The 48,371-nt window shown below is 59.8% G+C and carries 34 protein-coding genes, 1 tRNA gene and 2 pseudogenes (1 of these 37 running past the window's edge); 17 read left to right on the top strand and 20 right to left on the bottom strand.

Translation table 11 applies throughout. The annotated features are described in order from the left end of the window. Together pnp and ACIOYV_RS32125 are read left to right on the top strand one after the other, a co-directional pair. Nucleotides 1-1,818, top strand: a pseudogene (gene pnp, locus ACIOYV_RS32130) (polyribonucleotide nucleotidyltransferase) (it extends 298 nt beyond the left edge of the window). A gap of 135 nt (nucleotides 1,819-1,953) precedes the next feature. After that, a tRNA-Thr gene (locus ACIOYV_RS32125) sits at nucleotides 1,954-2,029 on the top strand. 9 nt (nucleotides 2,030-2,038) lie between these two features. Here ACIOYV_RS32125 and ACIOYV_RS32120 read toward each other — a convergent pair. Then, nucleotides 2,039-2,881: a hypothetical protein gene (locus ACIOYV_RS32120; RefSeq protein ID WP_401330359.1), complete on the bottom strand. Its 843-nt coding sequence runs from the start codon at nucleotides 2,879-2,881 to the stop codon at nucleotides 2,039-2,041. 138 nt (nucleotides 2,882-3,019) lie between these two features. Between ACIOYV_RS32120 and ACIOYV_RS32115 the strand changes: the two genes are divergently transcribed. Then, a complete protein-coding gene (locus ACIOYV_RS32115; protein WP_054050028.1) occupies nucleotides 3,020-3,325 on the top strand; it encodes a DUF6388 family protein in 306 nt (101 codons plus the stop codon). Nucleotides 3,326-3,404: 79 nt separating this feature from the next. Here ACIOYV_RS32115 and nadC read toward each other — a convergent pair whose 3' ends face one another. Beyond that, nucleotides 3,405-4,253, bottom strand: coding sequence for a carboxylating nicotinate-nucleotide diphosphorylase (nadC, locus tag ACIOYV_RS32110; protein ID WP_054050026.1), 849 nt, complete (start codon nucleotides 4,251-4,253; stop codon nucleotides 3,405-3,407). Nucleotides 4,254-4,614: 361 nt separating this feature from the next. Here nadC and ACIOYV_RS32105 point away from each other — a divergent pair, with 361 nt between their 5' ends. The 6 genes and pseudogenes from ACIOYV_RS32105 (at nucleotide 4,615) to ACIOYV_RS32080 (ending at nucleotide 11,203) form a co-directional block, all read left to right on the top strand. Next, complete coding sequence (locus ACIOYV_RS32105) at nucleotides 4,615-6,822, top strand: DUF1631 domain-containing protein (protein ID WP_401330354.1); 2,208 nt, start codon at nucleotides 4,615-4,617, stop codon at nucleotides 6,820-6,822. 64 nt (nucleotides 6,823-6,886) lie between these two features. Then, nucleotides 6,887-7,447: a 1,6-anhydro-N-acetylmuramyl-L-alanine amidase AmpD gene (ampD, locus tag ACIOYV_RS32100; protein ID WP_054050023.1), complete on the top strand. Its 561-nt coding sequence runs from the start codon at nucleotides 6,887-6,889 to the stop codon at nucleotides 7,445-7,447. Continuing rightward, complete coding sequence (gene ampE, locus ACIOYV_RS32095) at nucleotides 7,444-8,280, top strand: regulatory signaling modulator protein AmpE (protein WP_401330350.1); 837 nt, start codon at nucleotides 7,444-7,446, stop codon at nucleotides 8,278-8,280. Before ampD ends, ampE begins: the two co-directional genes overlap by 4 nt. A gap of 318 nt (nucleotides 8,281-8,598) precedes the next feature. Next, a pseudogene (locus tag ACIOYV_RS32090) lies at nucleotides 8,599-9,738 on the top strand (HAMP domain-containing protein); the annotation flags it as partial. A gap of 144 nt (nucleotides 9,739-9,882) precedes the next feature. Further along, on the top strand, nucleotides 9,883-10,596 hold the full coding sequence (locus ACIOYV_RS32085; RefSeq protein WP_401330369.1) for a methyl-accepting chemotaxis protein: 714 nt from the start codon (nucleotides 9,883-9,885) through the stop codon (nucleotides 10,594-10,596). 217 nt (nucleotides 10,597-10,813) lie between these two features. Further along, a complete protein-coding gene (locus ACIOYV_RS32080) occupies nucleotides 10,814-11,203 on the top strand; it encodes a hypothetical protein (protein WP_401330347.1) in 390 nt (129 codons plus the stop codon). On the opposite strand, the gene ACIOYV_RS32075 is transcribed toward ACIOYV_RS32080, so the two are convergent. Further along, nucleotides 11,204-11,980, bottom strand: coding sequence for a TatD family hydrolase (locus ACIOYV_RS32075; RefSeq protein ID WP_401330344.1), 777 nt, complete (start codon nucleotides 11,978-11,980; stop codon nucleotides 11,204-11,206). It abuts the gene before it with no gap. Between the two features lie 3 nt (nucleotides 11,981-11,983). Further along, nucleotides 11,984-12,979: a catabolite repressor/activator gene (gene cra, locus ACIOYV_RS32070; protein ID WP_401330341.1), complete on the bottom strand. Its 996-nt coding sequence runs from the start codon at nucleotides 12,977-12,979 to the stop codon at nucleotides 11,984-11,986. A 290-nt stretch (nucleotides 12,980-13,269) separates the two neighbouring features. Here cra and ptsP point away from each other — a divergent pair, with 290 nt between their 5' ends. From ptsP to ACIOYV_RS32050, 4 genes are all read left to right on the top strand, one after another. After that, nucleotides 13,270-16,131, top strand: coding sequence for a phosphoenolpyruvate--protein phosphotransferase (ptsP, locus tag ACIOYV_RS32065; protein WP_265043136.1), 2,862 nt, complete (start codon nucleotides 13,270-13,272; stop codon nucleotides 16,129-16,131). Beyond that, nucleotides 16,131-17,072 (top strand): 1-phosphofructokinase, encoded by a 942-nt coding sequence (gene pfkB, locus ACIOYV_RS32060; protein WP_054616156.1) that lies wholly within the window; start codon nucleotides 16,131-16,133, stop codon nucleotides 17,070-17,072. The genes ptsP and pfkB overlap by 1 nt, the downstream gene beginning before the upstream one ends. An 11-nt stretch (nucleotides 17,073-17,083) precedes the next feature. After that, entirely contained in the window at nucleotides 17,084-18,823 is a 1,740-nt protein-coding gene (locus ACIOYV_RS32055) for a PTS fructose-like transporter subunit IIB (RefSeq protein WP_401330337.1), read from the top strand. A gap of 161 nt (nucleotides 18,824-18,984) precedes the next feature. Continuing rightward, a complete protein-coding gene (locus ACIOYV_RS32050) occupies nucleotides 18,985-20,526 on the top strand; it encodes an alkaline phosphatase D family protein (RefSeq protein ID WP_401330334.1) in 1,542 nt (513 codons plus the stop codon). 151 nt (nucleotides 20,527-20,677) lie between these two features. On the opposite strand, the gene ACIOYV_RS32045 is transcribed toward ACIOYV_RS32050, so the two are convergent. Both ACIOYV_RS32045 and ACIOYV_RS32040 read right to left on the bottom strand, forming a co-directional pair. Next, nucleotides 20,678-23,203, bottom strand: coding sequence for a PepSY domain-containing protein (locus ACIOYV_RS32045; RefSeq protein ID WP_401330331.1), 2,526 nt, complete (start codon nucleotides 23,201-23,203; stop codon nucleotides 20,678-20,680). 254 nt (nucleotides 23,204-23,457) lie between these two features. Beyond that, entirely contained in the window at nucleotides 23,458-25,716 is a 2,259-nt protein-coding gene (locus ACIOYV_RS32040; RefSeq protein WP_054050004.1) for a TonB-dependent siderophore receptor, read from the bottom strand. A 207-nt stretch (nucleotides 25,717-25,923) separates the two neighbouring features. Here ACIOYV_RS32040 and ACIOYV_RS32035 point away from each other — a divergent pair, with 207 nt between their 5' ends. Both ACIOYV_RS32035 and ACIOYV_RS32030 read left to right on the top strand, forming a co-directional pair. Beyond that, nucleotides 25,924-26,604: a Fe2+-dependent dioxygenase gene (locus tag ACIOYV_RS32035; protein WP_054050003.1), complete on the top strand. Its 681-nt coding sequence runs from the start codon at nucleotides 25,924-25,926 to the stop codon at nucleotides 26,602-26,604. Continuing rightward, the gene (locus ACIOYV_RS32030; RefSeq protein ID WP_401330328.1) at nucleotides 26,601-27,368 is read left to right on the top strand and encodes a tetratricopeptide repeat protein; all 768 of its coding nucleotides are present in this window, start codon (nucleotides 26,601-26,603) and stop codon (nucleotides 27,366-27,368) included. Before ACIOYV_RS32035 ends, ACIOYV_RS32030 begins: the two co-directional genes overlap by 4 nt. Nucleotides 27,369-27,451: 83 nt before the next feature. Here the strand turns inward: ACIOYV_RS32030 and ACIOYV_RS32025 are convergent, their stop codons facing one another. The 5 genes from ACIOYV_RS32025 to ACIOYV_RS32005 form a co-directional block, all read right to left on the bottom strand. Then, the gene (locus ACIOYV_RS32025; RefSeq protein ID WP_054049998.1) at nucleotides 27,452-28,615 is read right to left on the bottom strand and encodes a type III PLP-dependent enzyme; all 1,164 of its coding nucleotides are present in this window, start codon (nucleotides 28,613-28,615) and stop codon (nucleotides 27,452-27,454) included. A gap of 464 nt (nucleotides 28,616-29,079) precedes the next feature. Continuing rightward, on the bottom strand, nucleotides 29,080-30,237 hold the full coding sequence (locus ACIOYV_RS32020; protein WP_010463440.1) for a betaine/proline/choline family ABC transporter ATP-binding protein: 1,158 nt from the start codon (nucleotides 30,235-30,237) through the stop codon (nucleotides 29,080-29,082). Beyond that, nucleotides 30,234-30,887: an ABC transporter permease gene (locus ACIOYV_RS32015; RefSeq protein ID WP_054049996.1), complete on the bottom strand. Its 654-nt coding sequence runs from the start codon at nucleotides 30,885-30,887 to the stop codon at nucleotides 30,234-30,236. Before ACIOYV_RS32015 ends, ACIOYV_RS32020 begins: the two co-directional genes overlap by 4 nt. A gap of 9 nt (nucleotides 30,888-30,896) precedes the next feature. Continuing rightward, complete coding sequence (locus ACIOYV_RS32010; RefSeq protein ID WP_290025530.1) at nucleotides 30,897-31,790, bottom strand: glycine betaine ABC transporter substrate-binding protein; 894 nt, start codon at nucleotides 31,788-31,790, stop codon at nucleotides 30,897-30,899. A gap of 20 nt (nucleotides 31,791-31,810) precedes the next feature. Further along, complete coding sequence (locus ACIOYV_RS32005; RefSeq protein ID WP_054049992.1) at nucleotides 31,811-32,527, bottom strand: ABC transporter permease; 717 nt, start codon at nucleotides 32,525-32,527, stop codon at nucleotides 31,811-31,813. Nucleotides 32,528-33,017: 490 nt separating this feature from the next. On the opposite strand from ACIOYV_RS32005, the gene ACIOYV_RS32000 reads away from it, so the two are divergent. Together ACIOYV_RS32000 and ACIOYV_RS31995 are read left to right on the top strand one after the other, a co-directional pair. Continuing rightward, the gene (locus ACIOYV_RS32000; RefSeq protein WP_054049990.1) at nucleotides 33,018-34,601 is read left to right on the top strand and encodes a peptide chain release factor 3; all 1,584 of its coding nucleotides are present in this window, start codon (nucleotides 33,018-33,020) and stop codon (nucleotides 34,599-34,601) included. Nucleotides 34,602-34,974: 373 nt separating this feature from the next. After that, nucleotides 34,975-35,229, top strand: coding sequence for a hypothetical protein (locus ACIOYV_RS31995; protein WP_401330321.1), 255 nt, complete (start codon nucleotides 34,975-34,977; stop codon nucleotides 35,227-35,229). 186 nt (nucleotides 35,230-35,415) lie between these two features. On the opposite strand, the gene ACIOYV_RS31990 is transcribed toward ACIOYV_RS31995, so the two are convergent. The 9 genes from ACIOYV_RS31990 to ACIOYV_RS31950 form a co-directional block, all read right to left on the bottom strand. Next, nucleotides 35,416-36,396, bottom strand: coding sequence for a peptide ABC transporter ATP-binding protein (locus ACIOYV_RS31990; RefSeq protein WP_046045819.1), 981 nt, complete (start codon nucleotides 36,394-36,396; stop codon nucleotides 35,416-35,418). Continuing rightward, nucleotides 36,396-37,364, bottom strand: coding sequence for an ABC transporter ATP-binding protein (locus ACIOYV_RS31985; RefSeq protein WP_054049984.1), 969 nt, complete (start codon nucleotides 37,362-37,364; stop codon nucleotides 36,396-36,398). Before ACIOYV_RS31985 ends, ACIOYV_RS31990 begins: the two co-directional genes overlap by 1 nt. A gap of 10 nt (nucleotides 37,365-37,374) precedes the next feature. Continuing rightward, a complete protein-coding gene (locus ACIOYV_RS31980) occupies nucleotides 37,375-38,286 on the bottom strand; it encodes an ABC transporter permease subunit (RefSeq protein ID WP_054050199.1) in 912 nt (303 codons plus the stop codon). Nucleotides 38,287-38,299: 13 nt separating this feature from the next. Further along, nucleotides 38,300-39,310 carry an ABC transporter permease subunit gene (locus ACIOYV_RS31975; RefSeq protein WP_401330316.1) on the bottom strand — a complete coding sequence of 337 codons (1,011 nt, stop codon included), beginning with the start codon at nucleotides 39,308-39,310 and terminating at the stop codon, nucleotides 38,300-38,302. 74 nt (nucleotides 39,311-39,384) lie between these two features. Next, nucleotides 39,385-40,980, bottom strand: coding sequence for an ABC transporter substrate-binding protein (locus tag ACIOYV_RS31970; protein ID WP_054049980.1), 1,596 nt, complete (start codon nucleotides 40,978-40,980; stop codon nucleotides 39,385-39,387). A gap of 79 nt (nucleotides 40,981-41,059) precedes the next feature. Beyond that, nucleotides 41,060-42,472: an OprD family porin gene (locus tag ACIOYV_RS31965; RefSeq protein ID WP_401330312.1), complete on the bottom strand. Its 1,413-nt coding sequence runs from the start codon at nucleotides 42,470-42,472 to the stop codon at nucleotides 41,060-41,062. 172 nt (nucleotides 42,473-42,644) lie between these two features. Next, nucleotides 42,645-44,246, bottom strand: coding sequence for an ABC transporter substrate-binding protein (locus ACIOYV_RS31960; protein ID WP_163908385.1), 1,602 nt, complete (start codon nucleotides 44,244-44,246; stop codon nucleotides 42,645-42,647). 302 nt (nucleotides 44,247-44,548) lie between these two features. Beyond that, complete coding sequence (locus ACIOYV_RS31955; RefSeq protein ID WP_054049975.1) at nucleotides 44,549-46,174, bottom strand: ABC transporter substrate-binding protein; 1,626 nt, start codon at nucleotides 46,172-46,174, stop codon at nucleotides 44,549-44,551. 259 nt (nucleotides 46,175-46,433) lie between these two features. Further along, nucleotides 46,434-48,035: an ABC transporter substrate-binding protein gene (locus ACIOYV_RS31950; protein ID WP_401330307.1), complete on the bottom strand. Its 1,602-nt coding sequence runs from the start codon at nucleotides 48,033-48,035 to the stop codon at nucleotides 46,434-46,436. Nucleotides 48,036-48,371 lie beyond the last annotated feature (336 nt).

The raw sequence follows: 48,371 nt of genomic DNA, 5'->3' as shown, positions 1-48,371 counted from the left end.
CGTCCGATCCGTCCGCTGGTCCCAGAAGGCTTCATGAACGAAGTGCAGGTTGTCTGCACCGTCGTTTCCACCAGCAAGAAGACCGATCCGGACATCGCTGCGATGATCGGTACCTCGGCTGCCCTGGCTATCTCCGGTATTCCTTTCGATGGCCCGATCGGCGCTGCCCGCGTTGCGTTCCACGAAAGCACCGGCTACCTGCTGAACCCGACTTACGAACAACAGAAAGCATCGAGCCTGGACATGGTCGTTGCCGGTACGTCTGAAGCCGTTCTGATGGTTGAATCGGAAGCCAAAGAGCTGACCGAAGACCAGATGCTGGGCGCAGTACTGTTTGCTCACGACGAGTTCCAGGTTGTGATCAACGCTGTTAAAGAACTGGCTGCCGAAGCTGCCAAGCCGACCTGGACCTGGGCTCCACAGCCAGAAGCCACTGCTCTGCTGGGCGCTATCCGTGCCGAGTTCGGCGACGCGATCTCCCAGGCTTACACCATCACCATCAAGGCCGACCGTTACGCTCGCCTGGGTGAGCTGAAAGACCAGGTCGTTGCCAAGCTGTCCGGTGAAGAAGGCCAGCCTTCTTCCAGCGAAGTCAAAGCGGCTTTCGGCGAAATCGAATACCGCACCGTTCGCGAAAACATCGTAAACGGCAAGCCACGTATCGACGGTCGCGACACCAAGACCGTACGTCCGTTGAACATCGAAGTCGGTGTTCTGCCTAAAACCCACGGTTCGGCTCTGTTCACCCGTGGCGAAACCCAGGCTCTGGTCGTTGCAACACTGGGCACCGCCCGTGATGCACAGCTGCTGGACACCCTGGAAGGCGAGAAAAAAGACCCGTTCATGCTGCACTACAACTTCCCTCCGTTCTCGGTAGGTGAGTGTGGTCGCATGGGTGGCGCTGGTCGTCGCGAAATCGGTCACGGCCGTCTGGCCCGTCGTTCGATTGCAGCCATGCTGCCGGCTGCCGACGTGTTCCCGTACACCATTCGTGTTGTGTCGGAAATCACCGAGTCCAACGGTTCGAGCTCCATGGCTTCGGTCTGCGGCGCTTCCCTGGCCCTGATGGACGCTGGTGTTCCGATGAAGGCACCGGTTGCCGGTATCGCCATGGGTCTGGTTAAAGAAGGCGAGAAATTCGCCATCCTGACCGACATCCTGGGTGACGAAGATCACCTCGGCGACATGGACTTCAAAGTAGCGGGTACCGCCAAAGGTGTTACCGCGCTGCAGATGGACATCAAGATCAAAGGCATCACCGAAGAAATCATGGAAATCGCTCTGGGCCAAGCCCTGGAAGCGCGCCTGACCATCCTCGGTCCGATGAACCAGATCATTGGTCAGTCCCGTACCGACCTGTCGGAAAATGCTCCGACCATGATCGCGATGAAAATCGACACCGACAAAATCCGTGATGTTATCGGTAAAGGCGGCGCGACCATTCGTGCGATCTGTGAAGAGACCAAGGCTTCGATCGACATCGAAGACGACGGCTCGATCAAGATCTTCGGCGAGACCAAAGAAGCTGCTGAAGCTGCACGTCAGCGCGTTCTGGGCATCACCGCAGAAGCTGAAATCGGCAAGATCTACGTCGGTAAGGTTGAGCGCATCGTCGACTTCGGCGCATTCGTCAACATCCTGCCTGGCAAGGACGGTCTGGTTCACATCTCCATGTTGAGCGACGCTCGCGTCGAGAAAGTGACCGACATCCTGAAAGAAGGCCAGGAAGTGGAAGTACTGGTACTGGACGTGGACAACCGCGGCCGTATCAAGCTGTCCATCAAAGACGTAGCAGCAGCCAAGGCGTCGGGCGTTTAATCACCCCCGCCTGACCGCTTCAACGTTGTAAAAAAGGCCCCGCCGTGAAAACGACGGGGCCTTTTTTTGTCTGCGATAAACCGAGGCAGGGCTGGCGGTTGCGAGTCGCGAAAGCTGTGCTAGGTTTAGCTCACCGCCCGTGTAGCTCAGTTGGTAGAGCAGCGCACTCGTAACGCGAAGGTCGCAGGTTCGACTCCTGTCTCGGGCACCACTGCTGCTGTTATTTCACCTTCCGGCTCAGGTCTTCGACCGTGCGTTTGAGCTGATCGAGTTGATTGTCCTGATCGCTGACTTCCCGCTTCAGGTTGGACAGGTCGCTGGAGCTTGAGCTGGAACTCGATCCGGCGCTGCGCTTGAGGTCTTCCACCTGACTGGCCAGTTTCTTCAGGTCGTTGTCCTGATCGCTGACTTCCCGCTTGAGGTTGGACACTTCGCTCGAACTGGAACTGGAGCTCGAGCCAGTGTTGCGCTTGAACTCCTCCATCTGCTTGGCAAGGTCTTTCAGGTTTTTGTCCTGCTCCTCGACGGTACGCTTGAGGTTGGAAATTTCATTGCTGCTCGAGCCTGTGCTTGTGCCGGTGTTGCGTCGGAGTTCTTCGATGAGGCGCGTTTGTTCACTGACGGTTTTCTTCAGGGTGTCGATTTCAGCCGCATTGGATTTAGCGGTGCCCTGTAACTTTTCCAGTTCATCAACACTAAGACTGGTGTTGACCAGTACGTTCTTGCCATACGAGTTATGGAGGGCGACGAGCGTATCGTTGTAAGAAGTGCTTTCGGAGCTAAGCTCGATAGCCTGAGCCGTATTGGTCAGCGCCAGGTTGCCGAGCAGAAGGGCGGCCATGCCGGTTGCAAACAGGGTAGACGTAAGCTTTGGGAAATTGCGCATCACCTGAGTTCCTTGTGGAGTGCCTATATGGCACATCGCTATGACTTCGGTTTCCGAAACATGTTCCTCAGGGCGCGTAAAAATGGCATGGCCGGCGAGGGCATCCGTTTTTTTGTAGATTTGATGTAAACATGCATATAAATCGTCAGCCAAAGGTCCTATATTCGGTGCTCGCATGAGCACCACCGAGCTGTTTTCAGATGATCCCGAATGGTTCTGAAGGCCAGATAAGCCGGGCTTCACACGGTTTTTTGCGTCAGAGAGATCCTTGATGATCCAGATCCATCTTCCATTCCCCAGATCAGCGAGAACGACATGACTGTTAAAGAATTGACCCAAGAAGCCAGACACGAAGAAGCGCTGAAGAAGTACCTGCTGGAGTCGCCCCAGCTAGCCGGCGAGATCAAAGACCTGCCGGCCGACGATCAGAAAGACCAGATCCAGTGGGCGTTCGAGGATGAAGCGGAATCCCAGGGCCTGCAGCCTTGGGAGCTGACGCTCAAGTACACCTCGACTCCTGAGGAGTTCGAGGCGGCGCGCCTTGTTCTGCACAAGGAGGCGGCCGAAGTATTGGGCGTCGAGTGGGAAGAGTACTGCGAGATGAATAATCTGGTGGTTTGAAGCAGCTTCAAGGTTCAAGCCGCAAGCTACAAGTCAAAGCAGAACTGCTTGAAGCTTGTAGCTTGCTGCTTGTAGCTGCTTAGAGGCTGAGTCGCATCGACAGATCGACTGCCTTCACATCCTTGGTCATTGCACCAATGGAGATGTAATCCACCCCGGTTTCGGCGATTGGCAGCAACGTGCTTTCGTTGATCCCGCCGCTGGCCTCCAGTTTCGCCTTCCCGCCGTTCAGGCGCACCGCCTCGCGCATGTCATCCAGGCTCAGTTCGTCGAGCATGATGATGTCGGCACCGGCCTCCAGGGCCTCCTTCAGCTCATCCAGGCTTTCCACTTCGATCTCCACCGGCTTGCCCGGGGCAATCTTGTGCGCGGCTTTAATCGCTTCAGGGATGCCGCCGCAGGCCGCGATATGGTTTTCCTTGATCAGGAAGGCGTCATACAGACCGATGCGGTGGTTATGGCAGCCGCCGCAGGTCACTGCGTACTTTTGCGCCAGGCGCAGCCCTGGCAGGGTTTTGCGCGTGTCCAGCAGCTTCACCTGAGTCTCGGCGACGAAATCCGCCAGAAACTGCGCGCGAGTCGCCACGCCGGACAGCAGTTGCAGGAAATTCAGCGCGCAACGCTCGCCCGTCAGCAGCGAGCGCGCCGGGCCTTCGAGGTGAAACAGCGGCTGATTGGGTTGCACCCGTTCGCCATCGCGCACCTGCCAGTGCACCGCCACCCGCGGGTCCAGTTGCCGGAAAACGGCATCGACCCAAGAGGTGCCGGCAATGACGGCCGCATCGCGGGTGATGATGGTGGCTTTGGCCAGGCGTTCGGCCGGGATCAGTTGCGCGGTGATGTCGCCGCTGCCGATGTCTTCGAGCAACGCACGGCGCACGTTGGCTTCGATTTCGGCGGTCAAATCGGCGAGACGTAGATTCGGCATAACGGGCTCCACAAACAAAGTGGCTCGATTATAGGGCCATGGCGCGAAGCAACCCAAGGCATGCCGGGTGCCCAGATCGCTCTGAAACCTGCATTTGGTCGATTCGCGTGAGCATTTGCCGCTAAGCCAGGGTCTGCTCTGTACGTCTATTTCAATGTGAAACGTAGAGTCCGCTGGCACAAGCGGCCTGTTTTGCAGATAATCCGCCTTGCATTTGACGTCATAGCTTTGACGTCCCTTTGGGTCCCCGATTATTGAATGACAGCGGGTGGGCACTGTTCCCCGTTGGGCGTCGGCTGTGCGGCTTGCGCAAATCGATCTTTCTCAACGAACCGAAGCATCACCGTTCCAGGAGGCTTGGATGCACAACGACGGGAATGTAGTGCCTTTGCACAAGGCGGCTACCGAGCAGGCGACTCACTCGCCGCTCGCCCGCCTGCCTGTGATTCTGCTTCAGGTTCGCGACAAGGCTGCGCAACAGCTGCGGCATGGTTTGCAGGAGCTGTTCGATAACGCCGACGACACCCTGTTCGAAATGGCCGACCGGGCCCGCAATGACGTCGAACAGAACATCTTTTTCGAAGCCATGCGCGACTTGCGCCTCAAGCGCAAAAGCATTGAGCGCGGGTTTCTGGAACAATTCTTCGAGGCGTTCATCAGCCTCACGCAATACGACATTTCCCAGTCATCTTTGCCCCAGGCATTGGCATTCGATGCTGGCGCAGCGCTGCCCAGCGATGACCTGGAGCGCAACGTGGCCGTGGAAGGCATGGTCAGCAAGGTGCTGAACCGTGAAGGTTTCGCCCTCGATCAACTGACCACGCGGCTCAGCGTGCTGTTGGGCAAGGAATTGCTTGAGCAGCACAACCCGATGGGTCCGGCTCTGCTGTGCGAATATTTCCTGCAGGCCGGGCGCAATCTGGGCGTGGAGATCAAGGTCAAGCTGATCATCCTCAAACTGTTCGAGCGCTATGTGCTCAGCAGCGCCGATCAGCTCTACGCCGAAGCCAACCAACTGCTGATCGCCACCGGCGTGCTGCCCGAGCTCAAGCCAGCTCCCGCACGGCGCGCCGCGGATCGTGCGGCGGCCAGCGCGCATGCCGAACCCGTTGATGCGGTCGTCCGATCCGGCAGTGCGCACATTGATGACAGCGTGCAGGAAGTTTTCGCCGCGTTGCAGGAGCTGCTGTTTCACGTGCGCGGCAGTGTCGCGCCGACGCTCGAAGCCAGTGCCCCGGCCCAGCCGATTTCCACCCGCGACCTGCTGCGCCTGCTGTCGCACTTGCAGCAATACGTCCCGGCCTTGGCGGCTCAAGATGACTTCGACCTGCGCAACCAGCTCGAACAACTGCTGACCCGGGTCAGCGTCAAAAGTGGCAAGTCCCGGGTGGTCGGGGTCGCTGACGAGGACGTGATCAACCTGATCGCGATGCTCTTCGAATGCATTCTCGATGACCGCAATCTGCCGGATTCCCTCAAGGCGTTGATCGGACGCTTGCAGATTCCGATGCTGAAAGTCGCGGTGCTCGACAAAAGCTTTTTCAGCCGCAGCAGCCATCCGGCGCGGCGCCTGCTCAACGAAATCGCCGACGCGGCCATGGGCTGGGGCGAGTGCGACGATCATGAGCGCGACACCTTGTACCTGCGCATCGAGCAAGTGGTGCAGCGGCTGTTGAATGACTTTGTCGATGACCCGGCGATTTTCTCCGAGTTGCTGGCGGACTTCCTGGCCTTTACCAGTGACGAGCGCCGTCGCAGCGAACTGCTGGAACAGCGCACCCGCGATGCCGAAGAAGGCCGGGCCAAGACTGAACTGGCGCGTCAGCGGGTCGAACAAGCGCTGAACGAGGCATTGCTGGGCAAGTTGCTCCCTCAAGGCGTGGTGGCGTTCGTCCAGGACGCGTGGAGCAAGGTGCTGTTGCTGACTTGCCTCAAGCACGGCGACCAGTCCGCCGAATGGCACGCCGATGTACAGACCATGGCGCAGTTGATCTGGAGCGTGCAGCGCCATGACGAAGCCGATGCGAGCCTGCGTCTGCTGTCGATGGTGCCGGGGTTGCTTAAATCCCTGCGCGACGGCCTGAGCAGCTCGGCGTTCGATCCCTTTGCCACCAGCGAGTTTTTCAGTGAGCTGGAAGCTTTGCACGTTCAACTGTTCGAACGCCCAACCCTGCCGCCGGAGCAGGCGGATGCGCCAGTGATGGTCGAAGTACGCGAGGAAATCGTGCTGCGTACCGCCGATGAAGGCCCGGTCGAGACGGCTTCGGTGCGCTTACCGGCGGACGATGCGGGCCTGCTTCAGGTCGATCAACTGCGCCTGGGTTGCTGGGTCGAATTTCAGGAAGACGAAGAAAACACCTTGCGCTGCAAACTCGCGGCGATCATTGAAGCCACCGGTAAGTACATTTTCGTCAACCGCACCGGTATGAAAGTGCTGGAGCGCAGCCGCACCGGGCTGGCCCTGGAATTCCACCGTGGCGTGGTGCGCACACTGGACGATACGTTGCTGTTCGATCGGGCCCTGGAATCGGTGATCGGCAACTTGCGGCGTCTCAATCACGCCAAGTGATCGCGCGCCGAGGGTCTATCGCGGCATACTGGGCGCCAACACGGTCGTCGTTGAAGGAACCTGTATGCAGTTGGACCCCGCGAGCGGTTGGTGCCAGGGCGTAAACATATGCCCCTCGCCCAACTTCAATGCGCGCCCCTCAGATGAAATCTCCCTGCTGGTGATCCACAACATCAGCCTGCCGCCGGCGCAGTTCGCCACGGGCAAGGTGCAGGAATTTTTCCAGAATCGCCTGGATGTCACGGAGCATCCCTACTTTGAAGGGATCGCTGACCTGCGGGTGTCTGCGCATTTTCTGATCGAACGTGACGGCACGGTGACTCAGTTTGTCTCCTGTCTTGAGCGCGCCTGGCATGCCGGCGTCTCGAGTTTTGACGGGCGTGAAGTCTGTAATGATTTTTCCGTGGGCATCGAGCTCGAAGGCACAGATGATCTGCCGTTCACCGACGCGCAATATCAGGCGTTGACGACCTTGACCCGACAATTGCAAAGCGCTTTCACGGGCATTACCGCACAGCGTATTTGCGGGCATAGCGACATCGCGCCCGGGCGCAAGACTGACCCGGGGCCGGCGTTCGATTGGGCACGCTACCGCGCCGCTTTGGCAAAAGAGGAACAACAATGAGTTTTCTGGTGTTGCTGTTGGCTGTCTGGATCGAGAAGTTCTCGGCCCTGCGCCATCGGGTTCAACGTGATGGCGGTTGGGTACGCGAGCTGCACAAGCTTGAAGCCAACCCACGTCTGAAAGACCAACCGTGGCTGGTGTTGCTGATATTGGTGTTGTTGCCGGTGGCGCTGCTCGGTTTGCTGCTGGTGGTGCTGGACCCCGTTGCCTATGGCTTGCTGGCCCTGCCGGTGCATTTGCTGGTGGTGATTTACAGCTTGGGGCGCGGCGATCTGCTCGGCGGCCTCGGTCCGTTTCGCGACGCCTGGCGCCGTGAAGACCTGCAAGCCGCTGCCCATGTTGCCAAGCGTGACCTGGACATCTGCGCCGACAGTGGCGAGCAGTTGCTGGAGCGGGTTCAAGGACATTTGTTGTGGGAGGCTTACCAAAGCTTTTTCGCAGTGATTTTCTGGTACTTCCTGTTGGGGCCGGTGGCCGCGTTGAGCTATCGCTTGCTCGCCTTGGCCGAAGAACACGGACAGAACCCGGCAGTGGTCGAACGCGCCGCACAACTGCGCCACGCCTTCGATTGGGTGCCGGTGCGCTTGCTGGCGGCGAGTTTTGCCCTGGTCGGCAACTTTGTCGCGGTCGGTCGGGTGATGTTGCATGAGCTGCTGAACTGGAACATCAGCGCCGCCCAGTTGATCGAAAAGGTCGGGCTGGTGGCTGGGGAAATTCCGGCACCGGTGGTCGGGCCGGATGGCATCAACAGCCTGGACCGTATCTGGGAACTGCTGCTGCGAGCGGCGGTGCTGTGGTATGCCGGGTTTGCGTTGTGGACGGTCCTTCCCTGATTACGCCGATCCTGTAGCAGCTGGCGAAGCCTGCGTTCGGCTGCGAAGCAGTCGCTAATTCAGGCTTCGCGGTGTATCAGGTAAACCGAAGTATCAGTATTTACGACTGCTTCGCAGCCGAACGCAGGCTTCGCCAGCTGCTACACGGTTGCGTTTGCTGCCGTTAACCTTAAGTTACAAAACCTCCCTCCGATTTGAGCTATACAGAGATAGCGCCCAATAGTGGCTATCTGCTGTATCTGTGCGCCTGCCAATAAAAATAAGAAATCCAAGGGAGACTTCACAGTGAAGAGCTTGCTCTATCCCGCTGTCGCGCTGATGAACCGCCTGAGCTTCGGCATGAAGTTCAGCCTGATCAGCGTGCTGTTCCTGGTGCCGATGCTGGTGACCAACTTTTACCTGGTGCGCGATTCCTATCGTGAATTCCAGGGCACCCGCGTCGAATTGCAAAGCCTCGACCTGCTGGGCAGCAGCCTGACCCTGCGTCGGGATCTCGAAACCCTGAACAACCTCGTGCAAATCAACGTCACCCTCGGGCAGTCCGGCAAGGCCGGCGATGTCGAGACCAAGATCAGCGCTCTCGAACAAAGTGTTCTGACGCGCCTGCAAGGGCTGACAGCGATGAGCATCGACCCGGAACAGATCACGGTTTTCGATGGCAAGCGCGATGAAATGATTACCGCGTTCAAGGCTCAGCAAGCGGAAAACTCCCTGCAAAGCAAAAGTGCACTGATTGGCAAGTTGCTCGGTAATGCACAGATTTTCAGCCAGATCATTGCCAGTCAGGCCGGGTTGAGCCGCGACACCCAGAGCGACATGCGTCAGCTCAGCGAACTGATCACCAACGTCACCCCGCCTGTGACGCAACTTCTGGGTGACGGCCGGGCCATGGGCTCGCTGTCGTTGGGGCAGGGCTTTCTCAACTCGGCGTCGAGTACGCGTTTCGACGAATTGCTGGCGCAGATCGAGAAGCTTCAGGCGGAATATGGGCTGAAGTTGCACGACGCGTTGGGCTCCAGCAAAGCCGCGAACGAAACCCTGGCCGCTCAGGCTGACAGCAGCAAGGCGTCGCTGAAAAAGGCCAGCGAACTGTTCGAAGAACAAGTGGTAATGGCCGACACGCTCGATGCGCCGTGGCAGGCGTTCTACGATCAGGTCACTGGCCTGATGGACCAGACCTACCAGCTCAATGAAGCGACTTTGAAGTTCCTCGGCAGCCAGTTACAGCAGCGACTGGAGCAGAACCGCACCCACATGGTCATGCAGGCCGTGGCGCTGTCGGTGGTGTTTGTGCTGATCTTTTATCTCTACGGCGGTTTTTACTATTCGACCCGCACCACCCTCAAGCGCCTCGGCGCGGTGATGGACAAAGTGGCGGCCGGCGACATGACCGTGACCTTCAGTGCCCACAGCCGCGATGAACTGGGCGAGTTGGGCGAGGTGTTCAACGGCACGGTGAAGAAAATCCACGACTTGATCGAGCGGGTCGGGCAGACCGTCGGCGAAGTCGAGCGTCAGGCCGGTCAGGTGGAAAGCGTTTCCGCCCAGAGCAACCAGGCCGTGGCCGGGCAGCGCAGCCAGATCGAACAGGTCGCCACCGCCATGAATCAGATGTCGGCCACCTCCCTGGAAGTGGCACGCAGTGCTGCGGCAGCTGTCAGCAGCGCCCACAGCGTCAACGACGAAACCCTCAGCGGGCGCGGGTTGGTGGAGTCCCAGCAGGGCAGCATTGCGGCATTGGCTGGCGAGATTGATCAGTCGGTGCTGGTGATCAATCAGTTGGCCAGCGACAGCCAGTCGATCAGCCGGGTGCTGGAAGTGATCAAAAGCATCGCCGAGCAGACCAACCTGTTGGCGCTGAACGCGGCCATCGAAGCGGCGCGGGCGGGTGAGCAGGGCCGTGGATTTGCGGTGGTGGCGGACGAGGTTCGCACGCTGGCCAAGCGCACCCAGCAATCGACTGAAGAAATCGAGCAGATGATCGCCAAGCTTCACGGCGGTGTTGGCGCGGCGGTGAAGGCCATGGGCGTCAGCCATCAGATGGCCAACGGCACCGTTGGTCAGTCGGAAAAGGTCCAGCAAGCCCTGGAAAACATCCTCGGGGCTGTAGGCATGATCGTCGACCAGAACCAGCAGATCGCCGCCGCCGTGGAACAGCAAACCGCTGTGGCCCATGACATCGACCAGAACATCGTCGAAATCAACCGTGCCGGCGAGCGCACGGCAGAGGGCGCGCGCCAGACGGAGAATGCCAGCCGCGCATTGTCGGCGCAGGTGGTGGAGTTGAAACAATTGATCAGCGCGTTTCGGGTCTAATCAACACCACAAACTCCCTGTAGGAGCGAAGCTTGCTCGCGAAAGCGGCTGTACATTCAACATTGATGTTGGCTGACACACCGTCTTCGCGAGCAAGCTTCGCTCCTACAGGTCTCCCTTCGCCAGTACGGCATTTCCTGTTTTCCTGCGCGCTCTGGTTTTTGGTCTTCAATGAAGCAAGATCCATCTCTTCGACTTGCCCTGAGGAGGCCCGGTTATGTCTGCCGCTACGATTGGAATTCTGGGTCGCTGCGCCCATTGCCAGCGCACGCTGTGTCTGGAGCCCTGGCAACTCAACGCCATCGCGATCAACGAGCCATTTACCTGTTCCCACTGTGAAAACACCCTGCAACTGAACGATCCCAAGCAGATCAGGCGCTTCAAGTCTCTCGACTCCCTGGCTTTGTTGCGGGCGAGCACACTGGTGATGGTCTGCACCGCGTTACTGGTGGCATTGGTGATGGAATGGGTCGGGCTGCTGAGTGTGATGGAGCAGCTGAATTTTTCGCTGTTGGCGATTTTTGTCTATTTCGCAGTCGTTCGGTTTGCCCGGCACCGGCAACACATCACCCTGACGCTTGAGGCGGCCAAGGCCCACGTCGACTGATTACCAGTTGAACAACTCGCAGGCATTCGCCGTGCTGACCGCGGCCAGTTGTTCAGGGCTGATCGCCATGATTTCGGCCAGTGCCGAGCAGATCGCCGGCAAGTGCGCCGGGCTGTTGCGCTGGCCGGGGAACATGACGGGCGCCATGTCCGGGGAGTCGGTTTCCAGCACCACCGATTCCAGTGGCAGCTCGGCGAGTACACGGTGCATGCGCAACGCCTGAGGCCAGGTCGCGGCGCCACCAAGACCCAGTTTGAAACCGAGCTTGATGTATTCCCGCGCCTCTTCCTTGCTGCCGGCGAAGGCGTGGATGATGCCTGCGCGCTTCAAGCGAAAGCGCTTGAGCGTGGCGATCACCGCCGCGTGGCTGCGTCGCACATGGATCAGCGCCGGCAGATTGAAATCCACCGCCAGTTGCAACTGCGCATCGAACAACGCCTGCTGGCGTTCGCGATCAAGGGTTTCGATAAAGTAATCCAGGCCGATCTCGCCCACCGCGCACACCTGCCGATGACCGGCCAGCCGGGTCAGCCAGTCGCCGAGCGCGGTCAGGTCTTCGGGGCGATGATCCTCCAGATACACCGGATGCAAGCCGAACGCCGCGTGCAGATCCGGATCGCTCTGCACCAAATCCCAGACTCGCTGCCAATTGCCCTGATAAACCCCCAGCACCACCATCCGCCGCACCCCGAGGGCGCGGCTTTCGGCCAACAACGCCGAGCGATCGGCGTCGAAGTCCGGAAAATCCAGATGCGTGTGGCTGTCGATCAGCTCCACGGCTCAGTCCTGAAGAATGCGTTGCTTGAAGGTCCGCGCGATGGCCTGAACGCCGGGTTGATAATCCGATTGTTCGATGGCGGCGAGTGCCAGTTCCAGCGCTTTGTCGGCGATCAACTGATGTTGCTGGGCCATGGCGTTGACCGGCAACGGCAGGAAATCCAGCAACTGAGTATCGCCGAACGTGCCGAGGCGCAGCGGGCGAGACTTGAGCGGAAAGTCATGCAAGGCGTCGAAAACACCCTGCAGCAGCACGTAGGACGTGGTTACCAGCGCATCCGGCAAATGCCCCAGGCGCTGGAGCAATTCCTCCATCAACTGCTTGCCGCATTCGCGGCTGAACGACTCGCCGTGTTCGATCAGGATTTCACCTTTGAACCCGCTCAGCGCTTCTTTGAAACCGGCGGCCCGTTCCTGGCTGATGCTCAGTTCCGGGCGGGCGCCGATCAGCGCGATCTGCTTGGGCAACGGTTCGAGCAGGCTGCGGGTCAGTTGCAGGCTGGCCTCGCGGTCGTCACTGATCACCGAGCAGAAATGCTCGGGCTCCATGACCCGGTCGATGGCGATGATCGGAATGCCTTTGGCCTGCAACTGCCGATAACTGTCATCGTCTGTTGGCAGGCAACTGGCGACGATCAGCGCGTCGCAGCGCCGGGCACGGAACAGTTTGAGCAACTGCCGTTCGCTGTCCGGCGCATCGTCGGAACTGGCGATCAGCAACTGATAGCCGCGCGCCCGGGCACCTTGCTCCAGGAGTTTGGCGATCCGTGCGTAACTGGGGTTTTCCAGGTCCGGCAGGATAAAGCCCAAGGTGCGGGTGTGCCGACTGCGCAGCCCGGCGGCCTGGGGATTGGGTGTAAAGCCATGTTGCTCGACCACGGCACGCACACGCTCGACGGTAGCGCTGCTGATACGTTGCTGTGTGGCCTTGCCATTGATGACATAACTGGCGGTGGTAACGGACACACCGGCCAACTGTGCGATATCACTGAGTTTCAACTCGGGATTTCCTTGTTTTTTCGAGCTTGCCCCGACATTTTCGCCAATCCTACCCGATTCGAGCAGGCGACCAATGTCGCAACGCTTCCGACAAGTTGGACTTCAAGGATGGTGCATTATCGAGTAACGTGCCAATCATTCTAGATTAAACGTTTCAGCAAGCGTATTTTCTGCGTTATAGGTTCCTTTGACCGGTTCTGCCGCGAAACCGCCAAATGTGATCACGAAGAGCCTAAGCTGAATCATTCAAAACAATACCTGGCGTCCCAAGGCGCCAAAAAGGAGAAAGCATGCTCGAGCTCACCATAGAGCAGATATCCATGGGCCAGTCGGCTGTGGATAAGTCAGCCGCGTTGCACTTGCTGGCCCAGCATCTGGTTGCCGATGGTCTGGTAGCAGAAGGTTATCTCGCCGGTTTGCAGGCGCGCGAAGCCCAGGGCTCGACCTTTCTCGGTCAAGGTATTGCCATCCCCCACGGTACTCCGGAAACCCGCGACCAGGTGTTTTCCACTGGCGTGCGGCTGATGCAATTTCCTGAAGGCGTGGATTGGGGTGACGGCCAGATCGTTTATCTGGCGATCGGTATCGCGGCCAAATCCGATGAGCACCTGCGTCTGCTGCAACTGCTGACCCGCGCCCTCGGCGAAACTGATCTGGGCCAGGCGTTGCGCCGTGCCAGTTCCGCCGAAGCGCTGCTGAAGCTGCTGCAAGGCGCGCCGCAAGAACTGGCGCTGGATGCACAGATGATCGGCCTCGGTGTGTCTGCCGATGATTTCGAAGAACTGGTCTGGCGCGGCGCGCGTTTGCTGCGTCAGGCCGATTGCGTGAGCAACGGTTTCTCCGCCGTGTTGCAACAGGTCGAAGCGCTGCCGCTGGGCGATGGTTTGTGGTGGCTGCACAGCGAACAAACCGTTAAGCGTCCGGGCCTGGCCTTCGTCACCCCGGACAAACCGATGCGTTATCTCGGTCAGCCATTGAGCGGTCTGTTCTGCCTGGCCAGTCTCGGCGAAGCGCACCAAGCCCTGCTCGAACGCCTGTGCGCCTTGCTGATCGAAGGTCGCGGCCACGAATTGGGCCGTGCCACCAGCAGCCGTAAAGTCCTCGAAGTACTTGGCGGTGAAGTGCCAGCCGACTGGCCGAGCGCACGCATCGCCCTGGCCAATGCCCACGGTTTGCATGCGCGCCCGGCGAAGATCCTCGCGCAATTGGCGAAAAGTTTTGAAGGCGAAATTCGCGTGCGCATCGTCGATGGTCAGGACAGCGCCGTATCGGTGAAGAGCTTGAGCAAACTGCTGAGCCTCGGCGCCCGTCGCGGTCAGGTGCTGGAATTCATCGCCGAACCGAGCATCTCCGCCGACGCCTTGCCGGCATTGCTGGCGGCCATTGAAGAGGGCCTCGGTGAAGAAGTCGAGCCGCTGCCGGCAGTCAGTCAGCAGCGCGAAGTGATGGCCGATATCGCCGAAGTGCTACTCGCGCCGAAGTCCGGCAGCCTGATCCAGGCCATCGCCGCCGCCCCGGGCATCGCCATCGGCCCGGCGCATATTCAAGTGCTGCAAGCCATCGATTACCCGCTGCGCGGTGAGTCTGCCGCCATCGAGCGTGAACGCCTGAAACAAGCGCTGGTGGATGTCCGTCGCGACATCGAAGGCTTGATCGAGCGCAGCAAATCCAAGGCGATTCGCGAGATTTTCATCACCCACCAGGAAATGCTCGACGACCCGGAATTGACCGACGAAGTCGACACCCGCCTCAAGCAAGGCGAGAGCGCCGAAGCGGCGTGGATGACGGTGATCGAAGCCGCCGCCAAACAACAGGAATCCCTGCAAGACGCTTTGCTCGCCGAGCGCGCCGCTGACTTGCGCGATATCGGTCGTCGGGTGTTGGCGCAGTTGTGTGGCGTCGAAACCCCGAGCGAACCGGAGCAACCGTACATCTTGGTGATGGACGAAGTCGGTCCGTCCGACGTCGCCCGTCTCGACCCGGCGCGTGTTGCCGGCATCCTCACCGCGCGTGGCGGCGCCACCGCCCACAGCGCCATCGTCGCCCGTGCGTTGGGGATTCCGGCGTTGGTCGGTGCCGGTGCGGCGGTGTTGTTGCTGGCACCGGGCACGCCGTTGCTGATCGATGGCCAACGCGGTCGCCTGCACGTGGACGCCGATGCCGCGACCTTGCAGCGCGCCACCGAAGAACGCGACACCCGCGAACTGCGGCTGAAAGCGGCGGCTGAGCAACGCCATCAACCGGCGCTGACCACCGACGGCCACGCCGTGGAAGTGTTCGCCAATATCGGCGAAAGCGCCGGTGTCACCAGCGCGGTGGAGCAGGGCGCCGAAGGCATTGGCTTGCTGCGCACTGAACTGATTTTCATGGCGCACTCGCAAGCGCCGGACGAGGCCACTCAGGAAGTCGAATACCGTCGCGTCCTCGATGGCCTGGCCGGTCGCCCGTTGGTGGTGCGCACCCTCGACGTGGGTGGCGACAAACCGCTGCCGTATTGGCCGATCGCCAAGGAAGAAAACCCGTTCCTCGGCGTGCGCGGCATTCGCCTGACCCTGCAACGTCCGCAGATCATGGAAGCGCAATTGCGCGCCTTGCTGCGGGCCGCCGACAACCGTCCGTTGCGGATCATGTTCCCGATGGTCGGCAGCGTCGATGAGTGGCGCCAGGCCCGAGACATGACCGAGCGTCTGCGTCTGGAAATTCCGGTTGCAGACCTGCAACTGGGGATCATGATTGAAGTGCCGTCGGCGGCGTTGCTCGCTCCCGTGCTGGCCAAGGAAGTCGACTTCTTCAGCGTCGGCACCAACGACCTGACCCAATACACCCTGGCGATCGACCGTGGTCACCCGACCCTGTCGGCTCAGGCTGACGGCTTGCACCCGGCGGTGCTGCAACTGATCGACATCACCGTGCGCGCGGCCCATGCCCATGGCAAATGGGTCGGCGTGTGCGGCGAACTGGCGGCGGATCCGTTGGCGGTGCCGGTGTTGGTCGGCCTCGGTGTCGATGAACTCAGCGTGTCCGGCCGCAGCATCGCCGAGGTCAAGGCACGCGTTCGCGAACTCAGCCTGGCCCAGACTCAAATTCTCGCCCAACAGGCCCTGGCCGTGGGCAGCGCCAATGAAGTGCGCGCATTAGTGGAGGCCCTGTAATGGCCAAGATTTTAACCCTGACCCTCAACCCGGCGCTGGACCTCACCGTCCAGTTGCCAGTGCTTGCCCCCGGTCAGGTCAACCGCAGCGACGAGATGCACACCCACGCCGCCGGCAAAGGCGTGAACGTGGCGCAGGTGCTGGCCGATCTCGGGCATCAACTGACGGTCAGCGGCTTTCTCGGCGAAGACAATCTCCAGGCGTTCGAAACGCTGTTCGCCAAGCGTGGTTTTGTCGACGCGTTCATCCGTGTTCCCGGCGAGACCCGCAGCAATATCAAACTGGCGGAAAGCAACGGGCGCATTACCGACATCAACGGCCCGGGTCCGCAGGTCGATGAAGCGGCGCAGCAAGCGTTGCTCGATCGGCTGGATCAGATTGCACCGGGGCATGATGCGGTTGTGGTCGCCGGCAGCTTGCCGCGCGGCGTCAGCCCGCAGTGGTTGCAGGCGCTGATCGTGCGCCTGAAAAACCTCGGTTTGAACGTGGCCCTGGACACCAGCGGCGAAGCCTTGCGGGCGGGGCTGGCGGCGGGTCCGTGGTTGATCAAACCGAACACCGAAGAACTCGCGGACGCGCTCGATTGCGACGTGGTGTCGGTGGCGGCCCAGGCTGAAGCAGCGAGCCGCTTGCACGCCCAAGGCATCGAGCACGTGGTGATTTCCCACGGCGCCGATGGCGTGAACTGGTTCAGTGTCGGCGCGGCGATGCATGCCACGCCGCCGAGGGTCAGCGTGGTCAGCACGGTGGGCGCCGGCGATTCGCTGCTGGCGGGAATGCTCCACGGTTTGCTCAGCGCCGACACGCCTGAACAGACCCTGCGTACCGCCACGGCGATTGCCGCGATGGCGGTCACGCAAATCGGTTTCGGCATCAATGATGCCGCGCAGTTGACGCAACTCGAACAGGGCGTGCGCGTGCGCCTCCTGACAGAACAATAAGAGGGGTTGTCATGAAGTTAGCCATTGTTACGGCCTGCCCGAACGGCATGGTCACCAGTGTGCTGTGCGCTCGGCTGCTCGATGCCGCCGCCCAGCGTCAGGGCTGGAGCACGTGCGTCGAAGTCAACGACGCCGCGCACCCGGAACGTCAGTTGTCGGGGGCCACCATTGAGTCCGCCGAGTGGGTGTTGCTGGTGACCAGCGCGCCTGTGGATATGTCGCGATTCGTCGGCAAACGGGTATTCCGCAGCACCCCGGCCCAGGCCCTGCAAGATGTTGAAGCGGTACTGCGCCGTGGTGCGGAAGAGGCCGAAGTTTATGTCGCTACCGAAGCCGTCGCTGAGCCTGCCGAGGTCGCTAAAAATGCCCCGCGCCTGGTGGCGATCACTGCGTGCCCGACCGGTGTTGCCCACACCTTCATGGCCGCCGAAGCCCTGCAGCAAGCGGCCAAGCGTCTGGGCTATGACCTGCAAATCGAAACCCAAGGCTCGGTCGGTGCACGCAACCCCCTGAGCGCGGCGGCGATTGCCGACGCTGACGTGGTGTTGCTGGCCTGCGATATCGAAGTCGCCACCGAGCGCTTCGCTGGCAAGAAGATTTACCGTTGCGGCACTGGCATCGCGTTGAAACAAGCCGAAGCCACGCTCAACAAAGCCCTGGCAGAAGGCAAGCAGGAAACCGCTTCGAGCGGTTCGAAAGGCCCGGCCAAACAAGAGAAGACCGGCGTCTACAAACACTTGCTGACCGGTGTGTCGTTCATGCTGCCGATGGTGGTGGCGGGCGGCCTGATGATCGCGCTGTCGTTCGTGTTCGGCATCACCGCGTTCAAGGAACCGGGCACGCTGGCGGCGGCGCTGATGCAGATCGGCGGCGAGACCGCGTTCAAGTTGATGGTGCCGTTGCTGGCGGGGTACATCGCGTACTCGATTGCCGACCGTCCGGGCCTGGCGCCGGGGATGATCGGTGGTCTGCTGGCGAGCACCTTGGGCGCCGGTTTTATCGGCGGGATCATTGCCGGTTTTATCGCCGGATACGCGGCCCAGGCGATCAATCGTTATGCGCGGTTGCCGCAGAGTCTTGAGGCGCTGAAACCGATCCTGATCATCCCGCTGTTCGCGAGTCTGTTCACTGGCCTGGTGATGATTTACGTGGTCGGCAAACCCGTGGCGGAGATGCTTTTAGCGCTCACGCACTTCCTCGACAGCATGGGCACCACCAACGCGATTCTGCTCGGTGTGCTGCTCGGCGGCATGATGTGCGTCGACCTTGGTGGGCCGATCAACAAGGCGGCTTATGCGTTCTCCGTGGGGCTGCTGGCGTCGCAGAGTTATGCACCGATGGCCGCGACCATGGCCGCCGGGATGGTGCCGCCGATTGGCCTGGGCATCGCGACGTTTATTGCTCGTCGCAAGTTCGCCCAGACCGAGCGCGAGGCGGGTAAAGCGGCGTTTGTGCTGGGTCTGTGTTTCATCTCTGAAGGCGCGATTCCGTTTGCCGCGAAAGACCCGTTGCGGGTGATCCCGGCGAGCATCGCGGGTGGCGCGCTGACCGGTGCGTTGTCGATGTATTTCGGCTGCAAGTTGATGGCGCCGCACGGTGGGTTGTTCGTGCTGCTGATCCCGAACGCGATCAACCATGCGCTGTTGTACCTGCTGGCGATCGTCGCGGGGAGTTTGCTGACGGCGGTGGTGTATGCGGTGATCAAGCGGCCGGAAGTGGTGGAGTTGGCGCTGGAGCCTGCCAAGGCGTAATCCTGTAGGAGCGAGGCTTGCCCGCGAAGACGGTCTGACAGTCAGCACATCTGTTGAATGTTAAATCGCCTTCGCGGGCAAGCCTCGCTCCTACAAGGGATCGCGTTTCACACGGGCGTCATGCGCACATGCTTAAGTTTCCCTTTTTCAGGGAGAGCACCATGAGCGAATTCAACCTCGGCCGCCGGCGTGTCATGCAAGCCGTCGGTGCCGGTTTGTTGCTACCCGGCCTGGCCCCGGCGGTGATCGCCTCGGTCAAGGATCGGCCGCAACTCACCGACGGCGTGCAGTCCGGCGACCTGCTGGGCGACCGTGCGATGGTCTGGAGTCGCAGCGACCGTCCCGCGCGGATGGTGGTGGAGTGGGACACCCGCAGCCTGTTCACCAACCCCCGTCGTTTCGTTTCACCCCTGGCGGATTCGCGCACTGACTTTACCGCTCGCGTCGAACTCACTGGCCTGCCCGCCGATCAGGCGATTTTCTATCGCGTGCATTTCGAAGACGCCCAAAACGGAACGAGCAGCGAACCCTGGTTCGGCCACCTGCGCAGCGTACCGACGACCCGTCGCGATCTGCGTTTCGTCTGGAGCGGCGACACCGTCGGCCAGGGTTTCGGCATCAACCCGGACATCGGCGGCATGCGCATCTACGAAGCCATGCGCCTGCGCCTGCCGGACTTCTTTATCCACAGCGGCGACACCATCTACGCCGACGGCCCGGTGCCGGCGCAACTGACCACTGAGAGCGGTCGCGTGTGGCGCAACATCACCAGCGAAGCCAAGAGCAAAGTCGCCGAAACCCTCGACGAATATCGCGGCAATTATCGCTACAACCTGATGGATGAAAACATCCGCCGCTTCAACGCCGAAGTACCGCAGATCTGGCAGTGGGATGACCACGAAGTGGTGAACAACTGGTCGCCGGGCAAGCAACTGGACGAGCGCTACAAGAGCAAAGATATCCACAGCCTGGTCGGCCGCGCGCGCCAGGCCTGGCTTGAATACGCGCCGATGCGATTGCAGAGAGCCGACAACGGCGGGCGAATTTATCGCCAGCTCAGCTATGGGCCGATGCTCGATGTGTTTGTGCTGGATATGCGCAGTTATCGCGGGGCGAACGATGACAATTTGGGCGGTGAAAAACCCTTCCTTGGACGTGAGCAACTGGACTGGCTGAAGGCTTCGTTGAAGGCCTCGAATGCGCAATGGAAAGTCATCGCGGCCGACATGCCGATCGGCCTCGGCGTGCCCGACGGTGAAGTCAGTCCGGGTGTGGCGCGTTGGGAAGCGGTGGCCAACGGCGACCCGGGGCCGGCGCAGGGTCGAGAGCTGGAAATTGCTGAATTACTCGGATACCTGCGCGCGCAGCAGGTGCGCAACTTCGTTTTTTTGACGGCGGACGTGCACTACTGCGCAGCGCATCACTACCACCCGGATCGCGCGGCGTTCCAGGATTTCGAACCGTTCTGGGAGTTCGTCGCCGGGCCGTTGAATGCCGGGAGCTTCGGGCCGAATCCACTGGATAAAACCTTTGGGCCAGAGGTGGTTTTCGAGAAAGCACCGCCCGCGCAGAACACCTCACCGTTTGCCGGGTTTCAGTTTTTTGGTGAGGTGAATATTGATGGGCAAAGCGGGGAGATGATTGTGGTGTTGCGGGATCTGGATGGGGTGAGTGTGTTTGAGCAGAAGTTGCAGCCGGTATGACTCATTTCTGCCTGCAACAAACCCAATAATGTAGGAGCGAGGCTTGCCCGCGAAGGCGGTTTGTCATTCAACATCATTCGTTGAATGACAAACCGCCTTCGCGGGCAAGCCTCGCTCCTACAGGGATCGGCGCCAGATCTGATTGTGGGTGTCAGTAGACGTCGCGGCGGTAGCGGCCTTGTTCGATCAACCGGTCTACTTCTTCGATCCCGAGTATTTCGTTGAGCGCGTGGTCCACGCCTGAGGCCATGCCTTGCAAGCTGCCGCAGATGTAGATCACCGCACCCTCGGCCAGCCATTTCTTCAGCTCGGTGGCGGATTCGCGCAGGCGGTCCTGGACGTAGACCTTCTCGGCCTGATCCCGGGAGAACGCCAGGTCCAGTCGCTCCAGATCGCCCTCGATCAACCATCCTTCCAGCTCATCGCGGCACAAATAGTCGTGCTCGCGCTGGCGCTCGCCAAACAGCAGCCAATGCCGTTGTTGCCCGTCGGCAATCCGTGCCTTGAGCAAACTGCGCAGCCCGGCCAGGCCGGTGCCGTTGCCCAGCAGGATCATCGGCACCGGTTCGGTCGGCAGATGGAAACCGCTGTTACGCCGCACTCGCAGACTGATGCTGCCGCCCACGGGCGCATGTTCGGTGAGCCAGCCGGAGCCGATGCCGAGGCTGCCATCGGGGTGCACTTCCTGGCGGACGATCAGTTCCAGAATGCCGTCGGCGGCGATTGAAGCGATGGAATATTCGCGCATCGCCAGCGGCACCAAGGCCTGCACCAGCGCCTGGGCATGCAGGCCGACCAGGTGCGCGCGGTTCTCCGGCATTTGCCGACTGGCGAGGGCCTGGTCCAAGGGTTGCGACAGTCCATCGAGCTCAACCATGGCCCGACCATCGATCCCCAGGCCATCGAGGAAATGCTCGATCGCCCACGGACAATTGCGCGGCATGACTTCCACCAGGTCACCGGCCAGCCAACTGCTGGTGTTCGGGGCGCTGAGGCCGATCTTGTACACCGGCGAGCCGCAGCTGTCCGGGTTCATCAGTTCGCGACGGGTCAGCGTCCAGTTGTCGTAGCTGGGCGCTTGCCAGGTGTCCACCGGCGCCTGTCCGGTCACCAGGCCGAGTTGCTGCTGCCAGTGACGCAAGGCGTAGGGGTCGCCGCTGTCGACTTCCACCGGGGCAAACAGGGTCTTGCCGCCGTGTTCGCCGAGCCAGGTGTGCAGGCGACGGGCGAAACCGCAGAAGTGTTGATACTGGCGATCACCCAGCCCGAGCACCGCGTAGTTCAGGCTTTCCAGGCTCGACGCCTGGGTCAGCACTTTGCGTTCGAAACCCCGGGCGCTGTCCGGCGCTTCGCCGTCGCCAAAGGTGCTGACCACGAACAGCGCATTGTTCGAATCGCGCAGATCCTGCTCGCTGACACTCGCCAGCGGTTGCACCTTCACCGGCAATCCTGCGGCCTGCAATTGGCCGGCGGTCTGCCACGCGAGTTGCTCGGCAAATCCGCTCTGGCTGGCGAAACCGATCAGCCACGCCGGAGCATCGCTGCCCGGTTGCACGAGGCCGTTACGCGCGTCCTTGATCTGGCGTTTCTTGCGCCGACGATCCAGGTACAGCAACCAACCTGTGACGAAAAACAGCGGCATGGTCAGCGCGGTAATCGTCAGGACAATCCGCCCGACAATGCCGAAGTAACTGCCAGTGTGCAGCGCGTAGATACTGGTCAGCAGCTGCGCCTTGAAGCTCTTGTCGCTGTAGCGGTCGTGGCGTTTGACGATGCCGGTCGCCGGATCGAGGCTGATCTCGTTCAACGCGCGGTCATGGGGCGAGGTGTTCAGCAGGTAGAACACGGTCGCCGGTTGGCCGGCCAGGGGCGGCATGCGGATGTTGTAGGCGGACAGGTTCGGGCCGGCGGCGCTGTAGATGCTGCTCCACATTGCTGCGTAATCGGCGCTCGGCGCAGGACCGCTCGGCGCCGGGCCACGGTTGCGAACCCGCTCGTTCTGCGGCGCGTCGGACAGCAACTTGGTCAGGCCCTTGTTGTACCACTCGTAGGACCAGGACAACCCGGTCAACGCGGCCAATAGGTAAAACATCAGGCACCAGGTGCCCGCCACCGAGTGCAGATCCCAATTGAAGCTGCGGCCCTTTTTCTTCCAGTCCAGCGTCAGCCAGGCGCGCCATTTGTTCCATTGGCGCGGCCAGCGCAGGTAAAGCCCGGACAGGCAGAAGAACACCAGGATCAAGGTGCAGGCGCCGGTGATCTGCCGACCGGTGTCGCCCATGGCGAGGAACCGGTGCAGTTGCAGCATCAGGCCGAAGAAGTCCTGGCCGGTGGCATCGCCGAGGAATTCGGCGGTGTACGGGTCGAAGTAACGCATCTCACCGCGACGCTCGCCCGGTGGCGGGGTGAAGATCACGCGCGCGGCGTTGCCGCTGTCGGTCTCGACCCAGAGCATCGAGACTTTCTTGCCGGAGGTGGCTTCGATGCGTTCCACCAACTCGGCGGGTGGCAAGACACCGGCGACCTGCTTCTCCACCTGCAACACAGAGGGATTCAGCGCCCGCAGGATTTCATCCTGGAACGAATAGGCCGCACCGGTTATGCCCATCAGGGCCAGGACCAGTCCGGCACTGATGCCAAAAAACCAGTGCAACTGGAACAGGGTTTTCTTCAACACGTCGCTCGCCTTGTTCGTTCGAAAGTAATCATCACGGCGCGCATTATGCCGTGGGTTGTCGAGAAACATTCTTTATTACGTACAAAAGCCCCGTTCAATTGAATGAACGGGGCCTGGTCCTGATGTCCGCCGCATTCCCTGTAGGAGCGAAGCTTGCTCGCGAAAGCGGTGTGTCAGGCAGTTTCGATGTCGACTGACACGACGCCTTCGCGAGCAAGCTTCGCTCCTACAGGGGATTGCGGTGTGGCTGGCAATCAGAAGTGGAAGTTCGCACTCAGCAGGGCAGTACGACCCGCCGCCACGTGGGCGTAATGCGTCTGGAACACCTGGTCGAAATAACGCTTGTCGGTCAGGTTCTGTACGTTGAGTTGCAGGTCGACGTTCTTGGTCAGCGCGTAGCTGGCCATGGCGTCGTAGCGCCAGTAGGACGGGATCTCCACCGAGTTGGCGACGTTGCCGAACTGCGAATCGACGAAGGTTGCGCCGCCACCGATGGTCAACTTTTCCGGGATCAGGTCGTAGGTCGACCACAGGGTGAAGTTGTTCCGTGGCGTGCTCGGCATATGGTTGCCTTTGTCGGCGGCGAGGGTGGTCTTGACCACTTCGCTTTCCATGTAGGTATAGCCGCCGAAGACTTTCCAGTTACGGGTCAGTTTGCCGGTGTAGGTCAGCTCCAGACCGTTGACGGTTTGTTCGCCGTCCAGAACTTGGGTGGTGGCGCCGTCCGGATCGTCGATACGGGCGTTGGTTTTCTCGGTGCGGAACAGTGCGGCGGTCAGCGACAGGTCGTCACCGAAGAAGTCCCACTTGGTGCCGATCTCGTAGTTGCGGTTCTTTTCCGGGTCCAGGTCGCTGTTGTTCGCTGCCAGTTCCAGGCTGCCGTTACCGCTGGTTTCACCGGCCGGGTTGCTGGAGGTGGAGTAGGCCGCGTACACGCTACCGTTAGGCAGCGGGTTGTAGACCACGCCGATCTGGTAGTTGACCAGGTCGGTGGTGTTCTCCCGGGAGAAACTGCCCGCCGGGGTGGTTCGACCGGCATTGGCGTAGCCGCTGGATTCGGTCTGGTAGTTGTCGTAGCGAAGGCCCAGGTTCAGGGACCATTGCTCGTTGAACTTCAGGGTATCGAACACATAAGCCGCAGCGGTTTTGGTGTCGGTGTCGGTGAAGGCATTGCTGTCTTTGATGGAGCCCGACCAGTTATCCCCAGGCGTCGGCTTGTACAGGTTGGTGCAGTCGCCGGAGTTGAACAGTGCGCGGTTGCAAGTGGTGCCAGCAGCCGTGGAGGTCAGGATATACGGGCGGTTGTGAGTGTCCTGATAGGAAAACTCCAGGCCGGTGACCAGGCTGTGTTCGATCGCACCGGTGTTGAACTTGGCGCTCAGGTCGGTCTGGTTGACCCAGCCGCTGGACGTCGAGTTACGGCTTTTCGAGCCACGGTAAACGCTGCCGTTGGCCACGTTGCCCTTGCTGTCGTCGGGGTTGGTGACGATGTAGTCGAGGGTCGAACGGGACATGCGGAAGCTGTTGGAAACGGTCAGGTCTTCATTCAGATCGTGTTCGATCTTGATCGTGCCGCTGTCGTTTTCGGTCTGGCGATAATCGCGACCGGTGAGGCCGTAGAAGTTGTCTTTATTGACGTTGGCCGGCTTGTCGACGTGGTACTTGCTGCGGTTCGGGCTCAAGGTCAGCGGCACGCCGTAGTCCGGCATGTCGTCGGTTTCGACGTGGTAGTAACCGACGGTCACGCGGGTGTCGGTGCCCAGGCCGAAGGAGAAGGTCGGCGCCACGCCCCAGCGACTGACGTCCACGCCGTCACGCCCGGCGACGTTGGCTTCGTGCTTCATCAGGTTCAGACGGAAGGCCGAGGTGTCGTTGATCTGCTGGTTCAGGTCGAGGGTGGTGCGCTTGGTCTGGTCCGAACCCCAAGTGAAGCCGCCATTGTAGAAGTTGCCCAGTTTGGCGGTCTTGCTCACCAGGTTCAGGCTGCCACCGGTGGAGCCGGCGCCGGTGAAGGCCGAGCCCGGGCCTTTGCTGATTTCGACGGATTCAACGTCGAAGATTTCACGGCTCTGGGAGGCCGGGTCGCGCATGCCGTCGACGAACACATCGCTTTCAGCGTTGAAGCCGCGAATGATCGGACGGTCGCCGGCCGGGTTGCCGCCTTCACCGGCGCCGAAGGTGATGCCCGGCGTGGTGCGCAATGCGTCGACCAGACTGGTGGCGCCGGTGTCGCGGATCACTTGTTGCGGGATCACGGTGACGCTTTTCGGCGTCTCGCGCAGCGGCGCGGTGTATTTTTTCGAAGCCGAGGTGTCGGTCTTGTAGGAGGTGTCTTGTTCCTCGCCAACCACGCTGGTGGCGTCCAGGGAAATCGCATTGCCCGAGGCTTTTTCGTCAGTCTTCTCGGCAGCGAACACCATGTGCCCAGCGGAGCCGGCAGTGATCGCCATGCCAATGGCAGAGGCGAGCAAACGTGGTGAACTGACCGGTGATTGTTGTAATTGGCGTGACATGTGAATTCCCCTCCCCAAGGATTTGAGGTCGCGGAATATAGGGTAAACAGGTATTTGTATCAATTGCGAAACGTTACTATTCGCGACGAATTTACATTCTTTACAATTTAGCCTTACGGTTTTTGCTGTCTCGTTCGTCTATGGGGTTTTACACGGGCAATAAGAATCAATACCATTGGCGCCCCTTTGACCACTAGGTGTCGTCCCATGCTGCTGCACATTCCCGGCGTGTTCGCGAAAGAAGAAGTGCAGCGCATTCGCGAAGCCCTGGAACAGGCGGATTGGGCCGACGGCAAAATCACCGCCGGCTTCCAGTCGGCCAAGGCCAAGCACAACCTGCAACTGCCGGAAGGTCACCCGTTGGCCAAGGAAGTTGGTGCGGCGATGCTTGAACGGCTGTGGAAAAATCCTCAGTTCATGTCAGCCGCGTTACCGCACAAAGTCTTCCCGCCGTTGCTGAACTGCTACACGGCGGGCGGCAGTTTCGACTTTCACATCGATAACGCCGTGCGCCAGCCCAAGGGCAGCATCGAGCGAGTGCGCACTGACCTGTCGGCGACGCTGTTCTTCAGCGAGCCGGAGGATTACGACGGCGGCGAGCTGGAGATCCAGGACACCTTCGGCACCCAACGGGTCAAGTTACCCGCCGGCGACATGGTCCTGTACCCCGGCAGCAGCCTGCACAAGGTCAACGCCGTCACTCGCGGTACGCGCTATGCCTCGTTCTTCTGGACCCAAAGCCTGGTTCGCGAAGACAGCCAGCGCGCCTTGCTGTTCGAGATGGACGGCGCGATCCAGCAACTGACCCAGGACATGCCCGATCACCCGTCGCTGATCCGCCTCACTGGGACTTATCACAACCTGCTGCGCCGCTGGGTCGAGGTATGAGTTATCAACTGCGCCGCGAGGAAGTCCTCGACGGTGATCGGCTCAAAGCCATGCTTGAGGAAAGTCCGGCGCGGGCGGCCCAAGCGATTCTGATCGCTGCGCGCGAAGGCGTGCTCGATGCCCAGGCATTGCTCGGGCAGATTCTGCTGGACGGGCAGGGCATCGAACAGGATCAGCCGTTGGCCGTGCGTTGGTTCGGGATTGCCGCCAATGGCGGGCACCTGATGGCGCGCAACATGCTCGGTCGTTGTCATGAGCATGGCTGGGGTTGCAGCGCCGATGCTTCAGTGGCTGCTGGGCATTATCGACTGGCGGCCGAGAAGGGCCTGGATTGGGCGATGTACAACTACGCCAATCTGCTGGCCACCGGGCGCGGTGTGGTTGAAGACCAGACGCAGGCGCTGAGTCTTTATCGCCGTGCCGCTGAAATGGGCCACGCGAAATCGATGAACCTGCTGGGGCGTTATCTGGAGGATGGGCGGGTATGTCCGGCGGATCCGCAAGCTGCACGTGATTGGTATCGACGTTCGGCGGTGGGCGGGGATTTTCGCGGGCAGTTCAGTTATGCCGCGCTGCTGGCGGATGAAGGCCATATCGAAGAGGCGCTGGATTGGTTGCGCAAGGCATTGGCCGGCGGGAATCTGAATTTCCTGCGGGTTGCGAGTAAGACATTGGCAAGCGCAACGGATTCGAACATTCGAGCGTTGGCGGCGGATTATGCCCAGCGCTGCGCCGAACTGGAGTACGACCTCAAACCTTTGTAGGCGCGGGGTGTTTTCGGGGGCGGATTTCAGGCACAAAAAAGCCCATGACTCGTCATGGGCTTTTTGTTTTCAGCGGGTAACGCTTACACGTAGAACGATTTCAGCGGCGGGAAGCCGTTGAATTCAACCGCGCTGTAACTGGTGGTGTAGGCACCGGTGGACAACCAGTACAAACGATCACCAATGGCCAGGTTCAGCGGCAAACCGTACTTGTAGTTTTCGTACATGATGTCGGCGCTGTCGCAGGTCGGGCCGGCGATGACGACTTCTTCCATCTCGCCTTTCTTCTCGGTCCAGATCGGGAACTTGATGGCTTCGTCCATGGTTTCGATCAGGCCGGAGAACTTGCCCACATCCGTGTACACCCAGCGCTCTACCGCAGTGCGGGATTTACGCGCGACCAATACCACTTCGCTGACCAGGATGCCGGCGTTGGCGATCAACGAACGGCCCGGTTCCAGGATGATTTCCGGCAGGTCGTCACCGAAATCTTCCTTGAGGAAACGGATGATTTCTTCAGCGTAGGTTTCCAGGCTGTTGGTGCGGGTGATGTAGTTGGCCGGGAAGCCACCGCCCATGTTGATCAGCTTCAGGTGAATGCCGTCTTCTTCTTTCAGGCGCTCGAAGATCACTTTGACCTTGGCGATCGCTGCGTCCCAGACGCTGATGTCGCGCTGTTGCGAGCCAACGTGGAACGAGATGCCGTAAGGCACCAGGCCCAGGTCGCGGGCGAGGATCAGCAGGTCCATGGCCATGTCGGTCTGGCAGCCGAATTTGCGCGACAACGGCCAGTCAGCAGTGGTCGAGCCTTCGGTGAGGATGCGCACGTAGACTTTCGAACCCGGTGCAGCCTTGGCGATGTTGCGCAGATCGGCTTCGGAGTCGGTGGAGAACAGGCGCACGCCCTTGTCGTAGAAGTAGCGGATGTCCTTGGATTTCTTGATGGTGTTGCCGTAGCTGATGCGGTCCGGGCTGACGCCACGGTCCATCACTTTGTCCAGCTCATAGATCGACGCGATGTCGAAGCTCGAGCCTTTCTCTTTGAGCAGGTCGATGATTTCAACGGCCGGGTTGGCCTTGACTGCGTAATAGACTTTGGCGAATTCGAAACCGGCGCGCAGGTCGTCATAGGCCTGGCTGATCATCGCGGTGTCGATCACCACGAACGGGGTTTCTTGGGTGTCGGCGAAGGCCTTCAATCTCTGGAAGGTTTCGCGCGCGTAATAGTCTTCGACGTTGATCGACATGCTGGGATCTCCTACTGGCAAACTAAATTAATCAATGGGCGCAAATGAACGTCCTCCGTATCCCCACTTTGGTTCGCCTACTTCCCAAGGCATGTCGCCGAAAGCAAAAAGGCCATGGGAAATGGTGCTTCCCTTGGCCTTGCTGTCTCGTCGTCAGTACTTGAGCCGGATGGATCGTTTCCAGCATGGACGTTCGGCGCGAACTTTAGGGCGTGAGGGGCTTGAGATCAACAAAAAATGTCGCGTTTTTGCACGCTTCCGTCGTGCGGTCCCTGACAGCTACTGATGTAACCGACCTGCATGACAGTGTGATGTTCCCCGGATGAGGGGATTTTGGCGGGATTCAGATAAATCGAGTTGGCCCATTCGCGGGCAAGCCTCGCTCCTACAGGGTTACTGCATGCCGTGATGTTGCGTACGACACTGCACCTGTAGGAGCGAGGCTTGCCCGCGAAGGCGCCAGATCAGGCCAACGCAGTCTCGGCTGGCGAAACGATGCTGGTCTTGCCGCCACGGGACTTACCGGAGCTCAGGTACTCGGCAATCGATTCCTGGGTCACTTCACCGAGGAACACCCGCTCGGCATCCATTACCGGCAGCCACGAGCGGTTGAACTCGTACATGCGCGACAGCAGGATGCGTAAATGCTCGTCGAACGCCGCGGTGGCGTTGAACTCGCGCAGGTATTGCGCGCAAGTCCCGGTCTGACGGTGCAGGTCGCGACGGCGTACATAACCGAGCGCCTTGTTCTCACCGTCCGTGACCACCACATAACGACGGTCGAGTTCGTCCATCAACTCCAGGGCTTCAGCCACTGGGGTTTCCGGGCTCACCGACGGCGCGTTGTCCGCCGCGTCTTCGGCTTTCACCAGCAACAGACGCTTGAGCGTGCTGTCCTGGCCGACAAAGTTGCTGACAAAGTCGTCCGCCGGGTGCGCGAGCAGGGTGTCCGGGTGATCGATCTGCAACAGCTTGCCGGCGCGGAAGATCGCAATCTTGTCGCCCAGCTTGATCGCTTCATCGATGTCGTGGCTGACCATGATCACGGTCTTGTTCAACGCGCGCTGCATCTCGAAGAACTCGTTCTGGATCATCTCGCGGTTGATCGGATCGACCGCACCAAACGGTTCATCCATCAACAACAGCGGCGCATCTGCCGCCAGTGCGCGAATCACGCCGATCCGCTGCTGCTGACCACCGGACAACTCACGCGGGTAGCGATTCAGGTATTGCTTGGGCTCGAGCTTGATCATGCTCATCAACTCGCGAGCGCGGTCGTGGCATTTCTGCTTGTCCCAGCCGAGCAGGCGCGGAACGATGGTGATGTTTTCTTCGATGGTCATGTTCGGGAACAGACCGATCTGCTGGATCACATAACCGATGTTGCGACGCAGGGTCACGGCGTCGAGGTCGGTGGTGTCTTCGCCGTTGATCAGGATCTTGCCGGAGGTCGGCTTGATCAGGCGGTTGATCATTTTCAGCGTGGTGCTTTTGCCGCAGCCCGATGGCCCGAGGAACACACAGATTTCGCCTTCATTGACGGTCAGGCTTACCGAGTCCACGGCTTTCACATCTTTGCCGTTGCTTTGGAAGGTCTTGCTGAGGTTTTGAAGTTCGATCATTTGAGCAGTCCTTTTGGAGTCAGCGTGCGTTGCAGCCATTGCAGAAGCAGGTCGGCGAAGATGGCCAGGAGACTGACCAGCACGGCGCCGACGATCAGCATCGACATGTCGCTGCGGCTGATTGAAGCGAGAATAAGTACACCGAGGCCACCGGCACCGATGGTCGCGGCGATGGTCATGACACCAATGTTCATGACCACGGCGGTGCGTACGCCGGCGAGGATCACCGGCACGGCGATTGGCAGTTCAACCATGCGCAGGCGCTGGCCGAAGGTCATGCCGATGCCGCGAGCGGCTTCGCGAATGCCGGGTTCGACGCCGGTCAGCGCCAGGTAGGTGTTACGCATGATCGGTAGCAGCGAATACAGAAACACTGCGGTGATCGCCGGCATCGGGCCCAGGCCCTGGCCGAATTTGGAGTAGAACGGCAGCAGCAGGCCGAACAGCGCAATCGACGGCACGGTCAGCAGCACCGTGGCGCTGGCTTGCAAGGGGCCGGCGAGCGTCGGGAAGCGCGTCATCAGCACGCCCAGCGGCACGCCAACAAGGATCGCCAGCGTCACGGCGATGCCGACCAGGGTGATGTGCTGCAAGGTCAGGTGCAGCACCAGCGGCCAATCGAGATGGGAAAAGGCGTTCAGAAATTCCATGTCTTCTCCTCAGTTCAGTGGATGCTGGCGCAGGAAATCTGCGGCAACGGATGAAGGGCTTTCGTGATCGACATCGACCCGCGCATTCAGCTGGCGCATGGTCGCGTCGTCGAACAGTTCAGCCAGTGGCTTGAGTTCTTCGGCAAGCTTTGGATGGGCGTCGAGGTAAACCTGACGCACGACCGGCGCGGCGGTGTAGTCCGGGAAGTAATGTTTGTCGTCTTCGAGCAGCTTGAGTTTGAAAGCGTTCAGGCGACCGTCGGTGGTGTAGACCAGACCGGCAAACACCTGGCCATTACGCAGCGCGGTGTAGACCAGGCCAGCATCCATCTGCCGGATGTTCTTGCGGGTCAGGTTCATCCCGTAGAGATCGACCATGCCGTCCAGACCGTCGGAACGGTTGGCGAACTCGGTGTCCAGCGCGACCAGGTGGTTATCTTTCTTCTCAGCCTGCAACACCGTGTTCAGCTCACTGATGGTGTTGATCTGCGGATAAGCCTTCGCGGTGGTTTCCGGCAGGGCCAGGGCGTAGGTGTTGCTGAATTTCGACGGCGTGAGCCAGACCAGGCCTTTTTTCGCGTCGAGTTCTTTCACCCGGGCGTAGGACTGGGCGCTGTCGAGCTTGTCGGTGACATGGTTGTAAGCCACCAGCGACACGCCGGTGTATTCCCACATCAAATCCAGCTGGCCACTTTCGTGGGCGCTGCGAGCCAGGTTGCTGCCCAGACCGCCGGTCACCTGGGTGTCGTAACCCTTGGTGCGCAGGTACTGGGACGTGATTTCGGCGAGCAGGGTTTGTTCGGTGAACACCCGGGCTCCGATGCGGATCACCGGTTTTTCAGCGGCTTGAGCGATTCCCGAGAACAGCAGAACGCAGCCTATTAGAAAGCTTAATTTCTTCATGATTATTCCTTTGCCGAGGCTTAAGACGGGCGTAGGCCGCGTTCGAGCCAGAGGCGGCTGGCGAGTGTCACCAGGCCGTCGAGCAGCAAGGCCAGCAGGGCGGTACAAGCCGCGCCGAGCAGCAGTTGCGGCTGATTGTTCAGGGCGATGCCAGGGAAAATCAGGCTGCCCAGGCTGTTGGCGCCGATCAGGAACGCCAGCGGTGCTGTACCGACGTTGATCGCCAGGGCCACGCGCACGCCACCGATGATGATCGGCACGGCGTTCGGCAGTTCGACCCGCCACAGCACTTGCGTCGGGGTCATGCCGATGCCGACCGCCGCTTCCTTCAGCGAACCCTGGACGTTTTTCAGGCCTTCATAGGTGTTGCGCACGATCGGCAACAGCGAGGCAAGGAACAGGGCGAAGATCGCGGGGCCGCTGCCGATGCCCAGAATCCCCAGGGCGATGGCCAGTACGGCGAGAGGCGGCACGGTGTTGCCGATATTGAAGATCTGCATGAAGCGTTCAGCGCGTCCCACCATGGTCGGGCGGCTGAGGAAGATACCGGCAGGGATGCCCACTACGAGGGCGGCCAGCATGGAAACAAGGACGAGAATCAAGTGAGCTTGCAGGTAGAACAACAAATCGTCGCGGTAATGTTCGATCGTGTTGATGCCAATCCAGTGGACCAGCAGGGCCAGGAGTGCGACGACAACCGCACCTCCAATAAGCCCCTTGCCATAGCGAATAGCCACAGGCGGACTCCTTTTTTTCTTTGTCGGCGAACGCAGTCCCGTGTGGCAATACCATTCCTGGCTGCCGGGATATCAACGTTCGCGAGAAGCAGCTCTTCATGCTGGTGCAACCGCATGAGATCGAGCCATAAGCGCAGCCTCGTCAGGCTAACTTGCAGGTTTTGCAAACCCTGCTACGAGAGCTGTAACAGGGGAGTGGACGCCTCCACCTTTTAAAAGGTTCCATAATTAACAGCATTTAGCCACCTTTGATCTCGATTACCCGATGTAGCAGCTGTCGAGCCCGCGAGGCTGCGTCCGGCGACGAAGCCGTCGTCAAGTCACCTGTCGCGGTCTGCCTGATACACCGTGCGTCTGGTTTTACGACGACTTCGTCGCCGGACGCAGCCTCGCAGGCTCGGCAGCTGCTACAGGGCGAACGGTGGTTCGGAGGTAACGTTTTGGGCTATACTCGCCGCCCTTTTTTGAATCACCTGCCAGGCGATTTCCCATGACCAAACAGGCCGCCGAAGTCGCGAAACGCCGCACTTTCGCCATTATTTCCCACCCCGATGCCGGTAAAACCACCATCACCGAGAAGCTCTTGCTGATGGGCAAGGCGATTGCGATTGCGGGCACGGTGAAATCCCGCAAGTCCGACCGCCATGCCACCTCCGACTGGATGGAAATGGAAAAGCAGCGTGGTATCTCGATTACCACGTCGGTCATGCAGTTCCCGTATCGCGATCACATGATCAACCTGCTCGACACCCCGGGCCACGAAGACTTCTCCGAAGATACCTACCGCACCCTGACGGCAGTGGACTCGGCCTTGATGGTCCTCGACGGCGGTAAGGGTGTTGAGCCTCGGACCATCGCGCTGATGGACGTTTGCCGTCTGCGTGACACGCCGATTGTCAGCTTCATCAACAAACTCGACCGTGACATCCGCGACCCGATCGAACTGCTCGACGAAATCGAAGCGGTCCTGAAGATCAAGGCTGCGCCGATCACCTGGCCGATCGGTTGCTACCGCGACTTCAAGGGCGTTTACCACCTGGCCGACGACTACATCATCGTGTACACCGCCGGTCACGGCCATGAGCGCACCGATGTGAAAATCATCGAGAAGCTCGACTCCGATGAAGCCCGCGCGCACTTGGGCGACGAGTACGATCGTTTTGTCGATCAACTCGAACTGGTGCAGGGCGCCTGTCACGAATTCAATCAACAGGAATTCCTCGACGGCCAACTGACCCCGGTGTTCTTCGGGACTGCTTTGGGTAACTTCGGTGTCGATCACGTGCTCGACGCCGTGGTCAACTGGGCGCCGAAACCGCTGGCCCGTGTCGCCAATGAGCGCACCGTTGAACCGGTCGAAGAGAAATTCGCCGGTTTCGTGTTCAAGATCCAGGCGAACATGGACCCGAAACACCGCGACCGCATCGCCTTCATGCGTATCTGCTCCGGCAAGTACGAAAAAGGCATGAAGATGCGCCACGTGCGCACCGGCAAAGACGTGCGGATCGGCGATGCGCTGACGTTCTTCTCCTCCGAGCGTGAGCAACTGGAAGAAGCGTTTGCCGGCGACATCATCGGCCTGCACAACCACGGCACCATCCAGATCGGCGACACCTTCACCGAAGGCGAAGTGCTCGGGTTTACCGGTATTCCGCACTTCGCCCCGGAACTGTTCCGCCGCGTACGCCTGCGTGATCCGCTGAAATCCAAGCAACTGCGCCAAGGCTTGCAGCAATTGGCGGAAGAGGGCGCGACCCAGGTGTTCTTCCCCGAGCGCAGCAACGACATCATCCTCGGCGCCGTCGGTGTGCTGCAGTTCGATGTGGTCGCCAGCCGCTTGAAAGAGGAATACAAGGTCGAGTGCTCCTACGAGCCGATCACCGTGTACTCCGCGCGCTGGATCGATTGCGACGATAAGAAGAAGCTCGAAGAGTTCAAGGTCAAGGCAGTGGAAAACCTCGCCATCGACGGCGGCGGTCACCTGACCTACCTGGCCCCGACCCGGGTTAACCTGGCGTTGATGGAAGAGCGCTGGCCGGACGTGAAATTCCGTGCGACACGTGAACATCACTAAGCGCTGATTGGTTACACCAAAAACCCCGTGGCGAAAGCTGCGGGGTTTTTTATTGCCCCGATTCCCCTGACAAAGCAAATTCCCCTGTGGGAGCGGGCTTGCTCGCGAAGGCGGTGTGTCATTCAGCAATGATGGTGACTGATCCACCGCCTTCGCGAGCAAGCCCGCTCCCACAGGGGATCGGTGTTTTTATCGGGTTTGGGTATAACCCTTATTCCAAACCAATCTGCCCATTAACGGCAATTCCCGTCCTTAGTTAGCGTCCTATCTGGTGAACCCTGCCGATCGGAACTAGATTTCAGTCAGCGCCACGGCAATCGGGTCATGCGCCGTCAGGCACCCATGCTGCACCTTAGAAGGGATGGAATCGGCTATGAGCATTTTTCAACGATTTGTGCTGTTGCTTAAGGTTTTGGTGATGCTGTCCGTGGGTATGTCGGCGGCGTGGGCCGAATGCCCGGAGCATGGCGAGCAGGCGTCCAGTGGGCAGGCGGTGCACACGGGGATGATGATCGCCAAGTCTGAATCGGAGGCCGGTGATCAGGGGCAGGGCGGTAGCGCTGACGATGATGACTCGACCACGGACGAGCCTGACAGCGACGACGATGAAGGCGACAGCCAGACGTAGTTGGCAGATAGCAGACAAAAGAAAACCCCTTCTACCGGACTGATGCGCAGCCCGGGAAAAGGGGTTTGGTTAACCGGTAAAGCTGTAATCCGTGTGGGAGCGAGCCTGCTCGCGAAAGCGGTGTGCCATTCAACAGTGATGTCGATTGACACTCCCTCTTCGCGAGCAGGCTCGCTCCCACATTTTTTATGCCGCGCCGTCGAGGAATTGCTCGGCGTAGTGGCAAGCCACCTGCCGACTGTCGAGCAGGCGCAGGGCCGGCTCTTCAGTGCTGCAACGCTCGGTGGCGTACGGGCAACGCTTGTGGAAAGCGCAGCCCGACGGCGGGTTCAACGGGTTAGGCAACTCGCCGACGATCTTGATTTTCGGCTTGTTCGGGTCCGGGTGAATGGTCGGTGTGGCCGACAGCAACGCCTGGGTGTACGGGTGCAGCGGACGCTCGTAGATGTCGTTCTTCGGGCCCATTTCTACCGGGCGGCCGAGGTACATCACCATCACGTCATCGGCCACGTGTTGAACCACTGCCAAGTTGTGCGAGATGAACACGTAGGCGGTGTTGAACTCTTGCTGCAGATCCATGAACAGGTTCAGCACCTGCGCCTGGATCGACACGTCCAGCGCCGAGGTCGGTTCATCCGCCACCAGCACTTTCGGTTGCAGCATCATCGCGCGAGCCAAGGCGATCCGCTGGCGCTGACCGCCGGAGAACATGTGCGGATAACGCTGGTAGTGCTCAGGACGCAAGCCCACCTGCTTCATCATCGCCTGGACTTTCTCGCGACGTTCGGCCGCGCTCAGGTTGGTGTTGATCAGCAGCGGTTCGCCGAGCTGGTCACCGACTTTCTGCCGTGGGTTCAACGATGCGTACGGGCTCTGGAACACCATCTGCACGTCTTTGCGCAGCTGCTTGCGCTGGGCCTTGTCGGCGCCAGTGACTTCTTGCCCGGCGATTTTCAAGGAACCGGAGGACGGCTCTTCGATCAGCGTCAGGGCGCGGGCCAGGGTGGATTTGCCGCAACCCGATTCGCCAACGACAGCGAGGGTCTTGCCGGCTTCCAGTTCAAACGACACACCGTTCAAGGCGCGTACGGTCGCATGGCCCTTGAACAGGCCACGGGACACTTCGTAGTGACGGGTCAGGTCGCGGGCGGTAAGTACGACGGCCATTACGCCACCTCCTGGTTCAGCGGGTAGAAGCAGCGGGCGAGGCTGTTGCTTTTCGGGTCAAGGCCAGGACGTTGCTGACGGCAGGAATCCTGCACGTACGGGCAACGCGGCGACAGCAGGCAACCCTGCGGACGGTCGTAGCGACCGGGAACGATGCCCGGCAGCGTGGCCAGACGCGTAGCGCCGAGGCTGTGTTCCGGAATCGCCTTGAGCAGCGCTTCGCTGTACGGGTGCGCCGGAATGTCGAACAGTTGCGGCACTTGACCCACTTCCACCGCTTGACCGGCGTACATCACGCACACGCGCTGGGCGGTTTCAGCCACGACCGCGAGGTCGTGAGTGATCAGCACCAGGCCCATGTTCTGCTCTTTCTGCAAGGCCAGCAGCAGGTCCATGATCTGGGCCTGGATGGTCACGTCGAGGGCCGTGGTCGGTTCGTCGGCGATCAGCAGTTTCGGTTCGCCGGCAATCGCCATGGCGATCGCAACACGCTGGCTCATACCGCCGGAGAGTTGATGCGGGTAAGCCTCCATACGGCTGGCAGCGCCCGGGATTTCAACTTTTTCCAGCAGTTCGATAGCACGCTTGCGCGCTTGCTTGCCGGACATTTTCAGGTGCAGGCGCAGCACTTCTTCGATCTGGAAACCGACGGTGTAGCTCGGGTTCAGCGCGGTCATCGGGTCCTGGAAAACCATGGCCAGGTCTTTGCCGACGATTTGTCGACGCTGACGGCTGCTGAGTTTGAGCATGTTCTTGCCGTCGAAATTCAGGGCGTCGGCGGTGACGATCCCTGGATGCTCGATCAGGCCCATCAGCGCCATCATGGTCACGGATTTACCGGAACCCGACTCGCCAACGATGGCCAGGACTTCGCCTTTGTCCACGGTGATGTCGAGGCCATCGACTACCGGAACGGCGTTCTTGTCGCCAAAGCGAACGTTGAGATTCTTGATTTCTAACAGTGACATTTGAATCTCCTCAGGCGGCGTTCTTGAGTTTCGGGTCCAGCGCATCGCGCAGACCGTCGCCCATCAAGTTGATTGCCAGCACGCTGAGCAAAATGGTCAAACCAGGCAGACTTACCACCCACCAGGCGCGTTCGATGTAGTCGCGAGCCGAAGCCAGCATGGTGCCCCACTCAGGGGTTGGCGGTTGTACGCCAAGGCCCAGGAAGCCCAGGGCGGCGGCATCGAGAATCGCCGAGGAGAAGCTCAAGGTCGCTTGAACGATCAACGGTGCCATGCAGTTCGGCAGCACGGTGACGAACATCAGGCGTGGCAGGCCGGCGCCGGCGAGGCGCGCGGCGGTCACGTAGTCGCGGTTCAGTTCGCCCATCACCGCGGCGCGGGTCAGACGAACATAGGACGGCAACGAAACCACGGCGATGGCGATGATGGTGTTGATCAGGCCAGGGCCGAGGATGGCGACAATCGCCACGGCCAGCAGCAGGGATGGCAGGGCCAGCATGATGTCCATCAGGCGCATGATGGTCGGGCCGAGCACGCGCGGGAAGAACCCGGCGAACAGACCCAGCAGGATGCCCGGAATCAGCGACATCACTACCGACGACAAGCCGATCAGCAGGGACAGGCGCGAACCGTTGATCAAGCGCGACAGCAGGTCGCGACCCAGTTCATCGGTGCCGAGCAGGAACTGGATCTGCCCACCTTCCAGCCAGGACGGCGGGGTCAGCAGGAAGTCACGGTATTGCTCGCTCGGGTTATGCGGGGCAACCCACGGCGCGAAGATTGCGCAGAAAATCACCAGCAGCATGAACAGCAGGCCGGCGACGGCGCCTTTGTTCTTGGAGAATGCTTGCCAGAATTCTTTGTACGGAGACGGGTACAGCAGGCTTTGATCGACTGCTACCGCTGGAATTGGAGTGGTCATGGTCATGATGATCTCAGCGCTGGTGACGAATGCGTGGGTTGGCAAAGCCGTAGAGGATGTCCACCACGAAGTTGACCAGAATCACCAGGCAGGCGATTAACAGGATGCCGTTTTGCACCACGGGATAGTCCCGTGCGCCAATGGCTTCGATCAGCCATTTGCCGATGCCGGGCCAGGAGAAGATGGTTTCGGTCAGGACCGCACCGGCCAGCAACGTGCCGACTTGCAGGCCGACCACGGTCAGTACCGGAATCAGCGCGTTGCGCAGGCCGTGCACGAACACTACGCGCGCTGGAGACAGGCCTTTGGCACGGGCAGTACGGATGTAGTCTTCACGCAGCACTTCGAGCATCGAAGAACGGGTCATCCGCGCAATAACGGCCAGCGGGATGGTGCCGAGCACGATGGCCGGCAGGATCAGGTGATGCAGGGCGTCGAAGAACGCGCCGACGTCATCGGCCAGCAGGGTGTCGATCAGCATGAAGCCGGTGCGCGGCTCGATGTCATAAAGCAGATCGATCCGCCCGGACACCGGGGTCCAACCCAGGGACACCGAGAAGAACATGATCAGGATCAGGCCCCACCAGAAGATCGGCATCGAATATCCCGCCAGGGAGATGCCCATCACCCCATGGTCGAACAGGGATCCTCGCTTGAGTGCCGCAATCACCCCGGCCAACAGGCCCAGGATGCCGGCGAACAACAGTGCGGCCATGGACAGTTCCAGGGTCGCGGGGAATAGAGAGCTGAACTCGGTCCAGACACTTTCACGGGTACGCAGGGATTCACCAAGGTCGCCGTGGGCCAACTTGCCGATGTAATCCAGGTATTGGGTATACAGGGGTTTGTTCAGACCTAGGCGTTCCATTGCCTGAGCGTGCATTTCGGGGTCGACCCGACGTTCGCCCATCATTACTTCCACGGGGTCGCCCGGAATCATGCGAATCAACGCGAAAGTCAGCAGGGTGATGCCGAAAAACGTGGGGATCAGTAACCCCAGTCGGCGGGCAATAAAACTAAACATCTTGTGTGCTACCTCATCAGCCGGTTAGGCGTGCCTGGCGTCCCTGGTGTCAGGGACGCCGGGAGTTTTCTTATCTACTTCACCTGGGTGGTGGCGAAGTTATTAGTGGTGAGGGGGCTAATGTGGTAGCCCTCTACGTTGTTGCGCATTGCGGTGAACATACGGGTGTGAGCCATGCTGATCCAGGGTTGGTCCTGGTTAAAGACCTCCTGGGCTTGTTCATAGAGCGCTGCTCGTTCGGCCGGGTTCACTTTAGCGCGGGCTTCGTCGATCAGCGTCTGGAATTTCTCGCTGCACCAGCGCGCGTAGTTTTCGCCGTTTTTGGCCGCCTCGCAACTGAGCATAGGCGTCAGGAAGTTATCCGGGTCGCCGTTATCGCCCGCCCATCCGGCAGAAACCATGTCGTGCTCGCCATTTTTGGCGCGCTTGAGCATTTCGCCCCATTCCATGACGCGGATGTCGATCTTGATCCCGACCTTGGCCAGGTCAGCCTGCATCATCTGCGCGCCGAGCATCGGGTTAGGGTTGGTCGGGCCACCGCCGTTACGGGTGAACAGAGTAAACGTGGTGCCTTCCGGTACGCCGGCTTCCTTGAGCAGGGCGCGCGCCTTGTCCAGGTCACGTGGCGGATTGGTCAGCTTGTGGTTGTAGCCCAGCAGGGTGTCCGGGTACGGGTTGACCGCGACGGTCGCGTTGCCTTTGCCGAACAGCGCATTGACGTAGGCGGCTTTGTCGAAGGCGATGTCGATGGCTTTACGCACCCGCACGTCGCTCATGTACTTGTGGGTGGTGTTCATGGCGATGTACGAAACGGTCATCGCGTTCAGTTCATCGACCTTCAGGTTCGGGTCTTTCTTGATGCTCGGGATGTCATCCGGCTTCGGATACAGCGCGATCTGGCACTCGTTGGCCTTGAGCTTTTGCAGGCGCACGTTGTTGTCGGTGGCGATAGCCAGGATCAACGCCTCAGCCGGTGGCTTGCCACGGAAATACTCCGGGTTGGCCTTGAACCGCACCTGAGCATCTTTGGCGTAACGCTGGAAGATGAACGGGCCGGTACCGATTGGCTTGTTGTTCAGGTCGCCGGTCTTGTTGGCTTTGAGCAACTGGTCGGCGTACTCGGCGGAGTAGATCGAAGAGAACGCCATGGCAATGTCGGCCAGGAACGGTGCTTCGCGACGGGTCAGCGTGAAAGTGACGGTGTTGTCATCAATCTTCTCGACGCTTTTGAGCAGTTCCTTGAAGCCCATGCTTTCAAAGTACGGGAAGCCCACGCTCGACAGTTTGTGCCACGGGTGATTCGGGTCCAGCTGACGCTGGAAGCTCCAGACCACGTCGTCGGCGTTCATGTCGCGGGTCGGCTTGAAGTAATCGGTGGTGTGGAACTTGACGCCTTTGCGCAGGTGGAACGTGTAGGTCAGACCGTCCTCGCTGATGTCCCAGGAGTCGGCCAGTGCCGGAATCACTTCAGTGGTACCGGGCTTGAAGTCCGCCAGACGATTGAAGATGGTTTCGGCCACCGCATCGGCTGTGACTGCAGTCGTGTACTGGACCATATCGAAGCCTTCCGGACTGGCTTCGGTGCAGACCACCAGGGGTTTCGCCGAGACGCCAACAGCGACACTCAGCAACGCGGCAGCGATGGCCGCACGTAGGGGAAGCATTTTCATCAAGAACCCTCTGCAATCGGTTGAACAGATAAAAGCCAAACGGCCGACTCGTCATGAGTCAGCCGTTGGCTGGTGTTTTTTACAGAATGTTGAATGGAACGGTGGTCACGAGACGGAACTCGTTGATGCTGCCATCAGCCTGGTTTTCGCTGGCACGGTGAGTGGTGTAGGTCGCACGAACAGTGGTGGCCTTGAGTGGGCCGCTCTGTACGGCGTACGAAGTACCGATGCCGTATTCGTAATGGTGTTCGCCGTCCATGTTGCGTACGTCGTAGGCGGTGCCGGTGTAGTGAGTACCGTCGATGCCCCAGCCGCGAGCCTGGTAGATGTTGAACTTCAGGCCTGGCACGCCGTATTCAGCCATGTTCAGACCGTAAGCGATCTGGAACGATTTTTCGTTCGGGCCGTTGAAGTCGGACAGCAGGGAGTTGGCCAGGTAGATGCCGTTGGTTTCGTGCAGGTAGTCGAAGTACTCGTTACCGTTAACTTCCTGGTACGAGAAGGTCAGGCTGTGAGCCTGGTGAGTCAGGCCCAACGACAGGGAGTAGGTGTCGTTGTCGATTTCGCCCATCTCTTTTTTGCCGGCATCGACGGTTTTGTAGTAGTTCAGGCCGGTGGTCAGGCTCAGAACCTGGCTGTCACCCAGTTCGTGGGTAGCGCCGAAGTAGTACTGGTTCCAGAAGTCTTCAACCTGGGAAGCGTAGAGGCTGGTCTTCAGGCTTTTCAACGGCTGATAGTTCAGGCCGACGATGTTGACGTGGTCGGTTTCAGCGTTGTTGGCGGTGTACTCGGAACGGAATTTCGACAGGCTCTCTTCGGTACGCGGGGATACGCGATCGAAGGTGCCGGCGTCGAACGACAGGTTGTTCAGCTCTTCGCTGTGAATGCTCACACCTTCAAAGCTCGACGGCAGCGGACGGTTGCCGATGGTGTCGACGATCGGGGTGCTGAAGTTCTGGCGACCCGCGGTCAGGGTGGTGTTCGATACGCGGAACTTGACGTTGGCCAGGCCGATTTTGCTCCACTGACCTTGAGCGTCGCCGCCTTCTTTGGTCAGGGTACGGTTGTTACCGGCGCCTGGACGGGTGCCCGGTGCGCCACCGTTGTTGGACGCCAGGTCCTTGCGGTCACGATCCAGCGCGATGGCGTTGTAGGCTGCAACTTCAGTGCTGACACCCACGGTGCCCTGGGTGAAGCCAGAGGTGAAGTTGACGATGGTGCCTTGCACCCAGTTGATCCGGCGATCAGTCGGCGTTGCTACACCGTCCTTGCGGTAGGTGAAAGTGCCGCCACGTTTCAGTTGCTCGTTGGCGTACCAGTTACGGGTCGTGCCTTTAACTGTGGAGCCTTCGAGGAAGCCGGTCGCATCGGCTTGGGCGCTGGAGGTATTGACCGTCACCGGGGTGTATTCCTGGCTCTGGGTTTCCGCGTACGCCGTGGCGGTGATGCTACTGATGGCCAAGGCCAGGATCGCGGTATTGCTCAGTTTCATGGGTGAAGCTCCTTTCTTTCTTTTTTTTAATGCCGGTCTTTTTTGGTGATCCGGCTATTTGGTTAGAACTCATTTGAAGCATCGCAAACGTTTGCTGTAGGCCGGATCGGCGAATTACGGCAATACGCTTGCGTGAGGACGGAATCCGCCCTCAGCGTTTCTGGCTAGTCGGTTATTTTTCTATGCTGACACCCGAGAACACGTTGCGACCAAACGGGCTCACCTTGAACCCGTCGATTTTGGCGCTTAACGGCTGGTTGACCGTCGAGTGAGCGACTGGCGTGATCGGCACTTGCTGCTTGAGCAATTGCTGCGCCTGTTGGTAAAGCACGGTGCGCTGGTCACGATCGGTGACGATCTTGGCCTGCTTGATCAGCTTGTCGTAAGCCGGATCACACCACATGGAGTAGTTGTTGCCGCCAATGGCGTCGCAGCTGTAAAGCGTGCCCAGCCAGTTGTCCGGGTCCCCGTTGTCACCGGTCCAGCCGATCAGGCTGATGTCGTGCTCGCCATTCTTGGTGCGCTTGATGTACTCGCCCCATTCGTAGCTGACGATCTTCACCTTGAGGCCGATTTTCGCCCAGTCAGCCTGGAGCATCTCGGCCATCAACTTGGCGTTGGGGTTATACGGGCGCTGGACCGGCATGGCCCAGAGGGTGATTTCGGTGCCTTCCTTCACGCCGGCAGCCTTGAGCAGTTCCTTGGCTTTTTCCGGGTTGTAGGCGGCATCTTTGATGCTGGTGTCGTAGGACCATTGGGTCGGCGGCATGGCGTTGACCGCCAACTGCCCGGCGCCCTGGTACACGGCGTTGAGAATGCTTTGTTTGTTCACCGCCATGTCCAGCGCCTGACGCACTTCGAGCTGGTCGAACGGTTTGTGCCGCACGTTATAGGCGATGTAGCCGAGGTTGAAACCAGGCTTCTCGATGAGCTTGAGATTCGGGTCGTTCTTCAGTGCCGTCACATCGGCAGGGCGCGGATGCAGGGTGATCTGGCATTCGTTGGCCTTGAGCTTCTGCACCCGCACCGAAGCGTCGGTGTTGATGGCGAAAATCAGGTTGTCGAGCTTGACCCGGCTTGGGTCCCAGTACTGCTTGTTACCGGTGTAGCGGATGTTGGAATCTTTCTGGTAGCTCTTGAACACGAACGGCCCGGTGCCGATCGGCTTCTGGTTGATCTCGCTCGGTTTGCCTTCGGCCAGCAGCTTGTCGGCGTATTCGGCGGAGAGAATCGCGGCGAAGCTCATGGCGATGTTCTGGATGAACGCGGCGTCCACGCTGTTGAGCGTCATGACCACGGTCAGCGGCCCGGTCTTTTCGACCTTGGCGATGTTCTTGTTCAGGCTCATCCCGTTGAAATACGGGAACTCGGTTGGATAAGCCTTACGAAAAGGTTGTTGCGGATCGAGCATGCGATTGAACGTGAACAGCACGTCGTCGGCATTGAAGTCACGGGTCGGCGTGAAGTAGGGCGTGGTGTGGAATTTCACCCCTTCGCGCAGGTGGAAGGTGTACGTGAGGCCGTCTTCGGAAATATCCCAGCTCGTTGCAAGGCCCGGTACGACATTGGTCGCGCCTTTTTCAAATTCTGCCAACCGGTTGTATAGCGGCTCGGCGGCGTCGTTATCGGTCGCAGTGGTGTACTGCGCCGTGTCGAAACCGGCGGGGCTGCCTTCAGAGCAGAAGACCAGGCTGTTGTTGGCGGCCTGGCTGATGGAAGTGGCGGCCAACAGGCCGGTGCCCAGCAATGCGGATAAAACCAAGGTATGGCGCATAACGCTCCCTCTTTTTTTAGTGTTTAACAATGAGCCGCCGTCCCGTCCTGAGACGTGGAGGCTTCATTGATCTCAAACCAGTGCACGCAGCAAACCGAAGGCCCACGCATAAACTGGTCAGAACCCGACGGTATGGGCCGTAGGTCTGGCAGTAAATGCGGAAAAGCCTGAAAAACTCGTAGGAAAAGCCGACACGTCCTAAACGTCTGCGGTAGTCCGCAGTTGTTTTGGCTGTCAGAGAATTCCTACATTCCCGGCAGATAAAGCAACGGCGACGTTAAATACGCCGCCGTTGCCAAATCTTATTTGCTGACGCTGACGCCGTAGAAGGAGTTCAAGCCGAATGGGCTGATCTTGAAGTCCTGCACGTTGTCGCGCATGGGTTGGAACACCGTCGAGTGAGCGATAGGTGTCATCGGAACAGCGTCTTTGAGGACGTGTTGCGCCTGTTTGTACAGTTCGGTGCGCTTGCCCTGGTCGGTCGTGCGCTTGGCTTCTTTTACGATGCCGTCGAACTTCTTGTCACACCACTTGGAGAAGTTGTTGCCCTGCAGCGAGTCGCAGCCGAACAGCACGTTGAGCCAGTTGTCCGGGTCACCGTTGTCGCCGCTCCAGCCAATCAGCATCGCGCCGTTTTCGCCGCCTTTGGAGCGCTTGATGTACTCGCCCCACTCGTAGGTCACGATCTTGGCCTTGATACCGATCTTGGCCCAGTCGGACTGCAGCATTTCAGCCATCAGCTTGGCGTTCGGGTTGTACGGACGCTGAACCGGCATGGCCCACAGGTTGATCTCGGTACCTTCCTTGATGCCCGCTTCCTTGAGCAGCTCTTTGGCTTTCTCAGGGTTGTACGGCGCATCCTTGATGGTGGTGTCGTAGGACCATTGGGTTGGCGGCATGGCGTTGACGGCCAGTTGACCAGCACCTTGGTAAACGGAGTCGATGATCTGCTGCTTGTTGACGGCCATGTCCAGTGCCTGACGCACTTTCAGTTGGGCCATCGGGTTCGGCTGATCGCTGCCCTTGATCTTGTCCATCACGTTGTAGGCGATGTAACCCAGGTTGAAACCAGCCTGGTTAGGCACTTTCAGTGTCTTGTCTTCTTGCAGCGCCTTCAGGTCGGCCGGACGTGGGAACAGAGTGATTTGGCACTCGTTCTTTTTCAGCTTCTGAATACGTACCGACGGGTCGGTGGTGATGGCGAAGATCAGGTTGTCGATCTTCACGTCGTCAGGCTTCCAGTAGTCCTTGTTCCCGGTGTAGCGGATGTTGGAGTCTTTCTGGTAGCTCTTGAACACGAACGGACCAGTGCCGACCGGCTTCTGGTTGATGTCGGCGGCTTTGCCTTCCTTGAGCAGTTGGGCAGCGTACTCGGCGGATTGCACGGACGCGAAGCTCATGGCCATGTTCTGGATGAACGCGGCATCAACTTCTTTCAGAGTGAACTTGACGGTTTTGTCGTCGACTTTATCGATTTTGGTGATGTTGGTATCCATCCCCATATCGGTGAAGTACGGGAATTCAGTCGGGTACGCTTTGCGGAACGGATCATCCTTGTTAATCATGCGATTAAAGGTGAACAGCACGTCGTCGGCGTTGAACTCACGAGTAGGCTTGAAGTACGGGGTGGTGTGGAACTTGACGCCTTCACGCAGGTGGAAGGTGTACGTCAGGCCATCGGTGGAGATGTCCCAGCTGGTCGCCAAACCTGGAATAACAGCGGTGCCGCCGCGCTCGAATTGAGTCAAGCGGTTGAACATGGTTTCTGCAGAGGCGTCGAAGTCGGTTCCGGTGGTGTACTGACCAGGATCAAAACCGGCCGGGCTCCCTTCGGAGCAAAACACCAGGTTAGTCGCCGCTTGGGCGAAAGGTGCGGCAGCTAATAAGCTGGCGCCGACTAAAAACGGAATGACCGCGTGTTTAAGCATGGTGGCCTCATGATTTGTTGTCATTTTTGGAATTAGAGGACGACCTCGTGAGTCGTGCCTGCGGATACTTATGCAGGGGCCATACCCATTGCAAGATCCAGAACGGCCACAAGTCTTAAACAGTGGCACGAACGTACCTTAATGTCGCATATGTATAAATATTGACGCATTTGACCGTTTGCGCGCGTTTTTTACGGTGCAAAAGGCGCCCCACGACGGGGCAACCGGGGCGTATGGCGCACCCGGTTGGCGCGTGGTGTTACTTATTTATACCCACGCCATAGAAGGGCGTGAGGCCAAACGGGCTGATCTTGAAGTCGCTCACTTCCTTGCGCAGTGGCTGGAACACCGTCGAGTTGGCGATCGGTGTGATAGGCACTTGCTCCTTGAGGATTTTCTGCGCCTGCTGGTACAACTTGACCCGCTCGTCACGGTCGGTCGACACCTTGGCCTGCTGGACCAGTTTGTCGTACGCCGGGTCGCACCACTTAGCGTAGTTGCTCCCTTTCACGGCTGCACAGCTGTACAGCACACCGAGCCAGTTATCCGGGTCACCGTTGTCGCCGGTCCAACCGTAGATCATCGCGTCGTGTTCGCCGTTCTTGGCGCGCTTGATGTACTCGCCCCACTCATAGCTGACGATGTTGGCCTTGATCCCGACCTTCTCCCAATCCTGCTGGATCATCTGCGCCGACATCCGCGCATTCGGGTTGGAGGCGCGTTGCACGGTCATGGCCCACAAATTAATGGTGGTACCCGGCGCAACCCCTGCTTCCTTCAGTAGCGCCTTGGCTTTGGTCGGGTCGTGGGGCGCGTCCTTGATGTTCGGATCAAACGACCATTGCGCCGGTGGCAGGGCGTTCTGCGCGAGTTGGCCGGCACTCTGGTAGACGGCTTTGATGATCGCCGGTTTGTCGATGGCCATGTCCAGGGCCTGGCGAACCTTGAGCTGGTCCAGCGGCGGGTGGGTCACGTTGTAAGCCAGGAAACCGAGGTTGAAACCGGCCTGTTTGAGCACGGTCAGGTTCGGGTCTTTCTCCATCACCTCGATGTCCGCAGGGCGCGGGTAGCCGCTGACCTGGCATTCGCCGGCCTTGAGCTTCTGCAAGCGCACGGCAGCATCCGGGGTGATCGAGAACACCAGGTTGTCGATCTTCACGTCCTCGGGTTTCCAGTACGCCTTGTTGCCGGCGAAGCGGATCTGCGAGTCCTTCTGATAACGCTTGAATACGAACGGCCCGGTGCCGACCGGCTTCTGGTTGATGTCCGCGGCTTTGCCTTCCTTTAATAGCTGCGCGCCGTACTCGGCGGATTGCACTGAGGCGAAGCTCATGGCCAGGTTCTGGATGAAGGCGGCATCGACGTTGTTCAGGCTGAAGCGCACGGTGTGCTCGTCGAGCTTGTCGACACTCTTGATGGTTTTGTTCAGGTCCATGTCGGTGAAGTACGGCGACTCGGCGGGGTAGGCCTTGCGGAACGCATTCTCCGGGTCGAGCAGGCGCTGGAAGGTGAACAGCACGTCGTCGGCGTTGAAGTCTCGGGTCGGGGTGAAATAGTCGGTGGTGTGGAACTTCACGCCGTCACGCAGATGGAAGGTGTAGCTCAGGCCGTCCTGGCTTACGTCCCAGCTTGTCGCAAGGCCGGGTTCGACTTCGGTGCCGCCGCGTTTGAATTGGGTGAGGCGGTTGAAGACGGTTTCGGCCGAGGCGTCGAAGTCGGTGCCGCTGGTGTATTGGCTGGGGTCGAAGCCGGCGGGGCTGGCTTCGGAGCAGTAGACCAATGTTGTGGCGGCTTGGGCGAAGGGGGCTGCGGTGGCTAGGGCGATTGCGAGCAGGAGAGGTTTGACGGTGGTTCTTTCCATGGAGTCCCCGGGGGATTTGGGTAGCGGTATACGCTGAGAGTAGCGTTGTTGAGCGGTTGGGCGGAAATATCGTTTTTTCAGGGGGACCCCTGTGTCTGGGCATAGCAGGTCTGGGTAGTGGCGGCCTTTGGGCCGACCATGTTGTTGGTGGTTTGGGGGTATATCCGTTTTTGCGGTTGGGGCTGCTTGAGGTTTCGCCCTTACGGCGAGTCCCTTTTGGCAGACGCCCCAAAAGGAACCAAAAGGTCTTGCCCCTGGCGTCCGGCCCCTCGCTTAGGCTCGGCGTGCCTTCGTTCCGGTATTCATCTGGGGGCATCGCCTACGGTCGGCTTCGCT

Origin of the sequence: Pseudomonas sp. NPDC087342, assembly GCF_044744265.1 — a bacterium.
GTDB classification, from domain to species: domain Bacteria; phylum Pseudomonadota; class Gammaproteobacteria; order Pseudomonadales; family Pseudomonadaceae; genus Aquipseudomonas; species Aquipseudomonas nunensis.
The sequence above is the reverse complement of the archived record's forward strand: the minus strand, read 5'-3'. Positions and strand labels throughout refer to the sequence as shown.

Coding starts and splice junctions, on each gene's coding strand:
- ACIOYV_RS31965 (WP_401330312.1), bottom strand. CDS start 42,472: ATGAAACTGAGCAATACCGCGATCCTGGCCTTGGCCATCAGTAGCATC.
- ACIOYV_RS32050 (WP_401330334.1), top strand. CDS start 18,985: ATGAGCGAATTCAACCTCGGCCGCCGGCGTGTCATGCAAGCCGTCGGT.
- ACIOYV_RS32035 (WP_054050003.1), top strand. CDS start 25,924: ATGCTGCTGCACATTCCCGGCGTGTTCGCGAAAGAAGAAGTGCAGCGC.
- ACIOYV_RS31995 (WP_401330321.1), top strand. CDS start 34,975: ATGAGCATTTTTCAACGATTTGTGCTGTTGCTTAAGGTTTTGGTGATG.
- ACIOYV_RS31960 (WP_163908385.1), bottom strand. CDS start 44,246: ATGCGCCATACCTTGGTTTTATCCGCATTGCTGGGCACCGGCCTGTTG.
- ACIOYV_RS31955 (WP_054049975.1), bottom strand. CDS start 46,174: ATGCTTAAACACGCGGTCATTCCGTTTTTAGTCGGCGCCAGCTTATTA.
- ACIOYV_RS31970 (WP_054049980.1), bottom strand. CDS start 40,980: ATGAAAATGCTTCCCCTACGTGCGGCCATCGCTGCCGCGTTGCTGAGT.
- ACIOYV_RS32055 (WP_401330337.1), top strand. CDS start 17,084: ATGAAGTTAGCCATTGTTACGGCCTGCCCGAACGGCATGGTCACCAGT.
- ACIOYV_RS32000 (WP_054049990.1), top strand. CDS start 33,018: ATGACCAAACAGGCCGCCGAAGTCGCGAAACGCCGCACTTTCGCCATT.
- ACIOYV_RS32115 (WP_054050028.1), top strand. CDS start 3,020: ATGACTGTTAAAGAATTGACCCAAGAAGCCAGACACGAAGAAGCGCTG.
- ACIOYV_RS31950 (WP_401330307.1), bottom strand. CDS start 48,035: ATGGAAAGAACCACCGTCAAACCTCTCCTGCTCGCAATCGCCCTAGCC.
- ACIOYV_RS32120 (WP_401330359.1), bottom strand. CDS start 2,881: ATGCGAGCACCGAATATAGGACCTTTGGCTGACGATTTATATGCATGT.
- ACIOYV_RS32020 (WP_010463440.1), bottom strand. CDS start 30,237: ATGATCGAACTTCAAAACCTCAGCAAGACCTTCCAAAGCAACGGCAAA.
- ACIOYV_RS32085 (WP_401330369.1), top strand. CDS start 9,883: ATGAATCAGATGTCGGCCACCTCCCTGGAAGTGGCACGCAGTGCTGCG.
- pfkB (WP_054616156.1), top strand. CDS start 16,131: ATGGCCAAGATTTTAACCCTGACCCTCAACCCGGCGCTGGACCTCACC.
- ptsP (WP_265043136.1), top strand. CDS start 13,270: ATGCTCGAGCTCACCATAGAGCAGATATCCATGGGCCAGTCGGCTGTG.
- ACIOYV_RS32080 (WP_401330347.1), top strand. CDS start 10,814: ATGTCTGCCGCTACGATTGGAATTCTGGGTCGCTGCGCCCATTGCCAG.
- ACIOYV_RS31985 (WP_054049984.1), bottom strand. CDS start 37,364: ATGTCACTGTTAGAAATCAAGAATCTCAACGTTCGCTTTGGCGACAAG.
- ampD (WP_054050023.1), top strand. CDS start 6,887: ATGCAGTTGGACCCCGCGAGCGGTTGGTGCCAGGGCGTAAACATATGC.
- ampE (WP_401330350.1), top strand. CDS start 7,444: ATGAGTTTTCTGGTGTTGCTGTTGGCTGTCTGGATCGAGAAGTTCTCG.
- ACIOYV_RS32010 (WP_290025530.1), bottom strand. CDS start 31,790: ATGAAGAAATTAAGCTTTCTAATAGGCTGCGTTCTGCTGTTCTCGGGA.
- ACIOYV_RS31980 (WP_054050199.1), bottom strand. CDS start 38,286: ATGACCACTCCAATTCCAGCGGTAGCAGTCGATCAAAGCCTGCTGTAC.
- ACIOYV_RS32030 (WP_401330328.1), top strand. CDS start 26,601: ATGAGTTATCAACTGCGCCGCGAGGAAGTCCTCGACGGTGATCGGCTC.
- ACIOYV_RS31990 (WP_046045819.1), bottom strand. CDS start 36,396: ATGGCCGTCGTACTTACCGCCCGCGACCTGACCCGTCACTACGAAGTG.
- nadC (WP_054050026.1), bottom strand. CDS start 4,253: ATGCCGAATCTACGTCTCGCCGATTTGACCGCCGAAATCGAAGCCAAC.
- ACIOYV_RS32040 (WP_054050004.1), bottom strand. CDS start 25,716: ATGTCACGCCAATTACAACAATCACCGGTCAGTTCACCACGTTTGCTC.
- ACIOYV_RS32025 (WP_054049998.1), bottom strand. CDS start 28,615: ATGTCGATCAACGTCGAAGACTATTACGCGCGCGAAACCTTCCAGAGA.
- ACIOYV_RS32015 (WP_054049996.1), bottom strand. CDS start 30,887: ATGGAATTTCTGAACGCCTTTTCCCATCTCGATTGGCCGCTGGTGCTG.
- ACIOYV_RS31975 (WP_401330316.1), bottom strand. CDS start 39,310: ATGTTTAGTTTTATTGCCCGCCGACTGGGGTTACTGATCCCCACGTTT.
- ACIOYV_RS32105 (WP_401330354.1), top strand. CDS start 4,615: ATGCACAACGACGGGAATGTAGTGCCTTTGCACAAGGCGGCTACCGAG.